Origin of the sequence: Candidatus Rickettsia colombianensi (assembly GCF_003664375.1) — a bacterium.
Lineage (GTDB): Bacteria > Pseudomonadota > Alphaproteobacteria > Rickettsiales > Rickettsiaceae > Rickettsia > Rickettsia tamurae.
The window spans coordinates 57,672-115,342 of sequence record NZ_RAQN01000007.1; the positions used below are offsets into that span (position 1 = coordinate 57,672).

Consider the following 57,671-nt stretch of genomic DNA (forward strand, 5'->3'; position numbering starts at 1 on the left):
AATTTGATTACTAATATCAACATTTGTAGCCGGTGATAAAATTGTAATGCCATCTACTTTTACCTGCCCTTCAGCTATCAGCTTTTCAGCATCACGCCTAGAACAGATTCCTGCATTACTAATTATTTTGGCTAATCTATGCATTTTTAGATATAGTAAATTTCAATAAGAATATATAAAAATACCCTTAAAAAGCAATATTAATAATTTGACATAAATTATTAATATAATTATACTATAACATATATTTTAACAAAATTATACGAATGTTAATTTTACTTATCAAAACTTTTTATTCTTTAAAATTCTTATCTTCTTTTTTTAGCTGATTTTCTTTTTAGCAAAAATTAAGTCCTTTTCTTTAATCTCAACTTCATTAAATTATGCAAAAACTTATTGGTTCAATCCTGTTAATTTCAGGTACTTGTATAGGTAGCGGTATGATGATAGCACTACCTATGGTATTAGCAAAATTAGGTATAATACCTAGTTATTGATGTTTATAATTTGGTTTATAATGTATTATACTTCTTTAATTAACCTAGAGCTTAATCTTCAAGCGGGTAAAGGCTTAACACTTGGAGCATTGGGAAAATATTTTTCAGGACATACTGCTCAAATCATCGGTACGATAAGCCTTAAGCTCCTTTCATATGCTTTACTTGCAGTATTTATATACGGAGGCTCTTCAATATTACAGAAGTTATTAGCTTTAGATACAAGTCAACTTATATAGGAGCATGGTATGTTATTATTAGCATTCTAATATTATTATTACCTCTAAAGTTAGTAGATTATATAAATCGACTGCTATTTATCGGATTGCTTATAATAATTGCAATTTTATTGGACTTGTTTCTATGATTCAGTGGGATAATTTACCTTTATTCTCACCAAATTATAATGAAATATCTATATGGGGTGTAGTAACTCCGGTAGTTTTTACTTCATTTGGTTTCCAAGTAATCTTCCATACCTTAACTAATTATTGTAACAAAAATGCTAAAGACGGCGTTTTTATTTGGAAGCTTAATTCCTGCAATAGTATATATAATTTGGACTTGTAGTATTCTTATTGTAGTACATCATAATAATCCAACATTTTATCAACAAATGATTACAAGTAATGTAGAAGTCGGAGATTTAATTAAGGAATTAAGTAATATAGCAAAATGGCAGTCCGTACAATTATTAGTTTGGATAATTTCAACTTTTGCTGTCGCTACATCGATACTCGGAGTAGGAGTAGGGCTATGTGATTCCCTTAAAACTATGTTTATGAATTCGATACCGAATGTAGTAGTTCGTAATATGACCGCTTCTATTGTTACTATATTACCGGCTTATATTGTAGCAGTAGTAGTACCTAATGCTTTTATTACAATTTTAGGATTTGCCGGTATGATTCTTGTAATTATTGCAATTTTATTACCGGTTTATCTGTTATATAAAGCAAAGATAAATAAGTTTTATTATCCTGAATTGCAAAAACAATATCTAATTATTATATGCGTAATTGTCGGAATGCTTATAATGGGATATGAACTTGTTAATATAGTAACTAAATAAACTATTAAATGTGAACAGGTATTGTTGTGTGGGTTGGTAAAATCTACTGTGTCACCCCGTGGCTTGACCACGGGGTCCATAAAAACAACTTAAAATACTAATAATTTTAGTATTTTAAATTAGCCATTATAAGACAACAAAGCGACATTAAAAAAGTTGTAATAATGACCGCGACCTATAGTCAATGGCATTCGGTTAAGATAAAAAATATGATATAATGACTTTCATTGTAATAACAAAGAGAGGAATATTGAGATGGAGGTAGCAAAATCATTAATTTTTTGGTCTGAAGTCAACGAAATATTTAAAAAAGTAAGTGATAAATTTGATTCTAAGTGGCAAACAAGAAAACGAGTATTAAATACACAAATATTAGTAACATTTTTATTTAAACTAGTACAAAGTTATAATAAACAAGGGTATGGTATAGTAGTCTTATTCAATTTTGGGAGTCATGTTTAGATAAAAATATTATATTACCCTAAACTAAAACAGTAGCTGCATCTTCATTATGTGAGGCAAGACAAAAATTACCAGAAGATGTTTTTATAGAATTGAATCAAAATTTATTGGTTCTTTGGCACAAGATTCAAGATTTACCAAATTGAAAGGGTTATAGAATATTTACAATAGATGGATCAAGGGTAAGTTTACCAAGAGAATTAATTAATGAAGGATTTATAGTGTGTTCAGCAGATCAAGGTAATTACTATCCACCAGGTTTAATGAGTTGTCTTTATAACATACAAGAAAAGGTGGTATATGACTTTAGTTTGCAAGCACATTTGAATGAAAGATTATCTGCTCTAGAACACATTCAACAGTTAGGTAGTAAAGATATTGTAGTACTGGATAGGGGATATTTTAGTTACTTAATGCTTTATAAAATCATAGAACAAAATTGTCATGTTATTTTTAGAATACCTTTTGGTATTAGAAATAATACCAATAATGAGATTATGAATTTTATAGAAACAGATCAAGAAGATAGTACTATAGATTATATGCCATCTACAACTGTTATGCATGATCTAAAGAAGGATGGTTATAATTTAAAATTTAGACCGCTAAAGGTACGCTTAATTAAACATAAAATAAATGATACAACTTATATATATGCTACAACTCTAACAGATAAGTATATTTTTCCCAAAGAATGTTTTTATGAAATTTATCACTCTAGATGGAGTATAAAAGAACTTTATAAAATCTCAAAGAGGTTTATAGAAATAGAAGATTTTCATGCAAAATCAGCTAGAGGTATTAAACAAGAATTATACGCTTTATACGCTCATATATTATTAATCAATTTATCTAGGTTTTTTGAGTTTGAAGCAGAAAAATTAATTCCATCTAACAAAAGTGAAGATAATAAATACATAACCAATACTTTTGATCCTATCTCAATGATAAAAATCAATTTTAAAAACTGTTTACTAATCGTAACGAGGCAGTTAGAAAATCTAGTATCACCTTTTCTTAAACTATCTGCTTGCCGGCTCCCTCTTTTTTCTAGAAATTCTATTAGTTCTTTCATATTTATATCCTTATTAAATCCTATAAATTTTAATATTTTGTTAAAAATGAGCTATAGCCAGAATCATAATAAAGAGTTTTAAGAATGCAATAGAAATTTAACTAAAAGTGTGAATAAATGAGTTGAAGTTGCTTTAATGATTATATATCAGTTGGTTTTTTTATAATATTTAAACGGTATTTACAAGAGTTTAATATAAAAATTAGACATTTTGGAACATAAAAGGAGCATATGGATTTTTTAGAAAACGAAGGGAAGCCCCGAAACCCTGAAAGGGCTTGGCGAGAATGACGGGACTCGAACCCGCGACCTTCTGCGTGACAGGCAGACGCTCTAACCAACTGAGCTACATCCCCTTATACATAAAGAGATAACAACATATATAACAATTCTTCTATTTCTGCAAGAGTAAAATATCTTATTTTATCAAAAAATATACAGAACCTAACGTTTAGATTTTATAGCTTATTCCTAATATTATAATCAATAGATATTTCTATTAATCTAAATTAGTCACTATTAGTTGAAGCCTTGAAAATTATTATATTTTAAAGGACTTTGTTAAAAAAGAAAAATCTATTGGTTACATCTATATTAACAAAACCTTACTTTATTAATAATTATTAGAGGTTTTATATGACTAAACCATATGTCATTAAATTAACTACTCCTTTTGAGCGTATTAAACTTTATAATCCTATACCCGATATTGCTCTTAGAAGTGCTATTATTATGCAGGCAATAATAGATGCAACTAATACTTCTACCAAGAAAGAGTCAACAAAAGCAGAATATAATGCTAAAAAGTGGCTTTTTGAAAATAATGAAAATTTTAATGCTACCTGCTTAGAAATCGGTATTGAGCCTAATTATGTAAGAAAGACTGCTAAAAAACTAATTAAATCACAACAAAATTAAAGATAAGCGTCCCAAACTTTACTGCTAAAGTTTAAATAAATTAATTTGTAATAAAACTTGAAATTACTCTAAATATAAATTAATTGTATAGGTGTTACTTAGTAACGCCTATATATTAAATTATTTCAGATTATAAAGGTTATTTATGATTATTTCAGTTTCAGCTCAACATATTTCAATCGGTAATAGCTTACAAGAATATTCAAAAGAGAGGGCTACGCAAGTCGTTAAAAAATATTTTACCGATATAATAAATATAGATATACGTTTTTCAAAAGAGGGAATTAACTTTAAATGTGATATTATAGTAAAATATGGTTCAGGTAAACATAATATAGTCAAAAGTAATGATAGTTGTAACGATATATATGTAGCTTTTGATAAAGCTATGTCAAAACTAGAAAAACAGCTTAGAAAATATAAATCAAAATTCAAAAATCATCATGCGGGTAAAGTAAAAATATCAGAAATTGCTTACGAAGGTACCAAATATATTATTAATCCGCAATCTGATAGTGAAGCCTCTAACTCTGAAGATAATGATAATCCGGCAATTATCGCTGAAAAGCCTGTAGAAATATTAAAATTATCAGTAAAAGAAGCGGTAATGAAAATGGATTTAGAAGATTTATCTGCGGTAGTATTTAAAAATATCAATAATGATCGTATCAATATAGTTTATTATCGTAAAGACGGTAATATTTCTTGGGTAGATTATAATTAATGCTTATTATCCCTTATAAAGGAGTTACGCCAAGAATCGATAAAAGTGCATATATTGTCGAAAGCAGCTCTTTAATAGGAGATGTTGAAATAGGTAGTAATTCAAGCATTTGGTTTAATACGGTTCTTAGAGGCGACGTTGAATCGATAAAAATAGGAAATAATACTAACGTGCAAGACGGTAGTGTAATTCATACTTCAAGATTTAACGGACCGGTAGAAATAGGCGATAATATAACTATAGGTCATCTCTCTCTTATTCATGCCTGCACAATACATAATAATGCTTTTATCGGTGTGAGTACTACGATAATGGATTATGCAGTAATAGAAGAATATGCTTTTATTGCTGCAGGAAGTCTTATCCTGCCAAAGAAGATAATTAAATCTAAAGAATTATGGATGGGATCTCCTGCAAAATTTGTTAGATATTTAACCGATCAAGATTTAGAATATATGCAAGATAACGTAAGAAATTATGTAAAACTTGCGAGTATTTATAATATAGAATAATCTTAATGTTTTTCTAGGGGCTTTGTTGCATGGATCGGTTTATCCGTCATTGCGAGGAATTTGCATAGCAATTGACGAAGCAATCTCAGGAGTTTGTTATTATTTCATGAGATTGCCACGCAGCCTACGGCTGCTCGCAATGACAACTCGGTATCCATGCAACAAGGCCTATTCTACACGGGAATGACATATGTATTATAAGAATCCTTAAATGCCTTAACCGTATTTTTAAGTAAAAACGCAATAGTCATCGGTCCGATGCCGCCTGGGACGGGAGTAATATATTTTACTTTAGATTTAACATTTTCAAAATCAACATCACCGATAATTTTATTGCCGCTAATTCTATTAATGCCTACATCAATTACTATAGATTCAGGATTAAAATATTCTGCAGTTAATTTTAAAGGCAAACCTATTGCGGCAACGACAATATCGGCTTTAGAAGTAATAGAGCTTAAGTTTTGTGATTTGGAATGGCAAATAGTAACACTGCAATTTTCTTTTAACAGTAAAGCACTTAAAGGTTTTCCTACTATATTTGAGCGTCCGATAATTACAGCGTTTTTACCGGTTAAATTAGGTTCGTATTTTTTTATAACTGCAAGACAACCAAGGGCGGTGCAGGGGATAAAGCCTTGACTAATCCCGCTATGTAAGTAACCGACATTTAAAGGGTGGAAACCATCGATATCTTTAGAAGGTGATACTGCCGATAAAATTTTATTTTTATCTATGGAGCTTGGCAAAGGAAGCTGAACTATAATTCCCGAAATCTCGTTATCAAGGTTTAACTCGTTGATTTTCGATATTAAATCATCTGTATAAATAGTAGTAGATAGATTTACTAATAAAGTATCGATTCCTATTTTATGTGCATTTTTTATTTTATTTTTTACATAAATAATGCTTGCCGGATTATCGCCTACTAATACTATAGCAAGCTTCGGTGAAGTGTTGGTTTGGCTTTTAAGTTCTTGAATTTCTAGCTTTAAGTCTGCTAGTATCTCATTTGCTAACGCTTTACCGTCAATTATATTATTCACTATATACCCTTGATAAATGAAATATTGATTACGAAGATCAACTTTAAAAAGAGCAAGGAGTTCACAAGGCGATGAGCGGAGCGTATAATAATACGTGAGCACCGCAGAACTTGTAGAACGACGTAGCCAATTTTTAAAGTTCATCGAGTATATTTTGTGGTAGAATACTCAAAATGTAGAGCCTTGCCGTCAAATACTCTACTATAAGCATGATGAAGGCTACTTGCTGCTTCGGCAAAACCGGTAAGAATCAGTTTAAGTTTACCAGCATAATGAGCAATATCACCAATAGCGTAAATACCTTCTATATTAGTTTGATAATAGGAATTATCTACTTCAATATGGTGAAGCTTAACATTTAAACCCCAATTTGCTAAACTACCCAGATCTTGTTTTAAACCAAAAAAAGGTAGTAATATATTGGCATCCAATTTGCGAGTATTATTTTGTAGATCTTTAACTATAACCGATTGAAGTTCACTATTATTACCATCTAAAGCATTTAATTGATAACCGGTTACTAACTCGATTTTACCGGTTTCTGCAATATGCCTTAATTGCCTTACGCTTTCAGGGGCAGCCGTAAATTTATCCCGCCTATGTACTAAATATATTTTATTTGCAATCTCCGAAAGAGAAATAGCCCAGTCAACAGCCGAATCCCCGCCGCCTGCTATAACTATATTTTTACCCGCAAATTTGCTTTTATCATTGATGAAATAAAAAACCGACTTGCTTTCAAAATCTTCAATATTTGCAAGGGGCGGTTTATTCGGTCCGAATGAACCTGCTCCTGCTGCAATAATAATAACTTTGCTTTTAATAAGAGTGTTTTTTGAGGTTTTAATTTCGAAAAAATCATCTTGTTTATTTAGCTCTATAGCTTGCTGATTTAAGTGATATACAGGCTTAAAAGGAGCTGCTTGAAGCTCTAATTGTTTTATTAGCTCTTCTGCTGCAATTTTAGGATATGCCGGTATATCGTAAATAGGCTTTTCAGGATATAGGATAATACACTGACCGCCAATAACTTCTTGTGCATCAATAACATGACATTTTATGCCAAGCATTCCTGCTTGAAAAACTGCAAATAATCCAACCGGACCGGCACCTATTATTACAACATCAGTATTATACATTACTTTTTATATTTAAATTTTAAAAAGGATTTTATTGGATATTGAGGAAATAATCAATTGTTATTGTGTTGAGGTTCTGCACACTTTTAATATTTAATCATAATTATGACTCTTTTTAGCTGCAAATTATAAGATTTTTTTGAAATAGGAACAACTATTACTACAAAAATCTTATTAATTTTCGCTTAAAAATATCTCATAATTATAATCATTAATCAAAAGCGTACAGAACCTAGATAGATTATGTCCTAACTTAGCCCAGTTAAGAATTTTTTGATCTCTAGTAAGTAGAGTAGCTCTAAGACATTTTACTGTTGCTACAATAATTCTATCAGTTGGGGCACCATGAAAATCATCCATAAGAGAAATGCTTTTAGCAGCAATCTCCAGAAAAATATCTTTAATAGATAATCCGTTGATATTTGTTATAGAGTTTAGAAAGTCCTTTATAGGTTCGTAAATATTAATACGCTTTTTAAAGTTAGGCATAGCTATTTCCCATAATGAGATAGAACTTGGAATAATTGTGAATTTTCTTGAGCTAAATTGATTTTGTGTTTTATTTGTTCTGATAATTCTTCAGGTTGTAATAGTGACCACAATAAAACATGGGTATCTAGTACTAAACCATTATTAATGTTCTGCATTCCATTATTTCTTCTATTGGTTCTAATATATCCGCTTTTATCTCGGTTTTGTTTTTTAGCATACCAAATATTGAGATCTTTTTAGTATTTATAGGTAATATTTGTGCTACTTCCCTATCTCTTTGGTAATTATAATAGATTCCTTATCTGTTTGTAATTTTTCTATTATTTCAAGACAATGAGACTTAAATTGACTTATTGCTATTTTAGTAGCCATTTTTATACTCTGAAAAAATAAAAGTATTATTATTACTATAATAGTCGATTATATTTCTATTTATAACAAGCTAATAATTCTGTGGGAAAAATATCATAAATTTATATTAAATATGAGTTTACCTTTGAAAATAGACTGAAACACGACGATTTAGAAGAAATTTATAGTGAACTTTCTGATAAATTCCCTTACTGGGATCATACATTAGCTCCTTCTAAAACGATTGAAGTGACTTTTCCAGACAGAGATCCAGGATATTATGTTGTAGAAGTTGATTGGATAGTGGCCGACACACCACGTAAATTTGTTTCATCGTTTATTGTTGAATATAAGGATGAGGTTACACCGATAGGTCTTAATACGAATGATGGAGAATGCCTTTAACGTTATTCCCGCATAGATAAGGTCTTGTTGCATGGATCGGTTTTCTTTCTGTTACGCTGTGACTTGATCACGGGATGACAGAGATGGAATCGATCCTTAAACTTATGCCTATGCAGAAATATAACTTGGAACCACGCAACGATGCCTTACTTCCACAGGATTAAGACTGCTTGTGCCTTAAGAAAGCATAACATTTGTAAAAACTATTCTATATAGTAATCAAGGGTGATTTGTGTCAAGTCAAACATCTAAAAAAAAATAAATATTTATATTGAATAAATTATTATTCTCGTGTTTACTTAGGTGAAGATTCTATACACTGAATATGGTGTCATTTTTTTCAAAATAAGCATTATAAATAATGCCTACAACCCATTAGTACCTATAATGAACACACTTAAAAAAAATAAATTTCAAATAACTATAAACAACAACCATAACAATTTACTTACTCCTTTCGGTAAAGCTATTCTGCGAGATCGATATCTTATGAAAGGTGAGGATTTTCAAGATTTATTTGCAAGAGTTTCTAGTTATTATGCCGAAAATAAACAGCATGTTCAGAAGTTATATGAATATATGAGTAAAATGTGGTTTATGCCGGCAACACCAATCTTAAGTAACGGCGGAACGGACAGGGGGCTTCCTATTTCATGCTTCTTGAATGAGACCGATGATAGCTTAGACGATATAGTAAATTTATGGACGGAAAATGTTTGGCTTGCTGCACGCGGTGGCGGGATTGGAAGTTATTGGGGTAATGTTCGTTCTATTAATGAAGGGATTCGTGATAAAGGTCATTCATCCGGTATTATACCGTTTATTAAAGTAATGGATTCTATGACTCTTGCTATTTCGCAAGGTTCTATTAGACGAGGTTCATCGGCTGTATATTTGCCTATTAATCACCCTGAAATTGAAGAATTTATCGATATAAGACGTCCGACAGGTGGGGATGTTAACCGTAAAGCTCTTAATATTCATCACGGTATAGCTATAACCGATGAATTTATGAAAGCCGTTGAAAACAATACGGATTTTGACCTTATTAGTCCTGCTACCAAAAAAGTCGTAAATAAAGTTAGAGCAAGAGATTTATGGGTTAAATTATTAACTACTAGAATAGAAACAGGTGAGCCTTACTTGTTATTTATTGATAGTGTTAATAAATCCATACCTGAGCATCATAAAAAATTAGGGCTTCAAGTTAAAATGTCCAATCTTTGTAGCGAAATTACATTGCCGACGGGAATTGATCATTTAGGAAAGTCAAGAACTGCTGTTTGCTGCCTTTCCTCTTTAAATTTAGAGTATTATGAAGAGTGGAAAGATGATAAAGAATTTATCCATTCTATTATGTTATTCCTTGATAATGTTTTAGAAGACTTTATTAATAAAGCACCAGATACTATGGCAAGAGCTAAATATTCGGCTTTGCGTGAGCGAAGCGTTGGGCTTGGCGTAATGGGCTTCCACTCATTTTTGCAAATGAAAAAAGTACCGATAGAATCTGTTATGGCCAAAGTTTGGAATAAAAAAATATTTGAATATATATCTGCTGAAGCCGATAGAGCCTCAATAGAAATCGGTAAAGAAAAAGGAGTATGTCCTGATGCTCTAGATGCAGGAAGTAATGAACGATTTAGCAATAAAACCGCAATAGCACCTACCGCCTCAATTTCGGTAATAGCAGGTAATGCCTCACCTGGAATAGAGCCGTTTGCCGCTAATAGCTTTGTACAAAAGACTTTAACCGGTTCTTTTAACGTGCGTAACAAACATTTAGAAAAGTTATTAGAAGAGAAAGGATTTAATAATGATCAAGTCTGGTCTTCGATTGCAACACATGAAGGATCAGTGCAACATTTAACATTTTTATCCGAAGAAGAAAAACAGGTTTTCAAAACCGCTTACGAAATTGATCAGAATTGGCTAATTGAACTGGCAAGTGATCGTACTCCTTACATTACGCAAGCACAATCTTTAAACATCTTTTTACCGGGTAACATTAGTAAGAAATATTTAAATAATATTCATTTTAAAGCCTGGAAAAAAGGAGTAAAAAGTTTATATTACTGTAGATCCACGTCAATACAACGAGCCGATAAAGTGTCGCATGATGTACCAAAAGCAGATTTTAAAGACTTAGAGAAACAAAACGATAAGTTAGCAGAAGCCGGTAACTACGAAGAATGCTTAGCTTGTCAGTAAGTATAATATAACTATGCAAAGATATTTAGACCCAACAAATGATGTAGCATTTAAAAAATTGTTTATGGATAAAACAAGGTTACTAAGCTTTCTCAATAATATTATGAGGTTACCCTGAAGAGTTAAGGATTATCGACCTTGAATATATTTCAAACGAACACGTACCGGATTTAGGGCAGAATAAAAGGAGTATAGTAGACGTAAAAGTTAGAGATAACTCCGGCAATATTTATATTGTTGAGATGCAAAACGGCTATGCTGATGCCTTTTTAGCAAGAGTACAATTTTACGGTTATATAGCATTTTCTTCGCAATTAAAAAGAGGAAAAGAATATGCTGATCTAGCTCCTGTAGTAATGGTAGTAATTACTTCTGGATTTCAGGCATTACCCGAGGAAAAAGAATGTATTAGCTATCATCAAACTATTAATGTCGGCAACGGTAAGTATCAACTTAAATGCTTGTCTTACGTATTTGTTGAATTAGACAAATTTACCAAAGAAGCAGATGAGTTAGAAAGCTTAGAAGATGATTGGTTATATATGATGGCTAAATTTGATAGAGCCAAAGAACCCCCGAAACATACAAAAGATGTAGTATTATCAGCCTATAAAACTATTGGACAATTTAACTGGAGCGAAGCAGAATATGATAATTATATTAAAGCGATGCTTACTGCTCAAACGGAAGAGTTAAATCAAAAAAGTAAATATAATGAGGGGAAAGCTGATGGGAAAATTGAAATAGAAAAAAATGCTAATTAAAGGAATGTTGCTAGAAGATATTATTGAGCTTACAGAATTATCTCCGGAAGAAATAGAAAAGCTAAAAGAATAGAATATGAAACAATACATAGATGTGACACCAAATCAAAAAAGTAAGTATACGAAGGTAGAGCTGAAAGCGAAATTGAAGCAGCAAAAAACGCATTACTTGAGGGAATTGATATAAATACTATATCAAGAATAACGGGGTTATCAGTTACGGAAATAGAAAAATTAAAAGAAAAATTATGTCATTACTTGATGCAAGTCCAATTTATAAACCGTTTTCATATCCATGGGCATATGAAGCTTGGCACACTCAACAAAAAATTCATTGGTTACCGGAAGAAGTACCGCTTGCCGACGATGTTAAAGATTGGAAATATAACTTAACTCCAGGGGAAAAACATCTATTAACGCAAATATTTCGTTTTTTTACACAGGCAGATATTGAAGTGAATAATTGCTATATGAAGCATTATTCACGAGTATTTAAACCGACTGAAATATTAATGATGTTATCGGCATTTTCTAATATGGAAACGGTACATATTGCAGCATATTCACATTTACTTGATACGGTAGGTATGCCGGAAGTAGAATATTCGGCATTTCTTAAATATAAGGAAATGAAAGACAAGTATGATTATATGCAGCAATTCGGAGTGGATACCAAAGAAGATATAGCAACTACACTTGCAGTATTTGGAGCTTTTACTGAAGGATTACAGCTATTTGCTTCTTTTGCGATCATGCTTAATTTCCCTCGTTTTAATAAAATGAAAGGTATGGGTCAGATTATTGCTTGGTCAGTGCGTGATGAAACGCTTCATACTAATTCAATTATTACTCTGTTTAAGACTTTTGTAAGAGAAAACCCTGAAGTTTGGACGGAAACGCTGCGTAAACGTATTTATGAAGCTTGTACGACTATTGTGCATTTTGAGGATGCCTTTATTGAACTTGCTTTTGAAGTTGGCGGTATTGAGGGGTTAACGGCATATGAAGTAAGACAGTATATTCGTTATATTGCTGACCGTCGTTTAATGCAGCTAGGACTCAAAGATGTATATTTGGTAAATCATAACCCGCTTCCTTGGCTTGATGAAATGCTAAACGGAGTCGAACATACGAACTTTTTTGAAAATAGAGCAACTGAATATTCAAAAGCAGCGACTACCGGTTCATGGGAAGAAGTATTCACTGAGATGGACGCCAAAAGCGGAGGCTAAATAATATACTCAGATAGAACTTGAAAAATTGGCAGCAATGTCTTTGTAAGTCCTCGGATGCTGAACGTGTTGTGTCGAAGTATACATATTAATAACAAGAATAAAAAAAATTAAAAACACCTAATCTTTATTGTTAAAAATTTCGAGTAATTTTATGGCTGTTATAAAAAATAAAAACTATCAAAAAGTTGTAGAAAAAGTTTTATCTTCTTCTAAAGCTAATAAAGTACTAAAGAGTGCAATTAAGGACTTATCGTCTTCAAAAAGTATAAGCTTAAGAACGATGTTACTCGGAGCAAGATTTGTTTTAACTAATCCTGTAAATACTTATAATCTTGTTAAGCTTGCTAACTCTTCTAAGATATATCTTGATCTGGAATTTCAAAAATCACTTCTTGAAAAATCTCCAATATGGGAATTTTTAAAAAAACATTCAGATGATTTGCCTAAAATAGGTCAAATCTTAGCAAATGCGGGCTTTAGAGAATTTCAAGATAAGAGTGCTTTAGATCAAAAGGGACTCGAAATACTAAAAGAATGTGTTAAAAATGAAAAAGTACTTAAAAAACTTCAAGAAATTGCAGTTGAAGTAAAGCAAGAGCTACCGGACTGGAATAAAGTGACTTCTAGAAGTTTTGATATGCTGGTTATCGATAAAAACTTCAAAAAATTCTTTAAGGAAAAGAGCGAAGATATTACGAATTATATACGTACCGGAGCAACTGAAATACTTCCAAGTGATTATATAAAAACTTTTGATGATATATTACAAAAACCTGAAAAGAAAAATTTATATTCATTAGTTATAAAAATATTTAATGAACATCCTGATTTTAAGCAAGAACTAGCTAAAAATATAAATAATACTCATTCTCTAAAAAGATTTAACAAACTATCTCCTGAAAAACAAATAATTATTGAAAATTTCTTAGCAGAAGCAAAAGAACAAGCTAAACCTTTCTTAAAAGAACATTTTGAAAGTTACAAAATCGATCTTAAAATTTTAGATATTATTCCTACTTTATTAAATAAAATTCCTGAGACAAAAGAAATTTTTGATACTCTTAATGTTCCAAATCAAGGTGTAATGATATCTCTTGAGAAATCCTTAGAAATGGTAGCGGGTGATGATAAATTAAAAAGTTTTTTTGCTAATAATAAAACAATCTTACCAAATATTGCTTTAGGTATTATTGAAAATACTCCTAGCGTACAAAGCATAACAAAAGAATATAATTTTGATAAACAAATGCTTAGTATAGTAGGCGAAGTTATGTCAAAGTCGGAAATTGCTCATGAGATTATTGCAGACTTAAATAAAGGCGATTATATGAGTTTAACCGGTAATATAATCTCTGCCCTTAATGATCCTTCATTTAAATTAAAAGATATATTAGTAGACCAAAGTAAAGAAGGTCTATTTGATAATTTAATTACAGGAGTTTTAGAACAAGATGAAAAAAATAGCCAAACTATAAAACAACAACTTATAAATTATGGTCTAGAAGCGAGTGATGTTACAAAGCTAACTAGCATAATGCCTATATTACTTGATAAACCTGAATCATTAAACAAGGTTTTTCGAGATTTTATTAAAGGCGATTATAGAGGAATGGCAAAAGAATTAATAGTTTTAACTAAAGAGAATCCTGAAATTAAAAAATATTTAAATAATAATAGAGAAATATTTGCAAGTATTTTAGATAAAACTTTAGTGGACATACCAGGTATAAATAACCTTGATAAGAAAGAATTATATAATGTACTTCCATCAATGTTAAACCATCCTGATGAATTAGTTAAAGTTATAGAAGAGGTTGAAAAAAGTAATTATCCTGAGGTTGTTATAGCTATATATCATCTAGCTCGAAAAACAAATTATTTTGAAGGGCAATTTCCGAATATTATAAAAGCAGGTTTTAGCTATGCTACTGAAAAAGTAAAAGACGTATTGAGTCCATCACAAGATTTTAAAGATAAAACTATAGATAAAACTATAGATAAAATTACTCTTAGAAATAATTTAAATAAAATACAAAATGGAAAATTCAGCTTAAAGGGAGCTATATTAGTAGGTAATTTATCTAATATCGACTTCTCAGGCGTATCATTAAAAAATGCAGATTTAACTAAAGTAACTTCTTTAAAAGATTGTAATTTTAAAAATACTAATTTAACAGGTGCTAAATTACCTGATAATTTAATGCTACTTACTGATACTTACAATCTTGATAAGGCTATCCCTCCTTTAGTACCTAAACTAATTAAAGAACAACAAGCAAAATTAATTGATAAGGCAATTGATAAAGTATTTTTACAAATACAAGCTGAAGGAAAAAGAAATTTACTTAGTAAAAAAGAATTTGTTCAACAGGTAAAAATATTATATGAAGAAAATCAAACGATTAAAGACTATATTATAGAAAAACTAAATTCACTACCTATGAATATGGTTACTAACCTAGCTACTCCTAAAACAAATCAATATAAACATATTACAAATCATGTAAATTCTCCATTACAAATATTAAACCCTTTATATGAAAATATTGCAAATAAACAAGATATTAAGAATAATTTATTAGCAAATATTTTAAGCGAGAAAATATCACAAAAACTTTTTGATAAAGGTGATAATAGAGGTGAAGATTTTTACATGATTAATCAGATGCTAAAACCTATCGTTTCTGAATATTCTAAAGAGAATCCCGATAATATAAATAATTTTTTAGAGCCGAAAAATCTAGAAAAGTTAGCAAGTAATATTGCCTATACTTTAAATTCTAAATCTAAATATACTTGGGCAGGCACTATTACCGGTGGAATTTATTTACCAAAAGAAATCTTCAATGAACAGTTAAAAGATAACTTTAAAAATGAGTTTGAAAATATTAATAAATTAAATATTTTAAAAGAAGCACAAAGTATCGTCTCAAATTTAAATAGTAAGATTAATATTGTAGGATCTAAGACAAATGCACTTTCCATTACTTCTATTTCTAATAATAAAAAGAAAGAAGAAATACATAGATAACGCATTAATATATGGCTAAAGCGAGATAAAAAAGATATAAAAACTGTCATACCGGGACTTGTTCCCGGTATCCAGAAAACCTTAAAAAGTTTTGGATCCCATGGTCAAGCCACGGGATGACAAATTAATAGCATACCATTTTTATTTAACCCTAGCTATAGTACGTAAAATTTCTTAATATTTTTTCAAACTCTTCTTGGTTAGAATATTCTAATGTGGTTTTATCTTGTATCTGATTTTTAAACCAAGTAACTTGTCTTTTAGCATACTGACGGGTTCGTATTTGAGCTGCATTTAAAGCCTCATCTAAAGTGAGATTGCCGTTTAAATAAGCTAAAATTTCTTTTATCCCTACTGCTTTTAAATTCGAATAATGTTGTGGGGTGAATTGTCTTTTTATTAAAGCAATTTCGTCAATTGTCCCTTCTTTAAATATCTTATCTAGACGCTCATCACATGTTTTATACAAAAATTTTCGCTCAGGATTTAAGAAGATAATTTTGAAATTAAAATCAGATAAGATATGTTCTTTTGGCAAGGTTTGAAAGGAAAAAATAGATTTACCGGTTTGCATGAATACTTCATAAGCTCTAATTAAACGTTGAGTATCATTTTGGTTTATTTTAGAAGCAGCAAGCGGGTCAAGCTTCCCTAATTTATTCCATAATTCTATATTGCCTATTTTACTATGCAATTCTCTAACTTCTTTGCGTAAATCCTCCATTATATCAGGAATATTATTATAGCCAAAAACTAGAGAATTGATATATAAGCCCGTTCCTCCTATTAATATGGGTAGTTTACCCCTGCCGGTTATTTCTTTTATTTTTTCTGTTGCAAATTTTAGATATTTTATTACCGAGAAATCTTCTGTAATTGATAGAACATTATATAAATGGTAAGTAACTTCAGTTTTATAGCTTTTCGGAGGGGAGGCGGTAATAATAGGAATTTCCTTATAAACCTGCATTGAGTCGATATTAATGATTTCGCCGTTATAAGCTTTAGCCAATTCATGCCCTAAATAAGACTTCCCGCTAGCAGTCGGCCCGCATAATATAATTATACTCAAATGATTTGAAGAATTGTTTCTGCAAAACTTCAGAGGACTCGCATGCTCACCTATTAAGTATAGGCTGTGCGTGCTCGCTCCTCGTTTTACATTCCAATTCTCCAAATCATTTGAGTATATTTCTTTCTTTGTCACTTGTTTAAACTATTTCATGTATTCGGTGTCATACCGTGGCTTGACCACGGTATCCAGTCTTTTTTAATTTTTTCTAGATACCGTGGTCAAGCCACGGTATGACAACAAAAAGTACTGGATTCCCGCTTTTAGCTAGGAATGACATTAATACCCTTAAACGATTTCATCAGTATTAATAGTATTTCCTAAAGTCTTAGTATTAGCATTACTATCTGCCGGTCCACTAAATGTTATTGTACCAAATTTGTTGTCATAACTAAAGTTGGACTAAGCCTGTGTCATTGTAGTCAAGAACTAAACTATTTAGACCGTTAGATGCTGCTACATCACTGTTAAGTTTAAAAATAAGAGGATCATTAGTAGGCTCAAGGTCTTTATTTTTTATTACCAATGGTGCCTTGTTGGTAATGTTAATATTTAATGTATTTGCACCTGTTGCCGTTATTGTAACTAATTTAGTATCAACAGATGATGTATCGATTAGGTCTGTTGTATATGAAATTTTAAACATATTATTTTTCCTTTATATTAATTTAATGTAAGAAAAATATATAAAACAATAATTTTTTAATAATTAATTTAATAATAATAGCCCGTATTTTTCAAGATATTTATTAATTATAGTTATTATTTTTTCTAAACCATCCTTATTAGCTGATTCAGCCCTTGCAACTATAATAGATTCGGTATTAGAGCTACGCAAGAGCCACCAACCATGCTCAGTATTTACCCGTACACCGTCAATATCGTTAAATTCTATTTTATCATCAAGTAACTTTTGTTTTATTTCTTCTATAATTTTTAGTTTTAACTCTGAAGAAACAAATATTTTAATTTCCGGTGTACTATAGCTTTTGGGTAACTCGTCTATTATCTCATCTAGAGTTTTATCCGATTTGCTAAGTAAATCTAAAAATCTAAGAACTGCATAAATTGCATCATCAAAGCCAAAATATTTATCGGCAAAGAATATATGCCCGCTCATTTCACCGGCGAGTAAAGCCTTTGTCTCAAGCATTTTGCTTTTAATAAAAGGATGACCTGTTCGCCATATTATAGGATTTCCGCCGAATAATTTTATTTTATCAACGATGAACCGGCTGGCTTTTATATCGACTATTATATTGGCATTTGGGTTTTCCTTTAAAATATCCTCAGCAAATATACATAAAATTTGATCACCGAATAATATCTTCCCGCTTGAGCTGATAATACCGATTCTATCACCGTCACCGTCAAAAGCTATACCAAGGTCACAATTTTGTTTTTTAACTAATTTAATTAGCTCTTGTAAATTAGCAGGGTTAGTAGGGTCGGGGTGATGGCTTGAAAAATTCCCGTCAATCTTACTATTTATGATTATATTCTTGTTAGCTAAATGTTTTTTTAGTTCTTCAATAATATTGCCGGTTGCTCCGTTACCGCAATCCCAAGCTACTTTTAATTTTGGATTAATATTTATTCCATCTAAAATACGTTTTAGGTATTTAGATTGGATGTCGTAAGGAGTTATTGTCATCCCGCGGCTTGACCGCGGGATCCAGTTAATATCACTATGGATACCGTGGTCAAGCCACGGTATGACATTAATCTTTGCTAGTAAATCCTGGATTTGAGGACCGAAAAAAGATTTGCCGTTTTGCAACATTTTAAAACCGTTATCGTCACGAGGGTTATGTGATCCCGTGACCATAATACTACCGGCAGGCATAAAGTGTTTATCGGCAAAATATAAAACCGGCGTTGGAACTACGCCAATATTTATGATTTTAGCTCCTGCATCAGTTAATCCTAGTTCTAAAGCTTTACAAAGGGTAGGGGAGCTAAGCCGACCGTCTAAACCTATACAGATTTTATCGTTATCTTTCATTATAGTCATCTCGGCGAAACAAAAGCCGATTTTATAAGCTACTTCTTCCGTTAAATCCTTAAGGCTATTACCTCGTATGTCATAAGCCCTAAAAATTTCTTTGTTAATTTGCATAAAAAACTGTTTTGAAGTTATTACATGGTTCGGAAAACGTATTCGATGTCATGCCGTGGCTTGATCACGCCATAAAAACAATTTATAGTAGTCAATTCTACTGGATCCCGTGGTCAAGCCACGGCATGACATCGAAAAGGACTGGATTCCCGCTTTTAGCCAGGGATGACATCGGAATCTAGAAGCTAAAGCTTTCTCCCAAATACACTTCCTGAACTTTCTTGCTACTTGCTATTTCCTTAGCACTTCCTTCTAATAATACTTTACCTTCAAAAATAACATAAGCACGGTCGACTATATCTAGAGTATCACGTACGTTATGGTCGGTAATTAATATGCCTATATTAAATTCACGTAAATAAGTAATTAGATTTTTGATATCGGAAATAGCAAGCGGGTCAATACCGGCAAGCGGTTCATCAAGCATGATAAATTTAGGCTCTATTGCAAGTGAACGTGCAATCTCAAGCCTACGCCTTTCACCGCCTGATAAGCTAGCAGCGGATAAATCTTTTAAATGAACTATCGAAAATTTCTCTAGCAAATTATGGGTTTTTTGTTCAATTACTTCTTTATCATTTTCAGATATCTCAACTACAGCTTTAATATTATCCTCAACTGATAATCCCCGAAATATCGAAGGTTCTTGAAGAAGATAACCGATTCTAAGCCTTGCTCGTAAATAAATAGGCAAGTTGGTAATATTTATATCATTTAAAAGTAATTGCCCCGAGTCCGGTTTCATTAAACCGATAATAATGTTAAAGCAAGTTGTTTTACCGGCTCCGTTCGGACCGAATAAACCAACTATCTCTCCTTGTTTTATATTCAGAGATATATCCGTTAATATATTCCTTTTTTTGTAGGATTTTGATATATTTTTAACTTGTAAACTGTCCATCTTTTTTATTTGTGATTAATTTTCAACGTCATTGCAAGAAAATTACGTAAGTAACTGACGAAGCAATCCAGTTTAAAAATGCTAATCTTTAGCATTTTTTTTAATTATTTTCTGGATTGCAACACTCCTTGCAGTCGCTCACAATGACGTACCAACGATAAATAGCTCTATTTCTTAATAATATCTACATAGTAGATTAGTTTATTAGTTTTTAAAACATTATCGTCACGCTGTAATATTACATTACCAAGTAGAATAAGTTGTTTATTATCGAAAAAATATTTAGCACTATCTGCAAGTAATAATTCATTATTTATTTTTCTTTCTACAGTCAATTTAGTAGGGACAACTATATGATCAATAGTTTGCTTTTCATCTATTGTTTTATAAAAAATATATAATTCTTTCGTTCTAAGTATCGCATTATCGAAGTAAACAACAACATTTCCAAGATATTCTGCCTTTTGTTTGGTTCTATCAATAATTAAAGTATCAGATGTTATATGTAAATTTGAAATATTTTTATCATTAGCATATATTACGGTACTAATTATAAGAAGTAAAACAAGTTTAATAATAGACATCTTTCTAAACTTCGTTTCTAGAGGTAATTTAGACGTTGAACCGGTACTCGCATCCTCACATATGTCTATATACGCTGCGGTGCTGCGTTCCGTGTCTCCTTTAAATTCCTCTCTATAAGCTGGTCTAGAAAGATGTCTAATCCGATAAATCGATGATTGTAGAGACATTGCTTTTAAAAATTATAATATTATTTTCATCCTTCGTATTAAAACTATCTGAAGTAATTGAAGAGTTTTTGTAAAGTAACTTAGCAGGGGAATGACCGGTTATATTCTTATTTACTAAATCAATCCTTGCATTGTTAGTGTTAAATATGATCTCATCAAAAAAAAGTTTTACATCGTTTTTTAAATCTAATATGTTTGATTCTTCATCTAAAAAGCCTTCTTTTGCATTGATAATAAGAGTTTGGTCTTGATTTACGTTATAAATAGCATTTATTATATCTAATTTATATTTGTTATCTGACTCTTTTATAGCTCGCTCAGTTTTAATCTTATACGCATTTAAATTTTTATTTACTCCCTCAAAAATTGAATTTTTCAATATAATATTATATTTTAAGTCAAAATTTTTAGTATTTTGTAAACTTTTTTTTGTAACGTTAATATCGTTTTCTTCATTAATATAACCACTTTTAATTAATATATATCCTATATACAAAATGCCAACTATTATTAAAAGATATACAGATTTCCAAATTTTTTTTCGCCGTTTATAAGAAGAGGGCATAGATTTTAGCTAACTCCTATGCGTAGTAAATCATGAATATGGATAATGCCTATAATAACATTATCATCAACAATCGGTATATTAGTGATATTCTTGGCTTTCATTAAATTTAAAGCCTCTTTTGCAAATATTTCCGATGAGATATGAATAGGGTTTTTGGTCATAATGCTTGATGCTGTTTTTAAGTGGATTTGATCGTTAATATGACGACGTAAATCCCCATCGGTTATAATTCCCACCAAATTTTGGTTTTTATCTGTTACAAGTGTACAACCTAAACGTTTTTTATTCATAACAATTATAGTTTCGGCAAAGGAAGTATCTTCATATACTAAAGGTATTTCATCACCGCTACACATTAGGTTTTTAACTTTTGTTAAATTAGCACCGATTGTACCTCCCGGATGATAAATTTTAAAATCATCTTTAGTAAAGCCTCGTTTTTCATGTATAACAGTCATTAAAGCATCACCGAGTGATAACATTATTAAAGATGATATAGTAGGAGCTCCAATTACAGAAGCTTCCGGGCATTCAGGTACTATTAATAAAAAATCGCTTCTTTTAGCTAAAGTGGAATTTTTATTCATTGTCATTGCAGCAATTTTTATGGAAGAGTTCTTGCAATATTCAATTATATTAAATAGCTCTTTAGTTTCACCGGAATTAGATAGCATAATTACTAGATCATTTCTCGTCACCATACCTAAATCGCCGTGACTTGCTTCTGCCGGATGTAAATAAAAAGCAGGCATACCGGTTGAGGAAAAGCTAGCTGCTATTTTTTTTGCAATATAACCGCTTTTACCTATACCCGTTAAAATTACCCGTCCTTTGAAAGATAGTAAAAATTCTATAATTCTGTTAAAATCTTCAGGGATATTTTCGGATAATTTTTCTAAAGCACTTGCTTCACTAGAAATAACCCTCTTTGCGATGATGCGGTAATTATTTGTGTTGGTCATTTATTTACTCATTGTCATACCGTGGCTTGTCCACGGTATGACAAGATCAATTAAAATACTTACGTTCTGTAATTACTTCAGACGTTTCAGTATTATTATCTTCATTCCAAGTTCGTTTTTTACTAGAATCACGTCGCTGCTCAGGTCCTGAATTTTCCTTAACATTATTTTTTGGTTTTGGATTATTTGAAGATTTATCCTTATCGGTATTTTTAATAGTTAATTTTGCTTTGCCTTTATTATCAAAACCTATTAGCTTAACTTTTACTATATCGCCTTGTTTTAAAACACTACTAACCGTTTCTATTCTTTCTTCTGAAATTTCACTAATATGAACAAAGCCGTCTTTATTACCTAAATAATTAATAAAAGCACCAGAATCTAAGACTTTCATTACCGTACCGTTAAATATTTCACCGATTTCAGGTTCAACGGCAATAGCTTTAATTTTATCTAAGGCAACTTTTAGCTTATCTCTATCTGAAGCATAAACAGAAACGCTGCCGTCATCGCTTATATCTATTTTAGCACCGCTAGTTTCACAAATTTCCTTTATTACTTTACCGCCCGGTCCTATAATATCTCTAATTTTATCCTTATCTATTTTTATAGTAGTAGTAGAAGGAGCATTTTTACTTAGTTCGCTATTTGGTTTATTGATAACTTTATTCATTTGCTCCAGTATATGCAAACGACCGAGTCGTGCTTGCTCTAAAGCTACTTTCATTATTTTAAAATCTACTCCGGATATTTTGATATCCATTTGTAATGCAGTAATCCCTTCACTAGTTCCTGCAACCTTAAAGTCCATATCACCGAAATAATCTTCATCACCGAGAATATCCGATAATACGGCAAATTTTTTGCCTTCCTTAATAAGTCCCATAGCAATACCCGCAACCGGTGCTTTTATCGGTACGCCGGCATACATTAAAGCAAGAGAACTACCGCAAACAGTTGCCATTGAAGAAGAACCGTTAGACTCCGTAGTTTCGGCAACTACTCTAATAGAATAAGGAAATTGTTTATTAGGTAATATTGGATTAATAGCACGCCATGCGAGTTTACCGTGTCCGACTTCACGACGACTAAGTGCTTTCATCGGCATTGCTTCATTTACAGAGTAGGGCGGAAAGATATAATTAAGCATAAAACGCTCTTTATACTCACCCTCTAAACTGTCAACCATCTGCTCATCTAAACTAGTACCGAATGTAGTGCTAACTAAGCTTTGTGTTTCGCCTCTAGTAAATAAAGCTGAACCGTGTGCGGAAGGTAGTAAACCTATTTCACAAGCAATTTGTCTTATATCCGTGGTACTTCTTCCATCGATACGTCTATTTTTTTCTAAAATCTCGTTACGTAATATATCTGATTCAATAGATTTTAAAGCCGATTCGATTTGATAATTACTATATTTTTTATTTTCTATGTCGCTTACAAAATGTGTAAGAACTTTTTCAGGTATTAAATCTAAATTAGTGCTACGTTCTTGTTTAGATTTAATCGCAAAAGCTTGTTCAATTTCTTTTACAAATAACTTTTCAATGTCTTTCTTTAATGAGGCGGGATATAAATCTTGCATTTCAAGCTTTGGTTTTTTAGCTTCTTCTGCTAGTTCTTTAATTATCTTTATTACCGGCTGGAAGTTTTCAAATCCAAATTTTACGGCTTCTAACATTTGTTTTTCAGAGAGTAAATGAGCTTCCGATTCAACCATCATTACTGAATCTGATGTTCCTGCAACTACTAAATCAAGTTGACTTGTTTTTAATAATCCAAGTGCCGGATTTAAAACAAATTCACCGTTGATTAAACCGACTTTACTTGCAGCAACTATTTCTAGATAAGGAGCAGGGGATAGGCTAAGTGCAGCCGATGCGCCGATAATTGCAAGTATATCTACCGGAGTTTCAGGATCATATGAAAGAACACTGCAAGTTACATGCGTTTCATTCACAAAAGCCGGATGAAATAACGGTCTAATCGGTCTATCTATTAAACGAGATACTAAAACTTCTCTATCTGATGCTTTTCCTTCACGTTTAAAAAATCCTCCGGGGATTTTACCGGCAGCATACGCCATTTCTCTATAATTAATCGTTAAAGGAAAAAAGCCGATACCTTCTTTTGCTTTTTTAGCTACTACTGCTGTACATAATAAAACAGAATTACCCATTTTTACCGTAACTGCTCCGTCAGCTTGCCTTGCTATTTTACCTGTACTAAGCTCAAGAACTTTCCCGTTCCATGTAACACTCTTAGTTATTTCGTTAAACATCTATTTATCTCATTTCATAATTTATATTTTATTCAAGGTTGTCATACCGTGGCTTGACCACGGTATGACACTAGGTCAAGTTGCGGTATGATATTTGTACTACTTAATCTTTCTAATTCCTAGCTTACTTATTAAATCTAAATATTCACTAACATTATTCTTTTTAATATAGTTAAGTAATCTGCGGCGACGTCCGACTAAAATTAATAATCCGCGTCTTGAAGTATGATCTTTATGGTTAGATTTAAAATGCTCGGTTAAATTATTGATTCTTGCAGTTAAGATAGCACATTGCACCGCACTTGAACCTGTATCATTTTCCGTTATAGCATATTCTTTAATTAACTGTTGTTTACGTTCTGTAGTAATCGACATCGATAATTTCTCCTTAAATATATAGACTTCTAGTTTTAAAAGAAGTCTTGTGTTAAATTAAATACTCGTAAAGAATTAAAGCAACTCTTGTTTAAGCTACCTATTGCAAGCAAAACACCTTTATAGCGAACCCATAAAAGATTAACGTCTTTTTCATAATTAAATAAACATTTCTGTCCGTATTTAATTTGCTGTGCTTGGCTGTCAGTTGCATCAAGAACCAGGATGTCGTCCAGTATTGCTTCTATCTTTATGCTTTTTTCCTCTAGGGAATTTTTGGTAATTTCGTCAGGCGATTTAATTCGGATAGCATTTTCTTCTTTAAATATTCCAACCTGAGTACGGCGTAATTCTATCACAAATCCTAAACTTTGCAAGGACAATGCCAAATCTTCTGCTAAAGTCCTTATATAAGTACCTTTTGAGCATTCCGTATAGTATATAGCGGTAGCATTTTTCTCATCAAAATTTAAACATTTTAGATCATAAATAGTTATATTTCGTGGCTTTAATTCTACTTCTTTCCCCTCTCTCACCAATTTATAAGCTCTTATGCCGTTAACTTTAAGAGCTGAAAAAGCCGGCGGTATTTGTGTTACGTTACCGATAAATTTAGAACATACGGCATAAGCCTCTTCTTGAGAAGGGATACAATCTTTCGTTGCTATTACTTTACCGGCATAATCGCCGCTATCTGTTTGTGTTCCAAATTTTACGGTAAAAATATAGGCTTTTCTAGCATCAATTAGTAGCTGTATTAGTTTTGTAGCTTCACCTACGGCAAGTGGTAATACTCCTTCCGCTTCTACGTCTAGAGTACCTGCATGCCCTATCTTAACTTTACCGAGTATTTTTTTTACTATACTAACAAGTTTAGCAGAACTTATGCCTCTTGGCTTATAAATATTAAACCAATAATTACTCATTTTAATTTGATTTTAACTTGACTTAAATTTAGAAAATCTTTAATATATAACTCTAGCCAATTACAAGTATTGTTGTATAGATCAGGAAAAGCTCTAGATGTCATTCCCGCGTAGGTGGGGATCTAGGGTAAAGTGAGATAAATAAAGCTTTTCAAAAAAGCTTTAAAGTACTGAATTCCCGCTTTCGCGGGAATGACATACAGTTCATACAACAAAGCTCCAATTACATGATAGGTTAGACCAAATAATGACGATTAACCCCAATAATATAGAAAATTCTTCCTCTAAAATCAATACCTGTCTTTCTAAACTTACCGATTATATCTGGCCTATAAAACGCCACGAAGTTTCTAAATTTTTATTCATCACCTTATTAATGTTCTGTATTTTATTTATCCAAAATCTAATCAGAGCTTTAAAAGATAGTATTGTTACTACTATGATAGGCGCCGAGACTATCTCGTTTTTGAAGTTTTGGGGAGTGATGCCGTCAGCTTTCTTAATGACTGCTATCTATGTAAAGCTTGTTAATAGGATGAAAGCAGAAAATATATTTTATCTTATTATATCAATTTTTTTAACATTCTTTGCTTTATTTGCCTACGTTATTTTTCCAAATCATGAAATGCTGCATTTAAGCCCTGTAAACGTTCAAAATTTAACGGCAAGTTTACCTAATTTAAAATGGTTTATACTGCTTTTATCAAAATGGAGTTTTTCACTATTTTATATAATAGCTGAATTATGGCCAAACGTAGTTTTTGCATTACTTTTTTGGCAGTTTGTTAATAATATTACTACAGTGGAAGAATCTAAAAGATTTTATCCGTTATTCGGTTTACTTAGTCAAACAGGTATTTATTTAGCAGGGCAGTTTTTAGAAAATCTAAGTAATGTTAATGATTACGTAACTAATAAATTTGCATTGCAATCATCTTTTCATACACTTTCTATACAAATTATACTAACTATAGTATTAATTTTAGGTATAATAGCTATTAAAACTTTTTGGCTGCTTAATCATAAAGTACTAGACAAAGAGCATATGGCGTTACTCAGGTTTAAAGCAAAGAAAAAATCTATGACTATTGCAGAAAGTTTTCAAATGATTCTATCGTCAAGACATATTAGATTAATTGCAACTTTGCTTATCTGCTATGGCATTGCCATTAATTTAGTAGAAGGTCCTTGGAAAGCAGCAGCTACTAAAATTTATAAAACTCCAACCGAATATGCAGCTTTTATAGGAAGTTATTTGAGCTATACCGGAGTATTTACTATTTTATTTGTCGTACTTGGTTCAAATATAGTTAGAAGACTTGGCTGGTTTACGGCAGTTGTTATCACACCTTTAATAGTTTTTATTACCGGTATATTATTTTTTGCCGTTAATAATTTTGAAGGATTTGCCGGCTTAATAATAGCAAATTTTATCCTAACCGATCCTGCTTTAATTGCTATAACAATAGGTGCTATTCAAAATGTGCTTAGTAAATCAAGCAAATATACCTTATTTGATTCAACAAAAGAAATGGCCTATGTTCCTTTAGATCCGGAAATAAAAATAAAAGGCAAAGCTGCTGCCGACGTGATAGGTACAAAACTCGGTAAATCCGGTAGTGCATTTTTACAATCATTGGTATTTATAATATTACCTTCCGCTAGTTATCAATCTATTTCCATCTGTTTAATGATTATATTTATAATTACTTGCTTAACTTGGCTTTGGGCAACTAAAGAACTCAATAAAGAATATGAAAATTCTATTAAATTTTCTCAATAATAATATCAGTTTTTTCTTGATATTACTAAAATCTCTATATAATATCTTTGACAGTATAACACAAACTGTGAAAAAGATGTAGTACTTGCATGGGTAGGTTTTTGGTGTCATCCCGTGGATTGACCACGGGATCCAGAAAACAGTTTAAAATACTAATAATTCCAGTATTTTAAGATGGACCCCGTGGTCAAGTCACGGGGTGACAGCGGAAAATCTGTGCTAATTAATTTTTGGTTAAATTAGAGGTTTTATGAGTAAAGATAATACTGGATATGAATCCGATATAGATGAAAAAAAACAAGAACAAGCTGCTCCCGCTCAACCTACACTAGATGCAGCTGACGATGGTTTTATCGTTACTTCTGCATCTTCTGCTCAATCTACCCCTTCAATTAGTGCTTTGTTGGACAATATCTCTCCTGACGGTCAGACATCAGACCCAATAACCAAGGCTGTAAGAGAAACAATTATACAACCGCAAAAAGATAATTTAATAGAACAAATATTAAAAGACCTGGCAGCCCTTGCAGACCGTGATTTAGCTGAACAAAAAAGAAAAGAAATAGAAGAAGAAAAAGATAAAACATTAAATGCTTTTTTCGGTAATCCGGATAATAGAAAATTTATTGATAAGGCTTTAGAAAATCCTGAGCTTAAAAAGAAATTAGAATCAATAGAAATAGCCGGCTATAAAAATGTTCATAATACATTTAGTGTCGCTAGTGGATACCCTGGTGGATTTAAGCCGGTACAGTGGAAAAATCAAGTAAGTGCAAGCGATCTTAGAGCAACAGTAGTTAAAAATGATGCAGGTGATGAACTCTGTACCTTAAATGAAACGACTGTTAAAACTAAGCCTTTTACTGTAGCTAAACAAGACGGTACTCAGGTTCAGATCAGCTCATATAGAGAAATAGATTTTCCTATAAAACTTGATAAAGCCGATGGGTCAATGCATTTATCGATGGTAGCATTAAAAGCTGATGGCACAAAGCCCTCCAAAGATAAAGCCGTATATTTCACTGCCCACTACGAAGAAGGACCAAACGGTAAACCTCAACTTAAAGAAATAAGCTCACCGAAACCTTTAAAATTTGCTGGAACCGGAGATGACGCAATAGCTTATATAGAGCATGGTGGAGAAATTTATACACTTGCGGTAACACGCGGTAAATATAAAGAAATGATGAAAGAGGTAGAACTAAACCAAGGGCAGAGCGTTGACTTATCACAAGCCGAAGATCTTATAATAGGACAAGGACAAAGTAAGGCACTAGAAACAAACGAACCTACAATAAATCCAAATCAAGGATTACAGTCATCTATTGAAACGCCTACGCCTACTCAAACTACACAGATGTCACAGTCGCAACAAGTGAATCCAAACCTCCTTAATGCAGCTACAGCTTTATCAGGCAGCATGCAAGATTTATTAAATTATGTAAATGCAGGTTTAACAAAAGAAACTGACGGCAATAAACAAATTGATTTAATTAAAGAAGCAGCCACGGCAATTCTTAATAATGAGAAAAGTGATATTGCTGAAAAGCAGGCTAATATCATTGCTTTAACTGAAAATACAGTCAATAATAACGACCTCACACCGGACGCAAAAGTAGCTGGAGTAAATGCGGTATTAGAAACCATAAAAAATGATCAGAATACCCCAGACCTAGAAAAATCAAAAATGCTTGAAGCTACAGTAGCTATCGCTTTAAATTCAGAGAATCTTGAACCGAAGCAAAAACAGCAGATGTTAGAAAAGGCAGTAGATGTCGGTTTAAGTCTTAAAGATGATGCAAGTAGAGCTGCGGCAATTGACGGTATTACGGATGCTGTAATAAAAAGTAACCTTTCTACTGAAGATAAAGGGACAATGCTTATAGCAGTAGGTGATAAGGTTAATGCCTCTGAATTAAGCAATGCGGAAAAACAAAAATTATTAGGTTCTGTATTAAAGAAAGGTGTAGAAGCCCAAGTTCTCAGCTTGGAACAACAACAATTGATGCAACAGAATTTAGATAAGATTACGGCGGAACAAACTAAAAAAGATACAATAAAAAAAGTAAATGATATTTTATTTGATCCTCTAAGTAATACTGAATTAAAAACAACAAACATACAAGCCATTACATCTAATGTTTTAGATAGTCCGGCTAAAGTAGAGGTAAAAAGTGAAATAATTGAAGGAATTACTAACACAGTTGCAGGAAGCTCGCTTGAAGCTAAAGACAAAGCAGAGATTGTTAAAGGGGTAGGCGAGACTATAGCTACTCAGAGTGATACCTCTTTATCCTTACCGGATAAAGCACTTATTATGGCATCAGCGGAAAAAGGTATTGCAGAAAGTAAGACTAATTTACCTGATAGAGAGCTAATGACTAAAGGATTAGTAGACGGTATTTATGAAGGCAAAGGAGGTCCTGAAATAACTAAGGCAGTTTCTAGCGGGATCGATAATAGTAATATTAATGACTCTGAGAAAGAAGCACTTAAAAAAGTTAAAGATGCAGCGAGTGAGGCAGCTTTAGATAGAGAAACTCAAAATTTAACTGAAGGGTTAAAAGGACAGAATATAGAAGAACTCAAGCCTCGCGATGATATATATAACAAAGCCCAAGATGTAGCTAATTCATTAAAAAATGTTATTACCCCTGTTGTAGATGCTCATCCTGAAAAACGTGAAGTCTCAAAAGAAGAAGTTGTGAAAAAAACTTCAAATATATTAAATGATATCTCTAAGCTTGCAGTTGAGAAAGTCAATAATTTTCGTGCTATGCTTTCTCCAGATGGTAATCTTAAAACTCTCGAAGAAAAAAGAGCTAAATCAACAAAAAAAGTAGATGAGCTGGTAAAGGAATTTGGTACTAAATCTTCTACTGAAGAACAGCAAAGTTTCATTAAAGCTAATTTAATTGATGATAAAACTTTATCTAAAGAGGTACGTTTACAAACTATAGATAAGTTATTACAAGAACAAGCACAAAAACGAGCAGACGCAGTTGAAAACCGTAGTGTTAAAACGGAAGATGTAAGGGGAGTATCAGGACAGTCTGAATTAAAACCTATAAGTAAAGATGAGCCGGATATTGAAAAAGCTAAAATGGTAGTAGAAAGAGATAGAGTTAATATCAAAGATAATATAAAAATTATTGGAGCATTAATGAATGCAAGAGATAGCATTCCGTCGGAAAATTTAAATAAATCAATACCTATTAAAAGAGAGTCTTCTCCTCCACAACGCTGATCAAGATTTGTATTCTGTATATTATAAAGGCAAGCGATGTCATTCCCGCAAAAGCGGGAATCTAGTAAAACATATAAAAAATAAGTTTTTTATATGTTTACTTTATTAAATATGTAACTTTTGTATCAATATCAGGATGGCAGCTTGCTTTTATGCATTAGTTTTTAGTTTTTCTTTTCCAGCTAAACATTTTACTAAATTATTAACGGCTTGTTGTTCTTCCGTGCTATTAATTTTCATAAAATTTCTTGAAACTTCAATGCACATACGTTGATGTTGAGTATGTACGGGCTGCGGTTTATTAGCTTCTTCTAAACCTTCAAAGAAATAATCAATATTCCTATCTAAAGCTTCTGCGATTAGTACTAGCCTTCCTACAGAAATTCTATTAATTGCTTTTTCGTATTTTTGTAATTGTTGATGAGTAACATCAATTACTTCAGCAAGTTGTTGACGAGACAGCCCCTTAGCGAGTCTTAAAGAATAAATTTTCTTGCCGATAAAACTATCGATTTTTTGTATAATATCGTTTTTTCTACCCATTATCTTCTCCTTGGTTACTAATTATATCTATATTTAAAAATTTTCTTTGAACAAAAATGATATTATCCTATATTATTATAAAATATGTGGCATTAATAATTTAATACCATTAAACTTATACAACTATAAGTAGAAATGCCATAATTAATATTATAAGCAACTATAAAATAATATTTTATAAGTTTTTTGTAATCATTTGGTAAATAATTATTAAAGAATCGTGCAAAATTATTTCTTATCAAATAAAAATATCATAAGAACTTTAAAATTATTTTAAAGATAAAATATGAATATCGTATGTTTTAAAAACTTATTTACTGAAGCATAAATTACAATTTATAAAAAAATAAAATTTTAGTGTATTATAGAAAAATATAAAATTAATACAAGGAGAAATTTCATTTCTATATTAATATTTCAAATCAAGGATAAAGTATAGTTTCATTTTAATTATAAATTAATTATTTACAGCGAACTTAGTTTAAGATTAAATATAAAATTAATAATAACAACTTAGCTTTTATAATGAGAAAAATTTTTAATTGTCTTTACGTAGCCTTATTTAGAACAATAGAAGATGATGGCGTTGAACATTCGGGATATATGTCATTCATGATACTTTTATCTATTTTCCCCTTCCTAGTATTCTTATTAGCTTTAACAAGCTTTTTAGGAGCTTCAGAACTTGGTCAAAATTTTATACAAATTTTTCTAGAGAGTCTTCCAGAGCAAGCAACGGAATCAATAGAAAAGAGAATACGAGAATTACTAAGTGCTCCTCCTCAAAGTTTAATGAATCTTGCCATAGTAGGCAGTATTTGGACTGCTTCTTCTTTTGTAGAATGTTTAAGGACTATTTTAAATCGTGTATATCAAATAAAATCGCCCCCCCCTTATATAAGAAGAAGATTACTTAGTATTATACAGTTTCTTATAATTAGTGCCTTGATTACCTTTACTATGTTTCTTTTAGTGGTGATTCCAATATTATTTACAAAAATTCCGATAATATTAGAGACCATTGAAAAATATAAGATCATTCTAAATTTTATAAGATATTCTTTAATTTTAATTTTATTATTTTTAGGTGCCTCGTCTTTGTATTATATATTACCTAATGTAAAACTAAATTTTATTGATGTATTTCCAGGGGCTTTATTAACTGTGATATTATGGATAATAAGCGGCTATTTGCTTTCAACTTATATAGTCTACTATAACCAATTAAATCTAATGTATGGTTCCCTTGGTAGTATAATAGTTACATTAATATTCTTCTATATTATAAATATGATATTTATCTATGGTGCGGAATTTAATTATCTAATGAAAAATTATGAAAATATAGAGTGAAGTGCGGCTTAAAGCACTTCATAAGTATTTAATTTTACAAAAATAAAATACTTAATTGAAACAATTTCGGCAGTTTTATATTTAAATCTTTATTTTAGTTGTAAAAAAAAACAATTATTTTTTAGTTTTTAGGTTTTGTGAATAAAATACAAATTATTTAAAAAACTCCGGTTTAAATAACATAAAGCTATCCTGAGATGATGTAGGTAATGGAGTTAAATTATATTGCGGATCGAAAGCGTTCCCATAAATTTTTTCTATTTTTTGGAGCGAATTTGGAGATTTTAAAGCCAATAATATTGATTTTAAAATAGTAAAAATTGCTATATACGGATCGGTTTCGGGGGAAGATAAGCGATGTTCTAAACGTTTTGGAAAAGAATTTGGAATTCTTACGGCTACGCTTCTATTATTTCCACCGTACGATATATGTGTAGGAGCCATAAATTTTTTATTTATCCGTGAATAATCTAGAGTAGTCGGCATAAAAGCGAGTAGGGTGTCTAACATATAGTGACATAGCCCTTGTGCTGCTAAAATTATATAATAATCATTGAAATCGGAATTAAAATTAATATGAAAATGCATACTATTACCATAATCATCCAAAAACGGCTTAGGAGAAAAATCTATATAACCGTTTAACTGCTGTGCCATTTTTTTTAAAATAGTTTTAACCTCTAATATATTTTTTATATATTGTATTAAGTTTACAGAAGGAGGAAGATCTATTTCAAATTGGTTATTGCCTTTTTCTTTTTTTATTTTAGAAATTTTAAATCTAGCTAAGTATTGTCTTGAAAGTATTTCAAATTTAGCTATATCAATATTGTGGCTTAAATAAAACTCTATTTCTACGCCGATAATAGGGATTAGGTTATAGTCTTGATGAAATTGTGCTATTATTTTTTCCAGCTGTTTATTTTTTTGTAAACGACCGGATAAAGTATTAATAAAACTATTATAATTAATATGGGGTATTTTCATGGAAGGATTAATAAACGGATCAGTTTATTATAAAATTTTTGATAAAACATTCAATAATTCTAGTCATAGATATATAAAAAAAAATAACTCTATAAATGAAACAGAAATAGTTGAAAACAAAAAATCTATTACTACTTATTTTAAAGCACAAGATATTTTAATTTTAAACCAAGTACATGGCAATCAAATTGTTAATGCTGATGAGTTCATAATTGCCGTACCTGAGGCAGATGGAAGCATTACAACTAAGAAAAATTTAGTATTAGCGGTACAATCGGCAGATTGTGTACCGGTATTACTTGCAAGCGGCGACGGTAAAATCATCGGAGCAGCACATGCAGGTTGGAAAGGAAGTATAAATAATATTATTAGTAATATAGTTACTAAAATGACAGAAAAAGGAGCAAAGAATTTAATAGCAGTGATAGGTCCTGCTATAGCTCAAAGTTCATATGAAGTTGATGATGAATATTATAAAGCTTTCTTAAGTAAGGATATTAACAATAAACCGTTTTTTATAAACTCTATAAAAGAAAATCATTATATGTTTGATTTACCGGCTTTTGTAGAGTTAAAACTTAAAGAAGCAGGTGTTAAAGATATAAAAAATATTGCTGAAGATACTTACACAAATCCGTTAAAATATCCAAGTAAAAGACGCTTATATCATTTGCAAGAACCTTATAATCAGAATATATTATCAGCTATCGTAATTAAATAATGGCATTGCTAAATAAATATTGATGGTTTGAAAAAGCTACGTCATTGCAAGGAGGCGTTGTTGCATGGATCGCAAAACGCACTGAGTGTCATACCGTGGCTTGACCACAGGATCCAGAAAAATAACTTAAAATACTAATAATCTTAGTATTTTAAACTGGATCCCGCGATCAAGTCGCGGGATGACACTGGAAAAACTGATACACGCAACAATGCTCGTTCGCAATAACGATATCTATCTTTATTTAGCAATGCAAAAATAACTCTTCATTTATCCGGAGTATATTAATGAATCAAGAGAAACATTACTATCAAATAGTTTATGCACCAAACGATAGCAGAATATATAGACATTGTTGATGATAATATTCGTACTATTGTTGATAAAATGCTTCAGACTTTACATATAGAAAGGGCAGTGGGCTTGGGTGCTAATATGGTAGGAATATTAAAGCGTGTAGCGGTAGTTGACCTACATGAAAATAATAAATCATCGCCTATAGTTTTTATTAATCCAGAAATAACTTATTTTCCGGAAGAAAAACAAACTTTTATTGAGGGTTCTTTATCGTTTCCAGGCATTGAAGCATCTATTACACGATCAAAAGCAATCAAGGTAAAGTATCTTGATTATAACGGTAATAAGCAAGAATTAGCAGCAGAAGGCTTTTTAGCAACTGTAATTCAGCATGAAATAGATTATTTAAACGGCAAAACTTTCTTAGATTATTTATCAAACTTAAGCGTGATACACTACTTAAAAAGATGCTAAAGCATATAAAACTCCATCCTCCACATATTCACGGTAGCGGTTGTAGGCATTAATTAATGCTTAAAATTTATTTTTTATTAATAAATATGGAGGAAATATTTTATGTATCAACAACAACCGAATATATCTAATCAATATCCGGAAGAATGCTATATATCACAAGAAAAAGGAATACTTAGAACACCTCGCAATTTATACAATAATTCATTAGAAAATATACCATTTGCAAAATGGATGAGATCTAAAGAAGGAGTAACATCAACAGTAATATATTTATATTTACAGACAATTAAAGATTTACAAAAGGCTTTAGTATTCGAAATTGCCGACGACGCAACACTTCTAGCATATCTTTGTTATAACGGTTTTAGTGACAAACTAAATATAGATAAAATAAAGTTATTTATAGCTGTAGGAAAAAACTTAGGTAGCGAAATATGTACGTGATATATGGAAGGACAAAATGATGAAACTTTTGACCTTGCTGAATTTTTACAAAATAATCCAAAATATTCTCAAAATCTTTTAAATAAAGCCGAGCGATTTGCTAATATATGTAAATCTAATGCAACAAATACTTCTAATGATACTGTATTATATAAGGATACAGTTTTAGAAACTTTTCGTCCATTTCTTAGAGCGTATTTGCTTGACATTTTTAAAATTCATTTAACATTACAAGATAAAATAGAGTGTTATGGACATAGAGGAACTATAAAGTATATAGGAAAAAGCGTTATTGAAAAAGTATCTGATTTTGGCAAGAAAATTCATGAATTTATTGACACCGGTAACAATAAAAACGTTAGTACTAATGTCAATACTAGTGGAGCTACCACTGCCGTAACAACTACTACTACAACTTATTCAAATAATCATAAACCTTATAAAACTACTGAAATCAGGAATGAATATAATAAATGTTACGGTGAAATACGTGAAGAAACAATAAAAACACATATAAAATTTAGATTAAATAAACATTATCCAATAACAATTATAGAATATAGATCTCTTTCTCTTCCTGATAAAATAATCCCTGGCTGGTCTTTTGATTTTAAGTTTGTTCTTAGCGGTCCTAACGGCGATAAGATGGAGGCAAAAGATAACGCTTATCTAGGAATTAATTATAATCTTGAAGGTAAAATATGTAAATTAACTGTACCAAATCCTCCCGTAGTTTCTCAAAACCCTCTTTGGCCTGCTTTAGTCATGTATCATGGTCAGATTTATACATTACCTGTAAATAGTGGACACTATAACTACTTAGTACAAAAAGTATATGAACATAGCGGAATGGTAACAATAGGGCATGAAGATCCTCCTTATTCTTTAGAATTAATAGGTTGATATTTTTAGTTTTCTGATATGGGAGTATGGCTAAACTACAAGAAGGAGACGAGAAGCAAAAATCACATTTTCACAAGTCGTAGCCAAGCTTCCCAGTCACGTTTGCCTAAATCTTTTTCAAACGATAATAAGTCTTTTACCGTCTGCTTACATATTTCTACGGAAGGGATTATAAGCTCTTGTTCTTTTGTGAAATTTAGCAAACATTGCGTTTTACAAGCTTGTTCTAAATGGTAAGTATAAAACATAGCTTCATGGATAGTTTTGCCGCAGGTAATAGCACCGTGATTACGAAGTAACATCACGTAATTTTGCTTAAGGTCATTAACAAGTCTAGTGCTTTGCTTGTCAGCATCTAGCACTAGAGAATTATAATCATGATATGATATTCTATCGTAAAAATGTAATGCCCATTGACTGATCGGTAAAAGCCCACATTTTAAAGTAGAAACGGCAATAGCTGCGGGAGTATGATAATGAAAAATGGCAGAAATATCAGAGCGTGCTTTGTAAATACTACCATGAATAAAGTAACCGGTTTTATTATATTGATATTCTTCCTCTTCTAAAATTTTTCCGTCTAAACTAACTTTTAAAAGATTCTCTGTAGTTACTTCTTCAAACCTTAGTCCAAAAGGATAAATATAGTAAAAATCGGCATTTTTAGGTCTTGCGGATAGATGCGTATAAGTATGATCATCCAGCGATAAATACGCCATTATTCGGTAAGCGGCAGCTAAATTATATTTTATATCCATTATTGTTAAAATCTATATTGGTTTTATGTTATGCTCGCGTAGACCGGTTTTTTATTGTCTGTCATCCCGTGACTTGATTGCGGGATCCAAAAACAACTAATACTAGTTGTTTTTTTGGATACCGTGGACAAGCCAAGGTATGACAACAAAAAAGTTTAGATTTCCGCCGTTGCTGGAATGACATAGGAGCTGTGCAACAAATCCTCAACGCTATTTAAAGGGAGCGTATACTGCTTCTTTCTCTGTTTCTATAATCGCTTCTTTAGGAGCTTTTATACATTCTCGTAAAGATTTTTTCCCTAAATACGGTGCTAGATTATAATTTAATATATAACATTGTAAATTATCTTTCTTACCGCTAAAGTTAAATTCAATTTTATTTCCTTGCTCCAATAGCTTTTTAATCTCTGTCGTTTGCTGGATAAAATTCTTTTGTTCTAAGTTTAAGTGCTTGATTCTTAATATATTTTTTACTACGGAAAACGTAGAAACAGCAAGAAGGAAAAGAAATATAAATAACTCTTTATTACTTTGCTTATTTAAGAAAACACTATTTTTAATATATGCAGCTGCAATCATTCCGATACCGATAACATAGCATCCTAGATATCTAAGTAACGATGCTCCTCTAATTGCCTCCTCATAACTAAAGTTAAAGAAATATAAATATAACCGCCACAAAGCAAAAATTATAAAACACGCAAACGTACTTATCAGAAAAAATTTATATTCTTTCAACAAATCAGGTTTATATTTACGAATTCCGTACCATGCAGCTATACAAATAGTATATACAACTAAACTTCCTTCTTTTACTAAGAATAACAAGAGAAATTTACCGTAATTTAGTAATAATGATCTATGCTGTTCATTAAAATTTTCAGCAATATATACTAAATTGCTAAAACTATGTTCGCCTCTGTCAAAAAAATCATGAGTATTTTTAAAATAACTCATCCAAATAAAATTACACAAAATCGGTAAGGTAAGTAGAATTAGATATATAATGTAATCACTTGATTTTTTATGTTTTTTATAAAAAATTGTATAATGAGCTATAAGAATTACTGAAGCAAAACTAGCAAACCATGTTCCAATTTCTCGGAAAGAGGCAAGTAATATCGTAATAGGTAAAATAAGCAATAATGCTTTTTTCTTGTCTTCCTCAAGGATATAAATTGCAAAAATAGCTCCGAACATTAAGCCAATAGTACTATCGTTATATATTGAGCGAATTCCGGTCGTATATAATACTACACTACAAAGTAAAAGTGTGAACAACACACCGGTTTGCCACAATTTCTTATTTGCGGCTAAAGGAGATAGAAATGCTAAATGTAATAAGAAATGAGCAAATAATACGTTACCGTCCGAATAACCTGAAAGTAACAGCATAAAATAATGATAAACAGCAGCTCCTCTTGGATAATGGGCATGAGTAGTAATAATGGAGGTTAACGAAGACTGATTCTCAAAAACACCGAAATATAGCAATTCTTTAGTAAATATCCCCCAATGTGAGAAATCATCATAAGCATGCAGCAATGCATTTCTGGTATAAAGAAAAAACAAAAGAATCAATAAAGTAAATACAATAATTGCAATTATATTTTTTCTAGATTCCTGCTTCCGCAGGAATGACATGAAGGAGGTATTATTGCGTAGATCAAGAAATGCGTGCGGTGTCATACCGTGGCTTGACCACAGTATCCAAAAATATAACTTAAAAATACTAAACATTTTTAATTGGATCCCGCGATCAAGTTGCGGGATGACAGGAACGGAGCCAACCCCTGCAACAACGCCTATGAAATGCAGGAATGACATGAAAGCTAAAAATATACCGATGAAATAACTTACATATGTTGCAGCCGGTAATAGCTTTAACATAGCAAAACAATATAAAACCGGTACTAATATGCTGATTGTTACAGGAATAACGAAAGTCAATTTGGTTTTAAAATATTTGGCAAAAAAAGACGAAAACCCAAAAATGCTTAATATCGGTATTATGATCATATTAACTTGTAAATAATTTTTCCGTCATTGCGAGGAAAAATTGAAAATTTTGACGAAGCAATCTCAGGATATTTGACAAGATTGCCACGCGGTCTTCGACCGCTCGCAATGACGGGGTAGTGTCTCCTCGCAATGATTATATATTATCACCCATGTTTAATTTTAGCTTGTGCTGCGGCAATTCTTGCTATAGGGATTCGGTATGGAGAGCAAGAAACATAGTTTAAATTCATTCTGTAAAAAAATTCTATAGAGCTAGGGTTTCCTGCATGCTCCCCGCAAGCTCCGAGTTTCAAATTAGCATTACTGCTTTTTCCTCGTTTTATAGCAATTTCAATTAATTCTCCTACACCTTCTTCATCTAGAGTAGTAAATGGATCGGATTCAAAAATCTTCTCTTCTAAATAATATGGAAGGAAGGAAGCAATATCATCTCTAGAAATTCCGTAGGTAGTCTGAGTTAAATCATTAGTACCAAAACTAAAATAGTCAACTTCCTTAGCTATTTTCTTACTGCCGAGTGCTGCCCTTGGTAGTTCTATCATAGTACCGAGCGTAAAGGAAAATTTATATCTATAACGTTGCTCTAATTCCTCTATTACCTCATAAATATCCATTTTAAGCTTTTTTATTTCACCTACATTGCTAATTAAAGGAATCATTAGTTCTAAGTTACATTCTATATGTTCTTTTTTATGTAGCTCAAAAATAGCTGTAAAAATTGCTTCAATTTGCATTTGGTAAATTTCCGGCGAACATATACCAAGTCTACATCCACGGTGACCGAGCATAGGATTTACTTCATGCATAGCATGAAGACGTTGATTAATCATGGATAAAGGTAGATTTAAGCTATTTGCCAAATTCTTTTTATCTTCTTCGGTGGTAGGTAAAAACTCATGCAACGGCGGATCAAGTAATCTAATATTTACTGGTTTATCTTTCATTACTCTGAATAAAGCTTTAAAATCCTCAGTTTGCATAGGTAATAATTTCTGCACGGCAAGCTTTCTCCGTTCTATATCAGGAGCAATAATCATTTCCCTTACTAAAGGAATTTTATTTTTATCAAAAAACATATGTTCGCTACGACACAAACCTATACCTTGAGCTCCAAACTTTATAGATACTAAAGCATCGTTAACCGTTTCGGCATTTGCACGAACTTTTAAGCTACTAATCTCGTCTGCCCAATCTAAAATTAATCTTGATTCCTCACTGAAAGTAGGTTGAATTAACGGCATTTCACCTAAGAAGATTTTACCACTACCTCCGTCAATCGTTATAATATCACCTTGTTTAATAACTATGTCGCCTGCTGTTAATATTTGCTTTTTCTCATCTATAGATAAATTACTTGTGCCGCAAACACAAGGCTTTCCCATACCTCTTGCCACAACTGCGGCATGTGAAGTCATTCCTCCTCTAATAGTTAAAATACCTGAAGAAACATGCATTCCGTTAATATCCTCGGGACTAGTATCATGGCGTACTAAAATTACTTTATGATGATGAGATAATTTTTCGGCATCATAAGGTGAGAATACTGCAATACCTGTTGCAGCCCCAGGAGAAGCAGGTAGCCCCTCGGCAATAGAAGTAAGCCCCTTACTGTAATCAATTCTTGTATGTAATAATTGATTTAATGATTCCGGATCAATTCGCATTAAGGCTTGTTCTTTAGAAATAAGCTTTTCTTCTACCATTTGTACGGCAATATTAATAGCAGCGATGGCTGTTCTTTTGGCGGTACGTGTTTGCAAGATATATAGCTTATTATTTTCTATAGTGAATTCTATATCCTGCATATCTAAGTAATGTTCTTCAAGCTTTTTCGCAATTTGTGATAACTCCTTAAACACTTCCGGCATCATTGCTTGCATAGAATTTGAATCATTTGCAATAATAGGCATAGGTGTTCTAGTTCCCGATACTATGTCTTCACCTTGAGCATTTATTAAAAACTCTCCAAAGAGTTTTTTTTCTCCTGTAGAAGGTGATCTAGTAAAAGCAACTCCCGTAGCTGAAGTTTTACCTAAATTACCGAAAACCATTGCTTGAATATTAATAGCCGTACCGAAATCCTCCAAAATATTATTGATTTTTCTATATATAACCGCTCTATTACTCATCCAAGAATGTAGCACCACTTTAATTGCCGATTCTAACTGTTCATAAGGATCATTAATTAATTGGTTAGTATACTTAATATGCAACCGTTTGAAATCATCAATAATTTTTTCTAATAATTCTACGGTAATATCGCTATCTTTATAAATATCGGCTTGAATCTTATGCTTTTCGTAAATTTGTTCAAATAGATCACTAGGTATAGATAATACCGTTGAACCGTACATTTCTAAAAATCTTTTGTAACTATCAAGAGCAAATCGTTTATCACCGCAGGAATCCGCAAGAGCATTACACACTTCGTTATTCATTCCAAGATTAAGGATAGTATCCATCATTCCAGGCATTGAAATCGTAGAGCCCGAACGCACCGATAATAACAAAGGATTGTTTGTACTACCGAAAATTTTACCGGTAGTTATTTCAAGTTCGATGATAGCTTTTTTTAAGTCGCTTTGAAAATTTTTAGGAAAGTTATTATTGTGGGTATAAAAGTAATTACATAGCTCTGTAGTTATTGTAAAACCATCAGGAATAGGTAGTTTTAGGTTAGACATTTCAGCAAGACCGGCACCTTTGTTACCAAGTATATTCTTCATGCTAGCGTTTCCATCACTACCATTACTGCCAAAATAATAAATTAATTTTTTCATATCATATATCAAAATTTGCTAACAATTTATGTGTTTAGAAGCATTAAATACATGTTTATACAGTATGAAAAAAATAGTAGCAATGTTAAATTAAGAATATCTTTAATAAAATAGTTGAAATTTTAAATTTGTTATTATACTTAATAATTTAATTATATTCTGTGTACAAAAGTCAAATTTTCAAAAAAAAATCTTATTAATTTTCGCTAAAAAATATCTCAAAATAGCAAATCAATTAGAAACCTTCACAGAACCTAATAAGTTAATTGAACTTCTTCTAAATGTTATTGACTAATTTAAGAAAATTGACCATAATTCTAAACGGTCGTGCAGTTGCGTGATGATATAGCAAAGCTATAGATCACGAGGAAAGTCCGGACTCTATAGAGGTATGGTGCCGGTTAACTTCCGGCAGAGTATTATTACTTTAGGGAAAGTACCACAGAAAATATACCGCCGAATATGAATATTTCGACACAACTTCAAATTTTGAAGTTCTATCTTAGTATTTTCGGTAAGGGTGAAAAGGTAAGGTAAGAGCGTACCGGTAAGTTGGTAACAAATTACGCATGGTAAACCCCACCAAGAGCAAGATCAAATAGGCGTTACAGAACTTGTCAAGTTCCCGGGTTATCTCTAACCGGCTTGTAATGCGGGTAGATCGCTTGAGGTAAACGGCAACGTTTATCCTAGATAAATAACTGCAATGAATTTCTATTCATACAGAATCCGGCTTATAGACCTTAGTGTCATCCCGTGGCCCTTATGTCATTCCTGCTTTTGCAGGAATGACATACGAAGTGTTTGTACAATATAGGACAAGACCACGAGATGACACCGAACTTATTAAGACATAATTTAATGAAAAAGTTATATCATTATCCTATTTGTTCTCTTTCAAGACAAGCCCGTGTCTTCTTAAAAGAATTAGATATAGAATTTACTACGATTAAAGAAGATTATTGGCAATTCAATAAAGATTTCTTAAAAATAAATCCTGCCGGAACATTGCCTATTTTAGAAGAATCATACGGCTTATTTGTGGTAGGTATTTATCCTTTTGTTGAATATCTTAATAGCAAATATCCGAATTTTAATTTTTTAGATGAAGATATTGATATTTGCTGTGAAATTCGGAGATTATTTTTTTGGTTTAACGATAAATTTTATCGTGAAGTTACTAAGATTATTATCGATGAAAAAGTTATAAGATCAATTGCTAAAATGAGCAGCCCACGAACCGAGTTTTTACGTGCTGCAAAAAATAATTTAAATTATCATTTAGAATATATAACTTCTTTACTAGAAAAAAGAAGTTATCTTGTATCGGATTCTTTAACTATTGCCGATATTGCCGCAAGTTGTCATTTATCGGTACTCGATTATTTCGGTGAGATTTATTGGGATAAATGGACGCTTATCAAACATTGGTATTCACTAATTAAATCAAGACCCGCTTTTAGGTTATTACTACAAGATAGAATCCCGGGCTTTACCCCTCCGAACTATTATACAGATTTAGATTTTTGAATAGACTTCTTCGGAAACTCTACTTCTAGAGGTAATTTGTGCGTCAATCCGCTGCTCGCATCCTCTCACGTACTTCTATGTACGCTGTGGTGCTGTGCTGCGTGTTTCCTACAAATTCCTCTCTATAAGCGAGTTTCCGAAGAAGTCTAATATATAATTTAATAATTTGATTCTTTCCGTATCATAAGCTTTTAGTATTTTACGAATATTATTAAGAGATTGATTTTTTATGAGTGCAGGCTCATATTCAAGATGAACTCCACTTAAAATAGCTTTCCCATCACCGTAAGTACATTTTATTATTGTAGGTTTATTATCTTCATAACTTGCTATTATTTCAGTATCTTTAGTATTTTCTGTATCAACAAAATATCCACCGCCATTATAAAAAGCATAACAACCCTTAATATTTAAATTAAGTGTTGGATTTATTTTTAGATAAGTGGCTCTTGTTCCTTTATGTGAGTTGTAATAATAAGGAGCAAGCAGTGGTCCTCCCATTGAAAATCTTTAATTCTCTTTCACCTATAACCTCTATATTTGTTCCTTTAGCGAATTCTACATAGTTACCACTATAGTAACTGCCTGCACATATCCCAAGAAAATTACCGCCATTTTTTAAATAATTTTTTATATTAGCATTTCCTTTACCTTGCAATTTTTGTACATAGTATAAATCTCTTTCACCAAGTAAAATAAGTAATAAGGTGTTTTGAACCCACTTTTTGCCTATAATTTCTTGTGCAGTAATATAATCTACGTTATACTTTGGAGCATAAAGTCTTAAGGTATGCACGCAATGCTTAATACTTTCTTTTGAAACTCCTAGATCATTATAAATTTTTATTTTCATTTTTATATTCTTGACAAGGACATTATATAATTCTATTTAGTGTAATTACTTAAAAATAAATTATGAGGCAATTTTATGCAACTTAATTCAATCTCACTACCGTTAACCAAAAGGCAAGCAATAGAAATAGTTTTAGGAGTGGCATTACTTACTATTTGTTCACAAATAGTAATACCTATGAAGCCTATATTTATTTCATTGCAAACCGTTGCAGTGATGTTCATCGGACTTACATATAATAAGACTACTGCACCTTTAACTATACTATCTTACATAACTCTTGGAGCAATGGGAATCCCTGTGTTTGGAGAGTTTTCAAGCGGGTTACGAATATTATTCGATCCCACCGCAGGATATCTAGCGGGTTTTTTAATTGCCGTATATATTATGGCTAGCTTAAAAGATAAAATTTTTACTTCTAATAAATGGTTAAATCAGATATCTTTATGTTTAATCGGTAATATAATTATTATGAGTTTTGGCTGGATGTGGCTTTCTAAACTCTTAGGACCAAGCGGTGCATTTTACGGTGGTGTATTACCTTTTATAATACCGGGAATAATTAAATCAGTATTATTAATTGGACTGATTAATGTAGTAAAACAAAAAACTCGAGGAACTTCAAAATTTGACTATTTCAGCGTCATGCCATGGCTTTGACCACGGCATCCAGAAAAATAATAAAAATACTAATAATTATTAGTATTTTTTAACTAGACCCTGTGGACAAGCCACGGGGTGACAGAGGTGGAACTGATTATATTATTAAAGCAAAAAAAACAGTAACAAATGCTAATGCCGCATTTTCCGGTGCCGACCTGGAAAAATAATATTAAATATGATCTTGAAAATGTATCAAGGCTTTTAAAAGCCTTAGGTAATCCTCATTTAAGGCTTCCTCCCGTCATACATATAGCAGGTACAAACGGTAAAGGTTCAAGTACCGCTATGCTTAAAAGCATCTTTATGCTTGCCGGTTATAAGGTACATTGCTATACATCTCCTCATTTATTAGAATTTAATGAACGAATCGTAGTAGCAGGTGAGAAAATCTTGGATAATGAATTATGGCAGGTTTGTGAGCAGGTGAGGGTAGCAAGCGAAAAATTTAATATCGAACCTAGCTTCTTTGAAGGTACTACGGCAGCAGCATTTCTAGCATTTGAGAAAACAAAAGCTGATATGTTAATTTTAGAAACGGGACTTGGCGGACGAGTAGACGCAACAAATATAGTAGAACGACCGTTAATTACTTTAATTACACCTATTTCATATGATCATATGAATACGCTGGGTAATACATTACCCCTAATAGCAATTGAAAAAGCTGGTATTATGAAGTCTTGCGTTCATTGCGTTATAAGTATGCAAGCTTTGGAAGTTTATGAAACATTATTTGCAAAGGCTGAAGAGTTAGAAGTACCGAGTTTCTGTTATGAATATGATTTCAGTATTAAAAAGACGGACAACGGATTTATTTATTCATCACGCAATTTTAGTTATGAGTTTCCGACTCCTTCGCTACTTGGTGATCATCAATTAATAAATGCTGCAAGCGTTATTGCTTTAATAAGTTTGATAAATAAACAATTTAATATCAGCAACGAAATTATCTCTAAAGGACTGCAAAATACTATTTGGAGAGCTAGAATCGAAAAAATAGAACCGAAAAAATATTCTAAATTAATAGGTGATAATGTTCAAATTTGGGTAGACGCAGCTCATAATAATAGCGGAGCTCAAGTTTTGGCAAATTGGATTCGTGATAATTTAAAATCATCGATATATTTAATACTCGGTATGACTAAAAATAGGAATATCGAGCAATTTTGCTCCTACTTTAAGGGTTTGACAATTAAAGGTTACGGTGTTAAAGTTTTATCCGAACCACTAAGCCATAGTGCAGAAACAATAAATTTGGAAGGCAGAAAGAGCGGTATTGATTTTGGCGAAAGTGACTCACTCGAAGAAGCGATTAGTGATATAAAGAAGATAAACGGCGATAATAAAGCAAATATTATAATAACCGGATCGCTTTATTTAGCTTCCGATTTTTATAAGTTACTATGATGTCATTCCTGCGTGGATACTAAATCGTCATTGCGAGCGACTGCAGGCCTTGTTGTGTGGATCAGTTTTTCCGGTGTCATCCCGCGACTTGATCGCGGGATCCAGTTTAAAATACTAAATATTTTAGTATTTTAAGTTGTTTTTCTGGATACCGTGGTCAAGCCACGGGATGACACCCAGTGCTTTTTTCGATCCATGCAACAAAGCCAATTGTTCCTCGCAATGATGTATTGATTCTCGCTATAAATATATAAAAACCAACATAGGAGAAAATAAATTATGACCTATTGCAACAAATCTAATCAAACCTCATATCCTTTTATCTTACCTGATTTACCTTATGAGAAAGAAAGTTTTAAACTACATTTTACTCCCGAGACTTTTGATTATCATCATGGTAAACATCATAATGCTTATGTACAAAATCTAAACAATTTACTCAAAGATAAAGAAGAATTACAAAAAAAAGATTTAGAAGAAATAATAAAATGGTCCTCTCAAAACTCAAATGCAGCTATTTTTAATAACGCAGCCCAAATATGGAATCATACCTTTTTTTGGCATTCAATAAAGCCACAGGGCGGAGGTAAGCCAAGCGGTAAAATATTAGAACAAATTAATAAAGATTTCGGTAGTTTTGAAGGATTTTGTGAGCAGTTTAAGCAAGAGGCAGTAGGGCAGTTCGGTAGCGGCTGGGCATGGCTTGTATATTACGATAATAGGTTACAAATTATAAAAACCACTAATGCCGGTACACCTATAGCAAACGGTATGAAGCCGCTTCTCGCATGTGATGTATGGGAACATGCTTATTATATTGATTATCGTAATAAACGACCTGATTATGTTGACATATTTATTAAGCATATGATTAACTGGCAGTTTGTAGAAGATAACCTAATTAAGTAAAATTATGAATTTAGAGGATATTAAAAAGGCTCAAGAAACTCCCATCGAATATATAGCTTTTAGTGGAGGGGGAGCTAAGGGAGCAATATATTCCGGAGCTTATGAGGCAGCAAAAAAAGCCGGTATTTTGGATAATGTCAAGGCGGTAGCCGGTTCTTCCGCCGGTGCTATAACTGCAACAGTGGTAGCTCTTGGGACACCGCCTGAGCGATTTGAAGAAATTTCTAAAAATACAAATTTACAAACATTGCTTGGAAAAAAAGGATTTTCTGCGGGTATAGTACAGTTAAATAAAGACGGTAAACCTTTATATGATCTATTAGAACTTGTTATTAAGGAAAATATAGGAAATTTTTTACAGAGATCAGATATAGTAAATGTTAAAGATGATAAAGCTCTTGATGAATTAAGAGGAAGATACAACCAAAAAGACGGTAAAATATATTTTAAAGACATAGCGTTACTCCGAAAATACGATCCCGTACAGTATAAGGATTTAGTAATTACGGCAACTCAGCAAGAGACAAGCGAACTAACTATTTTCAATAGCTTTGATACGCCAAATGTTGAAATTGCTTTAGCTTGCCGTGCTTCTGCTTCTATACCGCTTGTTTTTGATCCGGTAGAAATTGACGGTAAAAAATATGTCGACGGCGGATATAGAGATAATATACCGACAAAATATTTTAAAGGCAATGAACCGGAATTTGACATAAAAGAAGTAACTGATAATATGGAGGAGATTACCTTAGCTAAAAAGCAAGGTAGAACTCTGGCTATGGCTTTTGGTACGGGTATGGAAGCTGATGCAAATATTGCTATATATAGTGCAAAAAAATTTGAAAGTCCAAGTGATATCGTAAAGTTTTTAGCTGATGTATTATTTAAGACGCTTGCAAAAGTAGGAGGAAAATTTAAATATACTGAAACTCTAAGAGAAACTAATGAGCAGTTACGTGAAAATGCTTTAAACACCGTTGTTTTAGATACTGCCGGAATAGATACTTTGGATTTCAAAGATGCACAGAAATATTCTGATTATTTGCATATTAAAGGATATTGTCAAACTAGAGAACATTTGAATAATCATAACCTTGGCAAAGAAGCAGATAAAACATTTGACCATCAAAAATTTCTACTAAATGTTTATGAAGTTTATGATAATAAAAATCTACATAAAACATTTGGAACTAAATTATTAGAAATGTTTATTCCGTCAAAAGAAAATAATACTTCTAAATGGCAAGAAGGAGTTATTGAAAATCATGATGATAAAGCAAAAATGTTATTATCATTTTGTAAAACCGGAGCATTAAACGAAAAAGAATTAAATGAAAAGCTTAAAGAATATGTAATTATTGCTGCAACTAGTCGTAATAATACACTAAAAGCCGATACAAACTCATTGAAAGCTTTGCTGCATACCTTAAACGATCCTGCTGCTTCAAGTAAAATAAAAGATAGTTTCATTGAGGTACTTGGAATAGATAAAAATAAAGATGTACGATTTGATAAAACTAAAACCTTTGATGAAAATATTGCTAAGTTTAAATTTACTAAACAAGATTTAGAAAGCTTTATAACTAAAAGTAAAAGCGAAGCACCAAAGATTCAAAGCAAACATAACGTAGCTACAAGTCATGTAAGTAGGGGGCGAGTTAGGTGGTGTCTACTGTCACCCCGTGGCTTGACCACGGTATCCAGAAAAACAATTTAAAACGCTAATAATTTTAACTGGGCCCCGTGGTCAAGCCACGGGGTGACAATGGAAAAATGAACATCGGTAAATTTAAACTAATTGTTTTTGACAAGCTAGACAGTACAAGCTCTGAGGCTATGAGAATTGCTCAGAATGCTAAAGTTGATTCAAACTATGCAATACTTGCCAAATCTCAAACTAGCGGACGTGGTAGAAACGGCAAAAACTGGCAGTCTAGGTCAGATAACTTACATGTAAGTTTACTAATAAAGCCTGATAAAGAGCTAGAATTATTACCGCAATTATCTTTTGTTACGGCACTTGCCGTTTATGAGAGTATAGAATTGTTGACTATGTCATCTAGTAGTTTGACCACGGTATCCAGTAAATCAACAACCAATGATGCTGCAAGTTATTTTTTGGATCCCGTGGTCAAGCCACGGGATGACAGTGTACAACTAAAATGGCCCAATGATGTATTAATTAACGGTCGGAAAATTGCCGGTATACTTCTTGAATCTGTTAAAGTAGAAAATAATTATTACCTTATTATCGGTATCGGTATTAATATCACCTATCACCCTGATAATATCGACCAGCCTACTACTAGCTTAATAGGCGAAAATCTACCGTCTATAGAACCACAAGCTTTACTTAAGATATTAATAGAGAATTTTGAAAAATATTATCAAATTTGGTATAATAACGGTTTTCCTTTTATTAGAGAAAAATGGTTAGAACATGCTTACAAGTTATATGAAAATATTAGCGTTAAATATCAAAATTATATAGTAACCGGTTTTTTTAAAGATATTGATAGTACCGGCAGAATAATATTGCAACTACCTTCCAAAAAAATAATCTCTTTTTCCACTGCCGAACTTGTCTTGTAGCAAAAATATTACTAAATTTAAATTGTAGATTTAATTTTTGTTAACTTCTACTTAAGCTCTAATTTAACAAGGTAATAAATATATGCCCCAAGAGAACAGCAATCCAAGTTATACGTCTCAAGCATTTTTAACAAATGCATATAAGCAATTAAACGAATTTAAAAAACTTTCTTCTAATAACTTCGTACATTAATGCAAGATTTTATAAAATTGAAAAAGCTTTTAAATGTGCCTTATTTACCGGTAATAATAACGCATGTGAAGGTTTAGTAGAATTATATGACGAAATAATAAAAAAATGCATGATTATGAACTTCAAAATATAAATATAACCCAATTTAGAGATATTATGAGTCGGAAGAGAACTTAAAAATGAAAAATGTATAAATACTTCCTTATTGTCATTAGATATTAATGAAAAATTTTTTAACCAAGTGTTGTTGCTCACGTAAAAGCTATTAAAATATGTCAAAAGCAAAATAGTGAAGATCCTTTCGTAATTAATGAGGATGACATTATTGACAATTTTAATCTCACTCTTGATAGCCTCTGTATATCTTATATCTATAACAATAGACTATTCAGAGCTTGTATCCTCAATAACCATACATGAAGATGAGGTTAAAATAATAACCTCAGATAATTCGTGTAATATATTATAGGGATATGGATTATGAAACAAACTCCTATTTCAGCTCAAAAATTTATACAACTAACTCCTGAATATTTATATGAAAAAGGTAAAAAATCTTATAAAGATGCTTTACTGGAAGAAGAGATTTCTAAGCAACAAGAAAAATTTGTAGATACCATATTATATTTTCAAGGTGCTATGTTTTTAGGAAGTAATGATGCTTGTGCATATTTATCAGAATTTTATAAAAATGGAAATCACCTTGGAATCAATAATGAACAACTAAGTAATTTAATAAAAATTGTAATTAATATAGGAAAATTTTTACATCATAGCAAGTTAACAAATTCTGTATGTTTAAAAGATTTTGGGATATCTGATTACTCTGAACTTAAAGAGCTAGCTATAATAGAAAATGGATATATGAATGCAGTACAGGGAGAATGGAGTAAAATTCCTATTCCTGAATACTTAATTCTTTCTAATTTAAAATCAATTATAACAGATTTTAATAGCACTTTACCCACTGAGTACCATTTAATTACCGATGAAAGTATTTTTGAATGTAAAGAAGCAATAAACGAATTTGCCGTATTGGGTAGCAATAACGATAAGCATATAATTCAAAAACCCCAAGAAATGGAAGAAATAATAAAGCCTACTAACGCCCAATCTCAACCTATAACTCCAGAACCAATAGAAGAATATAGAGAATATGTTAAGAATGATGATTACGGGCTAACAGGTGCAACAAACTGCACCATATCTTGAAAAAAATAAAAGGGATAAAAATAATGATGAAAAATGAAACTAGAAAAACCGAAAATACATTACTTACTTCTTTAGAAATATTACAAGAAGCATTAAAATACTATTCTGAGAATATTACAATGCCTCTTACCAACTCAGGAAAAAGTTTATCAGAAATAACAGAAAATAACCGAGATGTTATAATTGAAATATACCAAAAATTAAAAGCAGCTCTTTTTTGCGGTCAAGAAAATGCAGCGTGGTATTTAGCTCAGTTTTATTATAATGGCTGGTTAGTTAAAGAAAATTATACTGAAGGAGATTTTTTTCTCGAAATAGGAAAAAAACTTAAGTCTAAGAGATGTGATAATACTTCTTATAAAAGCGTTAATCTTTTACCGAAAGAGCTTGAAATTTTGACTACAAAATGTGCTAAAGTTATTGCAAGCTCTAAATCAAAATATCAATCAGCAATAACCGTTACAATAAAAGAAGAAGCCAAAAAACTTGAAGAAGTACCTTTAATAGGCACGAAATCTACTGATGATAGTAAATGTTTAATGTCTTAAATATTTTCTCTATGTTTAGTTTTTTCGTCATTGTGAGGAAATCGCATAGCAATTGACGAAGCAATCTCAGGATATTTTGATGAGATTACCACGCAGCCTATGGCTGCTCGCAATGACGATTTAATGCCTCACAGTAATAACATAATAGAATTCCTCCCCACCTCTTAGTGCTAGCATTTTTTTCAGTTATATTATCTTTAGCTTTTTAAAATCAAAAGGTAATAAATATATGAAAAAATAATCTACAGCAATCAAACTTTCAACAATATGGAAATAAAATCCGTAACCGATAATGAGGTAGTAATTATCGGCTATGCGAGTGTTTATAATATTGCCGATCATCATAACGATTTAATTTCTAAAGGGGCTTTTGCAAATGCTTCTCACCATAACGTAAAATTTCTTTGGCAACATGACAGTAAAAAACCTATCGGGATTATTACTCATTTGGCTGAAGATGATCACGGTTTAAAATGGAAGCGGTGATAAATAACAAAGTCAAAGCAGGAATAGAGGCGATAGAGCTAATAAAGCAAGGAGCGATAGATGGATTATCTATAGGCTTTTATATAAAAAACTCGGTTTATAATGATGCAAGGCAGAGAGTAATTACCGAAGCAGAGCTTTTAGAGATAAGCATTGTTACTTTTCCCGCTAATCAAAGTGCTAAAATCTTATATATTACTAAAGGACAAGAAATAGAATACCACAATAAAATCAATGAGTTAGAGGAAAAACTATATAATATGCAAAATATTTTAGAAAGACCAAGTAGTGTAAATATAGAAGAACAAAAAACAGCTTTCATTAATTATGCACGTAAAGGTGAAGATACCGGGCTTATGCGAAAGTCATCCCTAAACAATAGTACTGAAGCAGGAGGCGTTTTAATATTACAGACTTTATATAACAGTATCATCGGCAGCGAAGCTAAAGCAACAGCGTATTTTTGTTCATGAGCTATATGCACAGCTGAAAGCTAGCCAAGCACTACTTGATGATGCAACTATCAGAGTTGAAAGCTGGTTAGGCGAAAGATTGCGTGATAGTTTTGTTAAAATGGAAAATAATGCGTTTATAAACGGTGACGGCATAAAAAAACTAAAGGTATTTTATCTCCTGATCATGATAAAATCGAGAAAGTTAAAATGGGTAATAAAATTACCGCCGATGGGCTGCTTGATTTTATAAACTCGCTTAAGGAAGAATATTTAGTGAATGCAACTTTGCTAATGAATCGTATTACTTTATCCGAAGTGCAGAAGCTTAAAGATAATCAAGGGCGTTTTATTTGGCAACAATCTCTATCAGAATCCTTTAAGCAAACTATATTTGGAATACCGGTAGTTTGTAGCTCCGATATGCCTCCTATAGATAAAAAAGCAACGCTATAGCAATAGGGGACTTTAAAACAGGTTATAAAATTAGTAGATAGAAGTGGTATTAATATAATGCGTGATCCTTATACCGAAAAGTCTTTTGTAAAGTTTTATGCCGTAAAAAGAGTAGGAAGTGATGTTGTGAACCCTGAGGCTATTAAAGTTGGAGTGTTTGGTTAAATTGTTACCCCTTGGTTTGACCACGGGGTCCAGTAGTTTTTTTCTTGGATGCCGTGGTCAAACCACGGCATGACATCGGTGGTTAGGTTATGTTCAAAAAAACAATTTTCAAATCATAAAAATATTTCCGCAAGAAGTATGGAGTTTAGAGTAGGTGAAAAATTATATGCGGGTGGGGGCTAGTTATGACGATGATCTAATAGTCGGATTAATTGATGCGGCAATCACAGCAGCAGAGAATTTTACTAAGCTAAATTTTATATCAAAACAAATCAAATTTATTTGTAATACTTCAGGAAAAGAGAAGTTTTCATTAAAATATAACCCCTTACTAACAATAACAAAGATAAAGAAAAAATTTAAAGACCAAGAAAATGATTTAGCGGTAGATAATTATATGATTGATCAAAATATTTTAACTCTAAATAAAGTCTTAAATAATGAAGAGATGTATGATCGTCAAGCTACGAACTGCCTCGGTCTTTCAAAAGAGGTAAAAATTTATATTTGCCTTATAGAAATATACAAATTTAGGAAATATGGCATTCATTTTGATGTCATTCCCACGAACGCGTTGTTGTGTGGACCGGTTTTTCCGTCATTGCGAGAAGAATTACGCAGTAATTCGACGAAGCAATCCAGTTAAAAATTTTGATTTACAGAATTTTTTTATTATTTTTCCTAGGTTCTGTGCACTTTTGATTAATGATTATAATTATGAGATATTTTTAAGCGAAAATTAATAAGATTTGTGAAGGAATAGTTATTCATATTTCAAAAAAATCTGATAATTTGCAGCTAAAAAGAGCCATAATTATGATTATTCTATTAAAAGTACACAGAACCTAGATTGCCACGCTCCTTTTAGTCGCTCGCAATGATGATTTGGTATCAACACAAACAAACCTTATGCAGGAATGACATAACAAATATAACAGCTCAAGGTATCTTATGAATTTTCACGATATACGCATGCCGGAATTTATTGAAAGTTTTGCGGTTGGGAAGCCGGAATTTTCTACTTCTCATGCTATAACTAAATCCGGTAGAGAAGCAAGACATTTAGACCACAACTATGGCTGTCAGAAATATTTAATCAAAAATGCAAAGTTAAGCAGTACAGAATTTGAGCAATTTAATAGCTTTTTTAAAGCAAGACGTGGAAGTAATTTTGCTTTTAGATTTAGGGATTATGCCAATTATAAAGTAATGAACGGAATGAGTGCTAAGGGTGACGACAATTTAAATAAATTTCAGCTAAAGAAGATATATAGCGATCCTATTGCTCCTTACGAACGAGTTATCACTAAACCGGTTAATAATAGTGTAATTCTATATATTAATAATGTAAGAGCTATGGGCATTGTAGATTACAACGATGGTATAGTACCTTACCAATTCCCTTAGGTCAAGATGTAATTTTAACTGCTGATTTTACTTTTGACGTAGCTGTTAGATTTAGTATAGATAGTTTTGAATATTCTTATTGTAATGACGGCTCTATAGAATTATCCAACATAGAATTAGTAGAGGTAGCTATACTCGTTTAATTTGAAAAATTGGCAGCGTTATTTTTTGCTTATAATCCTCACGTATTATATATACGCTGCGGTCATAAGCTTCAAAGTGCCTTGCTCTTTTCCAAATTAAACTTCGTCTATCTGTTTTATTTATCAGGAGTATATATGAGTATTTTATCATCTAGAAGTGATTACAAAGCTTGCGAATTTTGTTTATTATTTTCAAATTAAGCTAGCTAGCGGTGAGGAATTAAACTTAACAAATAGCGATCATGCTATAAAAAGTGAAGAGAGAATTTTTTTGCCGAATTCCGGTTTAGATTTAAAAGAAGCGGCATTTAACGATTCCGCACAAAACCATATAATAATTGAAGGTATTTTTGAGGAAAACGGCATTACGACGACAATGGATTTAAATAATGCTATTGTTAAAATAATAATAGATACTGACAAGGTTTTTGAGCATTTCGTTACATATTATTGTACTTTGTATACAAAATACGATTTAAACTTTTAAATACATTTAAAACCCGAAACGGTAAAATAATAATCAGACTATAATTAATCGATATAGCAAAACATGTAGAGCAGTTTTCAGAGATAGTAAATGTAAAATAGATAAAGCTTTATATAGCGGCATATATAAGGTTAAAGAAATGCTCAAGGAAAGTTTAAGAATACTAGATTTAGATAAAGAAAACAGCTATTATAACGGCAGTCAAATTATATTCGGCAAAAATCGTTTTAGCATTAAAGTTCTAAGCAATTTCGGTGATTTGATTATATTAGAGGATATTATACCGGATTATGCTAAAGATGCCGAGGAAGTAAAAATTACTGCCGGATGTGATAAAAATTTTATGACCTGTTGCAATAAATTTAATAATGCTATAAATTTTAGGGGCGAACCGCTAATACCAAAAAAAGATTTTATAAATTTAGTATAATCAATGAAACAAAGTTTTATAAAACTAGTATATGCAGAGCTAAAGAATATAATAAATATGAAAAGCTCCAAACAACAGCAAAAAAAAGAAACGCAATTAATTGATTATTTTAAAATAGTTGAAAGTAATATATTATATACATTTCAAAAAATAAAAAAGGAATATGAAAGAGACTAAATGTTTTTTTAACAGAAATAATAGATTAAATAAAGGTTATGCTAAGACTTTTAGTGTAAATGAGCCTGATAATAATTTTTACCGTAAAAATTTTGAACATATATTACCGCCAATTGATTTAATCAGTGAGTATGAAAGTATTTATCCCGGTACTTTACAGGAATTAATACATATGGCACAAAAAGAACAAGCTCATAAGCATGCTATAGACCTAAAAAACTTGAAAATACAGGAAAGAGTCGCTAAATTAACACGAATCTGTTTATTAATATTTGGAATTTGCCTTGTAGTTTCAATTTTTTTAAAGCTTTCTAAATAAAATTAAAGATAAAATATTTTATTTACTTGTAATTTTAAATAAAATAAGTTAAATGCAATATATATATATTTATTTATAAACATAATACGGAGAAATTTTATTTCTAAAAATAATTTTCCTAAGGCTAATAGAGAAATCAGAGCTAGAGAAGTTCGTCTAGTAGGCGAAAACGGCGAAATGCACGGCGTCGTAAATATTAGAGAAGCATTAGATATGGCGGAAAGAGCCGGTCTTGACTTAGTCGAGATATCACCGAATGCTGTACCCCCTGTCTGTAAAATTCTAGATTTTGGTAAGTTTAAGTATGAAAGCAAAAAGCGTTTGCATGAAGCACGCAAAAAGCAAAAAATCGTCGTACTTAAAGAGATGAAATTTAAACCTAATATTAGTATAGGTGATTTTGAAACTAAGCTAAGAAAAATAAAAGAATTTTTAAAAGACAGAGATAAAGTAAAAATTTCTTTATGGTTTAAAGGGCGAGAGATTCTTCATAAAGAGGTCGGTCAAGAACTATTTAAACGTATAGAAGTAGGACTCGAAGGACTCGTTAAAATCGATCAGCATGCTAAAATGGAAGGTAAGCAGATGATAATGATAGTTAGCCCTAATATTAAGGTGCAATAGCTACTCAAATCGTCATTGCAAGGAAATTGCATAGCAATTGACGAAGCAATCTCAGGAGTTTGTTATTATTTCATGAGATTGCCACGCAGTCTACGACTGCTCGCAATGACGGGGTGATATCCACGCAACGATACCTCCTCGCAATGACGTGTAATAACAATAATAAAAAATCAAATCTAAATAAGTTATGCCGATTAAAATTTTAATGCCTGCTTTATCTCCAACTATGACGGAAGGAAATCTAGCTAGGTGGTTAAAAAAAGAAGGGGACAAAGTTAATCCCGGGGAAGTAATTGCCGAAATTGAAACCGATAAAGCAACGATGGAAGTAGAAGCAGTAGACGAAGGTATACTTGCCAAAATAGTTATCCCACAAAATAGTCAAAATGTACCTGTTAACTCTTTAATTGCCG

Annotated in this window: 53 protein-coding genes, 1 tRNA gene, 1 other RNA gene and 13 pseudogenes (2 of these 68 cut by a window edge); 42 read left to right on the plus strand and 26 right to left on the minus strand. The window is 31.6% G+C overall.

The genetic code is table 11. The features are described 5' to 3' along the window. Positions 1-144, minus strand: the start of a protein-coding gene (locus D6968_RS01840) for a pseudouridine synthase (RefSeq protein ID WP_121543008.1). It extends 546 nt beyond the left edge of the window; only the first 144 of its 690 coding nucleotides appear in the window; its start codon is at positions 142-144; its stop codon lies beyond the left edge, outside the window. 299 nt (positions 145-443) lie between these two features. On the opposite strand from D6968_RS01840, the pseudogene D6968_RS06220 reads away from it, so the two are divergent. From D6968_RS06220 to D6968_RS01870, 4 genes and pseudogenes are all read left to right on the plus strand, one after another. Further along, positions 444-736 (plus strand): annotated as a pseudogene (locus D6968_RS06220) (aromatic amino acid transport family protein). An 85-nt stretch (positions 737-821) separates the two neighbouring features. Then, positions 822-1,464, plus strand: a pseudogene (locus D6968_RS06225) (aromatic amino acid transport family protein); the annotation flags it as partial. Positions 1,465-1,824: 360 nt separating this feature from the next. Further along, positions 1,825-2,031, plus strand: coding sequence for a hypothetical protein (locus tag D6968_RS01865; protein WP_121543016.1), 207 nt, complete (start codon positions 1,825-1,827; stop codon positions 2,029-2,031). A gap of 158 nt (positions 2,032-2,189) precedes the next feature. Further along, positions 2,190-3,188, plus strand: coding sequence for a transposase (locus D6968_RS01870; RefSeq protein WP_121543018.1), 999 nt, complete (start codon positions 2,190-2,192; stop codon positions 3,186-3,188). A 197-nt stretch (positions 3,189-3,385) separates the two neighbouring features. On the opposite strand, the gene D6968_RS01875 is transcribed toward D6968_RS01870, so the two are convergent. After that, positions 3,386-3,462, minus strand: a tRNA-Asp gene (locus D6968_RS01875). Positions 3,463-3,742: 280 nt separating this feature from the next. On the opposite strand from D6968_RS01875, the pseudogene D6968_RS01880 reads away from it, so the two are divergent. The 3 genes and pseudogenes from D6968_RS01880 (at position 3,743) to D6968_RS01890 (ending at position 5,260) form a co-directional block, all read left to right on the plus strand. Continuing rightward, positions 3,743-4,052 (plus strand): annotated as a pseudogene (locus D6968_RS01880) (hypothetical protein). A 117-nt stretch (positions 4,053-4,169) separates the two neighbouring features. After that, a complete protein-coding gene (gene hpf / locus D6968_RS01885; protein ID WP_121543022.1) occupies positions 4,170-4,748 on the plus strand; it encodes a ribosome hibernation-promoting factor, HPF/YfiA family in 579 nt (192 codons plus the stop codon). Continuing rightward, on the plus strand, positions 4,748-5,260 hold the full coding sequence (locus D6968_RS01890; protein WP_121543024.1) for a gamma carbonic anhydrase family protein: 513 nt from the start codon (positions 4,748-4,750) through the stop codon (positions 5,258-5,260). Before hpf ends, D6968_RS01890 begins: the two co-directional genes overlap by 1 nt. 173 nt (positions 5,261-5,433) lie before the next feature. Here the strand turns inward: D6968_RS01890 and folD are convergent, their stop codons facing one another. The 5 genes and pseudogenes from folD to D6968_RS01915 form a co-directional block, all read right to left on the minus strand. Continuing rightward, the gene (gene folD, locus D6968_RS01895; protein ID WP_121543026.1) at positions 5,434-6,306 is read right to left on the minus strand and encodes a bifunctional methylenetetrahydrofolate dehydrogenase/methenyltetrahydrofolate cyclohydrolase FolD; all 873 of its coding nucleotides are present in this window, start codon (positions 6,304-6,306) and stop codon (positions 5,434-5,436) included. 140 nt (positions 6,307-6,446) lie between these two features. After that, positions 6,447-7,445, minus strand: coding sequence for an NAD(P)/FAD-dependent oxidoreductase (locus D6968_RS01905; protein ID WP_121543028.1), 999 nt, complete (start codon positions 7,443-7,445; stop codon positions 6,447-6,449). Positions 7,446-7,619: 174 nt separating this feature from the next. Then, positions 7,620-7,934: a PIN domain-containing protein gene (locus tag D6968_RS05730; protein WP_245969063.1), complete on the minus strand. Its 315-nt coding sequence runs from the start codon at positions 7,932-7,934 to the stop codon at positions 7,620-7,622. A gap of 2 nt (positions 7,935-7,936) precedes the next feature. Continuing rightward, positions 7,937-8,092 carry a PIN domain-containing protein gene (locus D6968_RS05735; protein WP_245969065.1) on the minus strand — a complete coding sequence of 52 codons (156 nt, stop codon included), beginning with the start codon at positions 8,090-8,092 and terminating at the stop codon, positions 7,937-7,939. Further along, positions 8,079-8,309: pseudogene (locus D6968_RS01915) on the minus strand (type II toxin-antitoxin system Phd/YefM family antitoxin). Before D6968_RS01915 ends, D6968_RS05735 begins: the two are co-directional and overlap by 14 nt. Before the next feature lie 228 nt (positions 8,310-8,537). Between D6968_RS01915 and D6968_RS05740 the strand changes: the two are divergent. The 5 genes from D6968_RS05740 to D6968_RS01945 all read left to right on the plus strand — a co-directional run bounded on the left by D6968_RS05740 (position 8,538) and on the right by D6968_RS01945 (position 15,934). Further along, entirely contained in the window at positions 8,538-8,693 is a 156-nt protein-coding gene (locus D6968_RS05740; protein ID WP_008580442.1) for a hypothetical protein, read from the plus strand. A 387-nt stretch (positions 8,694-9,080) separates the two neighbouring features. After that, a complete protein-coding gene (locus tag D6968_RS01925) occupies positions 9,081-10,904 on the plus strand; it encodes a ribonucleoside-diphosphate reductase subunit alpha (RefSeq protein ID WP_121543030.1) in 1,824 nt (607 codons plus the stop codon). Positions 10,905-11,050: 146 nt separating this feature from the next. Then, complete coding sequence (locus D6968_RS01930) at positions 11,051-11,668, plus strand: Rpn family recombination-promoting nuclease/putative transposase (protein WP_245969101.1); 618 nt, start codon at positions 11,051-11,053, stop codon at positions 11,666-11,668. A gap of 248 nt (positions 11,669-11,916) precedes the next feature. Further along, a complete protein-coding gene (locus D6968_RS01935; protein WP_032138612.1) occupies positions 11,917-12,900 on the plus strand; it encodes a ribonucleotide-diphosphate reductase subunit beta in 984 nt (327 codons plus the stop codon). Between the two features lie 154 nt (positions 12,901-13,054). Then, a complete protein-coding gene (locus tag D6968_RS01945) occupies positions 13,055-15,934 on the plus strand; it encodes a pentapeptide repeat-containing protein (RefSeq protein WP_121543034.1) in 2,880 nt (959 codons plus the stop codon). Positions 15,935-16,085: 151 nt separating this feature from the next. On the opposite strand, the gene miaA is transcribed toward D6968_RS01945, so the two are convergent. From miaA to D6968_RS06610, 4 genes and pseudogenes are all read right to left on the minus strand, one after another. Beyond that, positions 16,086-17,141, minus strand: a complete 1,056-nt coding sequence (gene miaA, locus D6968_RS01950) for a tRNA (adenosine(37)-N6)-dimethylallyltransferase MiaA (RefSeq protein ID WP_121543036.1) — start codon at positions 17,139-17,141, stop codon at positions 16,086-16,088. Between the two features lie 256 nt (positions 17,142-17,397). Beyond that, a complete protein-coding gene (locus D6968_RS01960) occupies positions 17,398-17,652 on the minus strand; it encodes a hypothetical protein (protein WP_245969067.1) in 255 nt (84 codons plus the stop codon). Between the two features lie 63 nt (positions 17,653-17,715). Next, positions 17,716-18,642: pseudogene (locus D6968_RS01965) on the minus strand (phosphomannomutase/phosphoglucomutase); the annotation flags it as partial. A gap of 87 nt (positions 18,643-18,729) precedes the next feature. Continuing rightward, positions 18,730-19,125 (minus strand): annotated as a pseudogene (locus tag D6968_RS06610) (phosphomannomutase/phosphoglucomutase); the annotation flags it as partial. An 11-nt stretch (positions 19,126-19,136) separates the two neighbouring features. Here D6968_RS06610 and D6968_RS05095 point away from each other — a divergent pair. Then, the gene (locus D6968_RS05095; protein ID WP_177717168.1) at positions 19,137-19,307 is read left to right on the plus strand and encodes a hypothetical protein; all 171 of its coding nucleotides are present in this window, start codon (positions 19,137-19,139) and stop codon (positions 19,305-19,307) included. Here D6968_RS05095 and lptB read toward each other — a convergent pair. The 7 genes from lptB to truB form a co-directional block, all read right to left on the minus strand. Continuing rightward, complete coding sequence (lptB, locus tag D6968_RS01970) at positions 19,304-20,026, minus strand: LPS export ABC transporter ATP-binding protein (RefSeq protein WP_121543040.1); 723 nt, start codon at positions 20,024-20,026, stop codon at positions 19,304-19,306. The two genes, D6968_RS05095 and lptB, sit on opposite strands and share 4 nt — an antisense overlap. A 167-nt stretch (positions 20,027-20,193) precedes the next feature. Then, positions 20,194-20,610, minus strand: coding sequence for an LptA/OstA family protein (locus D6968_RS01975; protein WP_410519440.1), 417 nt, complete (start codon positions 20,608-20,610; stop codon positions 20,194-20,196). Between the two features lie 136 nt (positions 20,611-20,746). Then, positions 20,747-21,343, minus strand: a complete 597-nt coding sequence (gene lptC, locus D6968_RS01980; RefSeq protein WP_121543044.1) for an LPS export ABC transporter periplasmic protein LptC — start codon at positions 21,341-21,343, stop codon at positions 20,747-20,749. A 5-nt stretch (positions 21,344-21,348) separates the two neighbouring features. Then, a complete protein-coding gene (locus tag D6968_RS01985; protein WP_121543046.1) occupies positions 21,349-22,308 on the minus strand; it encodes a KpsF/GutQ family sugar-phosphate isomerase in 960 nt (319 codons plus the stop codon). 46 nt (positions 22,309-22,354) lie between these two features. Further along, positions 22,355-24,589 (minus strand): polyribonucleotide nucleotidyltransferase, encoded by a 2,235-nt coding sequence (pnp, locus tag D6968_RS01990; protein ID WP_121543048.1) that lies wholly within the window; start codon positions 24,587-24,589, stop codon positions 22,355-22,357. 99 nt (positions 24,590-24,688) lie between these two features. Further along, positions 24,689-24,964, minus strand: coding sequence for a 30S ribosomal protein S15 (gene rpsO, locus D6968_RS01995; RefSeq protein WP_121543050.1), 276 nt, complete (start codon positions 24,962-24,964; stop codon positions 24,689-24,691). Positions 24,965-24,999: 35 nt separating this feature from the next. Next, positions 25,000-25,890, minus strand: coding sequence for a tRNA pseudouridine(55) synthase TruB (gene truB / locus D6968_RS02000; RefSeq protein WP_121543052.1), 891 nt, complete (start codon positions 25,888-25,890; stop codon positions 25,000-25,002). A gap of 247 nt (positions 25,891-26,137) precedes the next feature. On the opposite strand from truB, the gene tlc4 reads away from it, so the two are divergent. Beyond that, the gene (gene tlc4, locus D6968_RS02005) at positions 26,138-27,673 is read left to right on the plus strand and encodes an NTP/NDP exchange transporter Tlc4 (RefSeq protein ID WP_121543054.1); all 1,536 of its coding nucleotides are present in this window, start codon (positions 26,138-26,140) and stop codon (positions 27,671-27,673) included. Positions 27,674-27,923: 250 nt separating this feature from the next. Beyond that, entirely contained in the window at positions 27,924-30,920 is a 2,997-nt protein-coding gene (locus D6968_RS02015; RefSeq protein ID WP_121543058.1) for a Sca4 family spreading effector, read from the plus strand. A 150-nt stretch (positions 30,921-31,070) separates the two neighbouring features. On the opposite strand, the gene D6968_RS02020 is transcribed toward D6968_RS02015, so the two are convergent. Then, positions 31,071-31,463 (minus strand): helix-turn-helix domain-containing protein, encoded by a 393-nt coding sequence (locus tag D6968_RS02020; protein ID WP_011271056.1) that lies wholly within the window; start codon positions 31,461-31,463, stop codon positions 31,071-31,073. 525 nt (positions 31,464-31,988) lie between these two features. Here D6968_RS02020 and D6968_RS02025 point away from each other — a divergent pair. After that, entirely contained in the window at positions 31,989-32,816 is an 828-nt protein-coding gene (locus D6968_RS02025; RefSeq protein ID WP_014014351.1) for a YihY/virulence factor BrkB family protein, read from the plus strand. Between the two features lie 153 nt (positions 32,817-32,969). Here the strand turns inward: D6968_RS02025 and D6968_RS02030 are convergent, their stop codons facing one another. Further along, entirely contained in the window at positions 32,970-33,803 is an 834-nt protein-coding gene (locus D6968_RS02030; protein ID WP_121543060.1) for a type I glutamate--ammonia ligase, read from the minus strand. On the opposite strand from D6968_RS02030, the gene pgeF reads away from it, so the two are divergent. Next, a complete protein-coding gene (pgeF, locus tag D6968_RS02035) occupies positions 33,802-34,524 on the plus strand; it encodes a peptidoglycan editing factor PgeF (RefSeq protein WP_121543062.1) in 723 nt (240 codons plus the stop codon). The genes D6968_RS02030 and pgeF overlap by 2 nt on opposite strands. Positions 34,525-34,574: 50 nt before the next feature. Here pgeF and D6968_RS06615 read toward each other — a convergent pair. Then, positions 34,575-34,758: pseudogene (locus tag D6968_RS06615) on the minus strand (hypothetical protein); the annotation flags it as partial. Between the two features lie 53 nt (positions 34,759-34,811). Between D6968_RS06615 and def the strand changes: the two are divergent. The 3 genes and pseudogenes from def to D6968_RS02055 all read left to right on the plus strand — a co-directional run bounded on the left by def (position 34,812) and on the right by D6968_RS02055 (position 36,645). Next, positions 34,812-35,348, plus strand: a pseudogene (gene def, locus D6968_RS02045) (peptide deformylase). A 49-nt stretch (positions 35,349-35,397) separates the two neighbouring features. Then, positions 35,398-35,742, plus strand: a complete 345-nt coding sequence (locus D6968_RS02050) for a hypothetical protein (protein WP_121543064.1) — start codon at positions 35,398-35,400, stop codon at positions 35,740-35,742. Positions 35,743-35,745: 3 nt separating this feature from the next. Then, a complete protein-coding gene (locus D6968_RS02055) occupies positions 35,746-36,645 on the plus strand; it encodes a Sca4 family protein (protein ID WP_121543066.1) in 900 nt (299 codons plus the stop codon). A 62-nt stretch (positions 36,646-36,707) separates the two neighbouring features. Here D6968_RS02055 and D6968_RS02060 read toward each other — a convergent pair whose 3' ends face one another. The 3 genes from D6968_RS02060 to ppdK form a co-directional block, all read right to left on the minus strand. After that, complete coding sequence (locus tag D6968_RS02060; RefSeq protein ID WP_121543068.1) at positions 36,708-37,403, minus strand: class II aldolase/adducin family protein; 696 nt, start codon at positions 37,401-37,403, stop codon at positions 36,708-36,710. Positions 37,404-37,613: 210 nt separating this feature from the next. After that, a complete protein-coding gene (locus tag D6968_RS05100; protein WP_245969069.1) occupies positions 37,614-39,422 on the minus strand; it encodes a hypothetical protein in 1,809 nt (602 codons plus the stop codon). Positions 39,423-39,568: 146 nt separating this feature from the next. Then, positions 39,569-42,205 carry a pyruvate, phosphate dikinase gene (gene ppdK / locus D6968_RS02085; protein ID WP_121543072.1) on the minus strand — a complete coding sequence of 879 codons (2,637 nt, stop codon included), beginning with the start codon at positions 42,203-42,205 and terminating at the stop codon, positions 39,569-39,571. 317 nt (positions 42,206-42,522) lie between these two features. Here ppdK and rnpB point away from each other — a divergent pair. Next, an RNA gene (rnpB, locus tag D6968_RS02090) (RNase P RNA component class A) lies at positions 42,523-42,956 on the plus strand. Between the two features lie 110 nt (positions 42,957-43,066). Then, the gene (locus tag D6968_RS02095) at positions 43,067-43,735 is read left to right on the plus strand and encodes a glutathione S-transferase family protein (protein WP_121543074.1); all 669 of its coding nucleotides are present in this window, start codon (positions 43,067-43,069) and stop codon (positions 43,733-43,735) included. On the opposite strand, the pseudogene D6968_RS06440 reads toward D6968_RS02095, so the two are convergent. Further along, positions 43,723-43,901, minus strand: a pseudogene (locus D6968_RS06440) (palindromic element RPE1 domain-containing protein); the annotation flags it as partial. The gene D6968_RS02095 and the pseudogene D6968_RS06440 sit on opposite strands and share 13 nt — an antisense overlap. Next, positions 43,844-44,588: pseudogene (locus tag D6968_RS06620) on the minus strand (BPL-N domain-containing protein). The pseudogenes D6968_RS06440 and D6968_RS06620, both read right to left, overlap by 58 nt. Before the next feature lie 75 nt (positions 44,589-44,663). On the opposite strand from D6968_RS06620, the gene D6968_RS02110 reads away from it, so the two are divergent. The 20 genes and pseudogenes from D6968_RS02110 to D6968_RS02210 form a co-directional block, all read left to right on the plus strand. Beyond that, entirely contained in the window at positions 44,664-45,248 is a 585-nt protein-coding gene (locus D6968_RS02110; RefSeq protein ID WP_121543076.1) for a biotin transporter BioY, read from the plus strand. Positions 45,249-45,377: 129 nt separating this feature from the next. Then, the gene (locus tag D6968_RS02115) at positions 45,378-46,658 is read left to right on the plus strand and encodes a folylpolyglutamate synthase/dihydrofolate synthase family protein (protein ID WP_121543078.1); all 1,281 of its coding nucleotides are present in this window, start codon (positions 45,378-45,380) and stop codon (positions 46,656-46,658) included. Between the two features lie 12 nt (positions 46,659-46,670). Next, positions 46,671-46,793, plus strand: a complete 123-nt coding sequence (locus D6968_RS06230; RefSeq protein WP_281269439.1) for a hypothetical protein — start codon at positions 46,671-46,673, stop codon at positions 46,791-46,793. Positions 46,794-46,937: 144 nt separating this feature from the next. Then, a complete protein-coding gene (locus tag D6968_RS02120; RefSeq protein ID WP_121543080.1) occupies positions 46,938-47,567 on the plus strand; it encodes a superoxide dismutase in 630 nt (209 codons plus the stop codon). A gap of 4 nt (positions 47,568-47,571) precedes the next feature. Next, a complete protein-coding gene (locus D6968_RS02125; RefSeq protein WP_121543082.1) occupies positions 47,572-49,284 on the plus strand; it encodes a patatin-like phospholipase family protein in 1,713 nt (570 codons plus the stop codon). A 56-nt stretch (positions 49,285-49,340) separates the two neighbouring features. Beyond that, a complete protein-coding gene (locus D6968_RS02130) occupies positions 49,341-50,159 on the plus strand; it encodes a biotin--[acetyl-CoA-carboxylase] ligase (RefSeq protein ID WP_121543084.1) in 819 nt (272 codons plus the stop codon). Between the two features lie 673 nt (positions 50,160-50,832). After that, positions 50,833-51,564 (plus strand): hypothetical protein, encoded by a 732-nt coding sequence (locus D6968_RS05750; protein WP_245969072.1) that lies wholly within the window; start codon positions 50,833-50,835, stop codon positions 51,562-51,564. Continuing rightward, positions 51,561-52,112 (plus strand): hypothetical protein, encoded by a 552-nt coding sequence (locus D6968_RS02150; protein WP_121543086.1) that lies wholly within the window; start codon positions 51,561-51,563, stop codon positions 52,110-52,112. The genes D6968_RS05750 and D6968_RS02150 overlap by 4 nt, the downstream gene beginning before the upstream one ends. A gap of 267 nt (positions 52,113-52,379) precedes the next feature. Continuing rightward, entirely contained in the window at positions 52,380-52,598 is a 219-nt protein-coding gene (locus tag D6968_RS06235) for an HK97 family phage prohead protease (RefSeq protein WP_121543088.1), read from the plus strand. Next, a complete protein-coding gene (locus D6968_RS02160) occupies positions 52,586-53,071 on the plus strand; it encodes an HK97 family phage prohead protease (protein ID WP_121543090.1) in 486 nt (161 codons plus the stop codon). Before D6968_RS06235 ends, D6968_RS02160 begins: the two co-directional genes overlap by 13 nt. Positions 53,072-53,084: 13 nt before the next feature. Next, positions 53,085-53,671: pseudogene (locus D6968_RS02170) on the plus strand (phage major capsid protein). Between the two features lie 48 nt (positions 53,672-53,719). Further along, the gene (locus D6968_RS06240) at positions 53,720-53,854 is read left to right on the plus strand and encodes a hypothetical protein (RefSeq protein ID WP_281269434.1); all 135 of its coding nucleotides are present in this window, start codon (positions 53,720-53,722) and stop codon (positions 53,852-53,854) included. Beyond that, positions 53,838-54,317: a head-tail connector protein gene (locus tag D6968_RS05105; RefSeq protein ID WP_245969074.1), complete on the plus strand. Its 480-nt coding sequence runs from the start codon at positions 53,838-53,840 to the stop codon at positions 54,315-54,317. Before D6968_RS06240 ends, D6968_RS05105 begins: the two co-directional genes overlap by 17 nt. 305 nt (positions 54,318-54,622) lie before the next feature. After that, positions 54,623-55,221 (plus strand): annotated as a pseudogene (locus D6968_RS02180) (phage distal tail protein, Rcc01695 family). 157 nt (positions 55,222-55,378) lie between these two features. Next, a pseudogene (locus D6968_RS02185) lies at positions 55,379-55,585 on the plus strand (hypothetical protein); the annotation flags it as partial. Positions 55,586-55,805: 220 nt separating this feature from the next. Then, complete coding sequence (locus D6968_RS02190; protein WP_245969104.1) at positions 55,806-56,138, plus strand: phage BR0599 family protein; 333 nt, start codon at positions 55,806-55,808, stop codon at positions 56,136-56,138. A 3-nt stretch (positions 56,139-56,141) separates the two neighbouring features. After that, a complete protein-coding gene (locus tag D6968_RS05110; protein WP_008580225.1) occupies positions 56,142-56,315 on the plus strand; it encodes a hypothetical protein in 174 nt (57 codons plus the stop codon). After that, on the plus strand, positions 56,302-56,634 hold the full coding sequence (locus tag D6968_RS02195) for a DUF2335 domain-containing protein (protein WP_121543096.1): 333 nt from the start codon (positions 56,302-56,304) through the stop codon (positions 56,632-56,634). The genes D6968_RS05110 and D6968_RS02195 overlap by 14 nt, the downstream gene beginning before the upstream one ends. A gap of 135 nt (positions 56,635-56,769) precedes the next feature. Beyond that, positions 56,770-57,258, plus strand: a complete 489-nt coding sequence (gene infC, locus D6968_RS02200) for a translation initiation factor IF-3 (RefSeq protein ID WP_245969121.1) — start codon at positions 56,770-56,772, stop codon at positions 57,256-57,258. A 187-nt stretch (positions 57,259-57,445) separates the two neighbouring features. Next, a protein-coding gene (locus D6968_RS02210) for a pyruvate dehydrogenase complex dihydrolipoamide acetyltransferase (RefSeq protein ID WP_121543102.1) crosses the window boundary here: on the plus strand, positions 57,446-57,671 show its 5' portion. The gene runs 1,013 nt beyond the window's last position; the window shows 226 of its 1,239 coding nt (coding positions 1-226); its start codon is at positions 57,446-57,448; the stop codon falls past the right edge of the window.

Coding starts and splice junctions, on each gene's coding strand:
- D6968_RS01865 (WP_121543016.1), top strand. CDS start 1,825: ATGGAGGTAGCAAAATCATTAATTTTTTGGTCTGAAGTCAACGAAATA.
- hpf (WP_121543022.1), top strand. CDS start 4,170: ATGATTATTTCAGTTTCAGCTCAACATATTTCAATCGGTAATAGCTTA.
- D6968_RS01890 (WP_121543024.1), top strand. CDS start 4,748: ATGCTTATTATCCCTTATAAAGGAGTTACGCCAAGAATCGATAAAAGT.
- D6968_RS01905 (WP_121543028.1), bottom strand. CDS start 7,445: ATGTATAATACTGATGTTGTAATAATAGGTGCCGGTCCGGTTGGATTA.
- D6968_RS05730 (WP_245969063.1), bottom strand. CDS start 7,934: ATGCCTAACTTTAAAAAGCGTATTAATATTTACGAACCTATAAAGGAC.
- D6968_RS05735 (WP_245969065.1), bottom strand. CDS start 8,092: ATGCAGAACATTAATAATGGTTTAGTACTAGATACCCATGTTTTATTG.
- D6968_RS01925 (WP_121543030.1), top strand. CDS start 9,081: ATGAACACACTTAAAAAAAATAAATTTCAAATAACTATAAACAACAAC.
- D6968_RS01935 (WP_032138612.1), top strand. CDS start 11,917: ATGTCATTACTTGATGCAAGTCCAATTTATAAACCGTTTTCATATCCA.
- D6968_RS01945 (WP_121543034.1), top strand. CDS start 13,055: ATGGCTGTTATAAAAAATAAAAACTATCAAAAAGTTGTAGAAAAAGTT.
- D6968_RS01960 (WP_245969067.1), bottom strand. CDS start 17,652: ATGTTTAAAATTTCATATACAACAGACCTAATCGATACATCATCTGTT.
- lptB (WP_121543040.1), bottom strand. CDS start 20,026: ATGGACAGTTTACAAGTTAAAAATATATCAAAATCCTACAAAAAAAGG.
- D6968_RS01975 (WP_410519440.1), bottom strand. CDS start 20,610: ATGTCTATTATTAAACTTGTTTTACTTCTTATAATTAGTACCGTAATA.
- lptC (WP_121543044.1), bottom strand. CDS start 21,343: ATGCCCTCTTCTTATAAACGGCGAAAAAAAATTTGGAAATCTGTATAT.
- D6968_RS01985 (WP_121543046.1), bottom strand. CDS start 22,308: ATGACCAACACAAATAATTACCGCATCATCGCAAAGAGGGTTATTTCT.
- pnp (WP_121543048.1), bottom strand. CDS start 24,589: ATGTTTAACGAAATAACTAAGAGTGTTACATGGAACGGGAAAGTTCTT.
- rpsO (WP_121543050.1), bottom strand. CDS start 24,964: ATGTCGATTACTACAGAACGTAAACAACAGTTAATTAAAGAATATGCT.
- truB (WP_121543052.1), bottom strand. CDS start 25,890: ATGAGTAATTATTGGTTTAATATTTATAAGCCAAGAGGCATAAGTTCT.
- tlc4 (WP_121543054.1), top strand. CDS start 26,138: ATGACGATTAACCCCAATAATATAGAAAATTCTTCCTCTAAAATCAAT.
- D6968_RS02015 (WP_121543058.1), top strand. CDS start 27,924: ATGAGTAAAGATAATACTGGATATGAATCCGATATAGATGAAAAAAAA.
- D6968_RS02020 (WP_011271056.1), bottom strand. CDS start 31,463: ATGGGTAGAAAAAACGATATTATACAAAAAATCGATAGTTTTATCGGC.
- D6968_RS02025 (WP_014014351.1), top strand. CDS start 31,989: ATGAGAAAAATTTTTAATTGTCTTTACGTAGCCTTATTTAGAACAATA.
- pgeF (WP_121543062.1), top strand. CDS start 33,802: ATGGAAGGATTAATAAACGGATCAGTTTATTATAAAATTTTTGATAAA.
- D6968_RS02030 (WP_121543060.1), bottom strand. CDS start 33,803: ATGAAAATACCCCATATTAATTATAATAGTTTTATTAATACTTTATCC.
- D6968_RS02050 (WP_121543064.1), top strand. CDS start 35,398: ATGTATCAACAACAACCGAATATATCTAATCAATATCCGGAAGAATGC.
- D6968_RS02055 (WP_121543066.1), top strand. CDS start 35,746: ATGGAAGGACAAAATGATGAAACTTTTGACCTTGCTGAATTTTTACAA.
- D6968_RS02060 (WP_121543068.1), bottom strand. CDS start 37,403: ATGGATATAAAATATAATTTAGCTGCCGCTTACCGAATAATGGCGTAT.
- D6968_RS05100 (WP_245969069.1), bottom strand. CDS start 39,422: ATGATCATAATACCGATATTAAGCATTTTTGGGTTTTCGTCTTTTTTT.
- ppdK (WP_121543072.1), bottom strand. CDS start 42,205: ATGAAAAAATTAATTTATTATTTTGGCAGTAATGGTAGTGATGGAAAC.
- D6968_RS02095 (WP_121543074.1), top strand. CDS start 43,067: ATGAAAAAGTTATATCATTATCCTATTTGTTCTCTTTCAAGACAAGCC.
- D6968_RS02110 (WP_121543076.1), top strand. CDS start 44,664: ATGCAACTTAATTCAATCTCACTACCGTTAACCAAAAGGCAAGCAATA.
- D6968_RS02115 (WP_121543078.1), top strand. CDS start 45,378: ATGCTAATGCCGCATTTTCCGGTGCCGACCTGGAAAAATAATATTAAA.
- D6968_RS02120 (WP_121543080.1), top strand. CDS start 46,938: ATGACCTATTGCAACAAATCTAATCAAACCTCATATCCTTTTATCTTA.
- D6968_RS02125 (WP_121543082.1), top strand. CDS start 47,572: ATGAATTTAGAGGATATTAAAAAGGCTCAAGAAACTCCCATCGAATAT.
- D6968_RS02130 (WP_121543084.1), top strand. CDS start 49,341: ATGAACATCGGTAAATTTAAACTAATTGTTTTTGACAAGCTAGACAGT.
- D6968_RS05750 (WP_245969072.1), top strand. CDS start 50,833: ATGAAACAAACTCCTATTTCAGCTCAAAAATTTATACAACTAACTCCT.
- D6968_RS06235 (WP_121543088.1), top strand. CDS start 52,380: ATGGAAATAAAATCCGTAACCGATAATGAGGTAGTAATTATCGGCTAT.
- D6968_RS02160 (WP_121543090.1), top strand. CDS start 52,586: ATGGAAGCGGTGATAAATAACAAAGTCAAAGCAGGAATAGAGGCGATA.
- D6968_RS06240 (WP_281269434.1), top strand. CDS start 53,720: ATGCCGTGGTCAAACCACGGCATGACATCGGTGGTTAGGTTATGTTCA.
- D6968_RS05105 (WP_245969074.1), top strand. CDS start 53,838: ATGCGGGTGGGGGCTAGTTATGACGATGATCTAATAGTCGGATTAATT.
- D6968_RS05110 (WP_008580225.1), top strand. CDS start 56,142: ATGAAACAAAGTTTTATAAAACTAGTATATGCAGAGCTAAAGAATATA.
- D6968_RS02195 (WP_121543096.1), top strand. CDS start 56,302: ATGAAAGAGACTAAATGTTTTTTTAACAGAAATAATAGATTAAATAAA.